Annotated in this window: 61 protein-coding genes and 1 pseudogene (1 of these 62 only partly in view); 41 read left to right on the top strand and 21 right to left on the bottom strand. The window is 39.4% G+C overall.

The annotated features are described in order from the left end of the window. The 3 genes from IRB43_RS12875 to IRB43_RS12865 form a co-directional block, all read left to right on the top strand. Positions 1-377 carry the 3' portion of a PaaI family thioesterase gene (locus tag IRB43_RS12875; RefSeq protein ID WP_203363890.1) on the top strand. It extends 28 nt beyond the left edge of the window, so only the last 377 of its 405 coding nucleotides appear in the window; the start codon falls outside the window, past its left edge; it ends in the stop codon at positions 375-377. 86 nt (positions 378-463) lie between these two features. Continuing rightward, the gene (locus IRB43_RS12870) at positions 464-1,546 is read left to right on the top strand and encodes a nitric oxide synthase oxygenase (RefSeq protein WP_203363889.1); all 1,083 of its coding nucleotides are present in this window, start codon (positions 464-466) and stop codon (positions 1,544-1,546) included. Between the two features lie 121 nt (positions 1,547-1,667). After that, the gene (locus IRB43_RS12865; protein ID WP_203363888.1) at positions 1,668-2,045 is read left to right on the top strand and encodes a MaoC/PaaZ C-terminal domain-containing protein; all 378 of its coding nucleotides are present in this window, start codon (positions 1,668-1,670) and stop codon (positions 2,043-2,045) included. 88 nt (positions 2,046-2,133) lie between these two features. Here IRB43_RS12865 and mreBH read toward each other — a convergent pair whose 3' ends face one another. After that, on the bottom strand, positions 2,134-3,141 hold the full coding sequence (gene mreBH, locus IRB43_RS12860; protein WP_203363971.1) for a rod-share determining protein MreBH: 1,008 nt from the start codon (positions 3,139-3,141) through the stop codon (positions 2,134-2,136). Positions 3,142-3,462: 321 nt separating this feature from the next. Beyond that, entirely contained in the window at positions 3,463-3,972 is a 510-nt protein-coding gene (locus IRB43_RS12855) for an acyl-CoA thioesterase (protein ID WP_203363887.1), read from the bottom strand. A gap of 188 nt (positions 3,973-4,160) precedes the next feature. On the opposite strand from IRB43_RS12855, the gene argF reads away from it, so the two are divergent. Together argF and gltC are read left to right on the top strand one after the other, a co-directional pair. Beyond that, positions 4,161-5,111 (top strand): ornithine carbamoyltransferase, encoded by a 951-nt coding sequence (gene argF, locus IRB43_RS12850; RefSeq protein ID WP_203363886.1) that lies wholly within the window; start codon positions 4,161-4,163, stop codon positions 5,109-5,111. Between the two features lie 92 nt (positions 5,112-5,203). Beyond that, positions 5,204-6,109, top strand: a complete 906-nt coding sequence (gene gltC, locus IRB43_RS12845) for a glutamate biosynthesis transcriptional regulator GltC (protein ID WP_203363885.1) — start codon at positions 5,204-5,206, stop codon at positions 6,107-6,109. Between the two features lie 87 nt (positions 6,110-6,196). On the opposite strand, the gene IRB43_RS12840 is transcribed toward gltC, so the two are convergent. Next, positions 6,197-7,435: an aminopeptidase gene (locus IRB43_RS12840; RefSeq protein ID WP_203363884.1), complete on the bottom strand. Its 1,239-nt coding sequence runs from the start codon at positions 7,433-7,435 to the stop codon at positions 6,197-6,199. A 134-nt stretch (positions 7,436-7,569) separates the two neighbouring features. On the opposite strand from IRB43_RS12840, the gene IRB43_RS12835 reads away from it, so the two are divergent. Beyond that, the gene (locus IRB43_RS12835) at positions 7,570-7,959 is read left to right on the top strand and encodes a hypothetical protein (protein ID WP_203363883.1); all 390 of its coding nucleotides are present in this window, start codon (positions 7,570-7,572) and stop codon (positions 7,957-7,959) included. A 19-nt stretch (positions 7,960-7,978) separates the two neighbouring features. Here IRB43_RS12835 and IRB43_RS12830 read toward each other — a convergent pair whose 3' ends face one another. After that, on the bottom strand, positions 7,979-8,425 hold the full coding sequence (locus IRB43_RS12830) for an RrF2 family transcriptional regulator (protein ID WP_203363882.1): 447 nt from the start codon (positions 8,423-8,425) through the stop codon (positions 7,979-7,981). 167 nt (positions 8,426-8,592) lie between these two features. Between IRB43_RS12830 and hmpA the strand changes: the two genes are divergently transcribed. The 3 genes from hmpA (at position 8,593) to motB (ending at position 11,478) form a co-directional block, all read left to right on the top strand. Next, positions 8,593-9,768, top strand: a complete 1,176-nt coding sequence (hmpA, locus tag IRB43_RS12825) for an NO-inducible flavohemoprotein (protein ID WP_203363881.1) — start codon at positions 8,593-8,595, stop codon at positions 9,766-9,768. 149 nt (positions 9,769-9,917) lie between these two features. Next, a complete protein-coding gene (gene motA / locus IRB43_RS12820; RefSeq protein WP_203363880.1) occupies positions 9,918-10,709 on the top strand; it encodes a flagellar motor stator protein MotA in 792 nt (263 codons plus the stop codon). Further along, complete coding sequence (gene motB, locus IRB43_RS12815) at positions 10,702-11,478, top strand: flagellar motor protein MotB (RefSeq protein ID WP_203363879.1); 777 nt, start codon at positions 10,702-10,704, stop codon at positions 11,476-11,478. The genes motA and motB overlap by 8 nt, the downstream gene beginning before the upstream one ends. 25 nt (positions 11,479-11,503) lie before the next feature. On the opposite strand, the gene IRB43_RS12810 is transcribed toward motB, so the two are convergent. The 3 genes from IRB43_RS12810 to IRB43_RS12800 all read right to left on the bottom strand — a co-directional run bounded on the left by IRB43_RS12810 (position 11,504) and on the right by IRB43_RS12800 (position 14,024). Continuing rightward, a complete protein-coding gene (locus IRB43_RS12810; RefSeq protein ID WP_203363878.1) occupies positions 11,504-11,998 on the bottom strand; it encodes a C40 family peptidase in 495 nt (164 codons plus the stop codon). 206 nt (positions 11,999-12,204) lie between these two features. Then, positions 12,205-12,426, bottom strand: a complete 222-nt coding sequence (locus tag IRB43_RS12805) for a DUF1128 family protein (RefSeq protein ID WP_203363877.1) — start codon at positions 12,424-12,426, stop codon at positions 12,205-12,207. A 239-nt stretch (positions 12,427-12,665) separates the two neighbouring features. Beyond that, positions 12,666-14,024, bottom strand: coding sequence for an alanine/glycine:cation symporter family protein (locus IRB43_RS12800; protein ID WP_203363970.1), 1,359 nt, complete (start codon positions 14,022-14,024; stop codon positions 12,666-12,668). Positions 14,025-14,247: 223 nt separating this feature from the next. Here IRB43_RS12800 and IRB43_RS12795 point away from each other — a divergent pair, with 223 nt between their 5' ends. The 3 genes from IRB43_RS12795 to IRB43_RS12785 all read left to right on the top strand — a co-directional run bounded on the left by IRB43_RS12795 (position 14,248) and on the right by IRB43_RS12785 (position 16,045). After that, complete coding sequence (locus IRB43_RS12795) at positions 14,248-14,721, top strand: low molecular weight protein-tyrosine-phosphatase (RefSeq protein ID WP_203363876.1); 474 nt, start codon at positions 14,248-14,250, stop codon at positions 14,719-14,721. A 125-nt stretch (positions 14,722-14,846) separates the two neighbouring features. Continuing rightward, positions 14,847-15,194 carry a hypothetical protein gene (locus IRB43_RS12790; RefSeq protein ID WP_203363875.1) on the top strand — a complete coding sequence of 116 codons (348 nt, stop codon included), beginning with the start codon at positions 14,847-14,849 and terminating at the stop codon, positions 15,192-15,194. 23 nt (positions 15,195-15,217) lie between these two features. Further along, positions 15,218-16,045, top strand: coding sequence for a YihY/virulence factor BrkB family protein (locus IRB43_RS12785; protein ID WP_203363969.1), 828 nt, complete (start codon positions 15,218-15,220; stop codon positions 16,043-16,045). Between the two features lie 29 nt (positions 16,046-16,074). Here IRB43_RS12785 and IRB43_RS12780 read toward each other — a convergent pair whose 3' ends face one another. Beyond that, a complete protein-coding gene (locus IRB43_RS12780; RefSeq protein ID WP_203363874.1) occupies positions 16,075-17,994 on the bottom strand; it encodes a heavy metal translocating P-type ATPase in 1,920 nt (639 codons plus the stop codon). A gap of 330 nt (positions 17,995-18,324) precedes the next feature. On the opposite strand from IRB43_RS12780, the gene cax reads away from it, so the two are divergent. The 5 genes from cax (at position 18,325) to pdaA (ending at position 23,244) form a co-directional block, all read left to right on the top strand. Continuing rightward, positions 18,325-19,380, top strand: coding sequence for a calcium/proton exchanger (gene cax, locus IRB43_RS12775; protein ID WP_203363873.1), 1,056 nt, complete (start codon positions 18,325-18,327; stop codon positions 19,378-19,380). 192 nt (positions 19,381-19,572) lie between these two features. Next, positions 19,573-20,352 (top strand): YfkD family protein, encoded by a 780-nt coding sequence (locus IRB43_RS12770; protein WP_203363872.1) that lies wholly within the window; start codon positions 19,573-19,575, stop codon positions 20,350-20,352. 75 nt (positions 20,353-20,427) lie between these two features. Next, positions 20,428-20,604, top strand: coding sequence for an SE1561 family protein (locus IRB43_RS12765; RefSeq protein WP_481748149.1), 177 nt, complete (start codon positions 20,428-20,430; stop codon positions 20,602-20,604). A 128-nt stretch (positions 20,605-20,732) separates the two neighbouring features. Next, complete coding sequence (locus tag IRB43_RS12760) at positions 20,733-22,274, top strand: fumarate hydratase (RefSeq protein ID WP_203363870.1); 1,542 nt, start codon at positions 20,733-20,735, stop codon at positions 22,272-22,274. A 190-nt stretch (positions 22,275-22,464) separates the two neighbouring features. Next, on the top strand, positions 22,465-23,244 hold the full coding sequence (gene pdaA / locus IRB43_RS12755) for a delta-lactam-biosynthetic de-N-acetylase (protein WP_203363869.1): 780 nt from the start codon (positions 22,465-22,467) through the stop codon (positions 23,242-23,244). A 29-nt stretch (positions 23,245-23,273) separates the two neighbouring features. On the opposite strand, the gene IRB43_RS12750 is transcribed toward pdaA, so the two are convergent. After that, positions 23,274-23,777: a hypothetical protein gene (locus IRB43_RS12750; RefSeq protein WP_203363868.1), complete on the bottom strand. Its 504-nt coding sequence runs from the start codon at positions 23,775-23,777 to the stop codon at positions 23,274-23,276. Positions 23,778-23,858: 81 nt separating this feature from the next. Here IRB43_RS12750 and rlmD point away from each other — a divergent pair, with 81 nt between their 5' ends. Next, positions 23,859-25,238 carry a 23S rRNA (uracil(1939)-C(5))-methyltransferase RlmD gene (gene rlmD / locus IRB43_RS12745; RefSeq protein ID WP_203363867.1) on the top strand — a complete coding sequence of 460 codons (1,380 nt, stop codon included), beginning with the start codon at positions 23,859-23,861 and terminating at the stop codon, positions 25,236-25,238. A 100-nt stretch (positions 25,239-25,338) separates the two neighbouring features. Here rlmD and IRB43_RS12740 read toward each other — a convergent pair whose 3' ends face one another. After that, complete coding sequence (locus IRB43_RS12740; RefSeq protein WP_203363866.1) at positions 25,339-25,476, bottom strand: hypothetical protein; 138 nt, start codon at positions 25,474-25,476, stop codon at positions 25,339-25,341. Positions 25,477-25,707: 231 nt separating this feature from the next. On the opposite strand from IRB43_RS12740, the gene IRB43_RS12735 reads away from it, so the two are divergent. Together IRB43_RS12735 and IRB43_RS12730 are read left to right on the top strand one after the other, a co-directional pair. Beyond that, on the top strand, positions 25,708-26,295 hold the full coding sequence (locus tag IRB43_RS12735; RefSeq protein ID WP_203363865.1) for a TetR/AcrR family transcriptional regulator: 588 nt from the start codon (positions 25,708-25,710) through the stop codon (positions 26,293-26,295). A gap of 326 nt (positions 26,296-26,621) precedes the next feature. Next, positions 26,622-26,855 (top strand): hypothetical protein, encoded by a 234-nt coding sequence (locus tag IRB43_RS12730; RefSeq protein WP_203363864.1) that lies wholly within the window; start codon positions 26,622-26,624, stop codon positions 26,853-26,855. Between the two features lie 73 nt (positions 26,856-26,928). Here the strand turns inward: IRB43_RS12730 and IRB43_RS12725 are convergent, their stop codons facing one another. Further along, complete coding sequence (locus IRB43_RS12725) at positions 26,929-28,152, bottom strand: DUF418 domain-containing protein (RefSeq protein ID WP_203363863.1); 1,224 nt, start codon at positions 28,150-28,152, stop codon at positions 26,929-26,931. A gap of 143 nt (positions 28,153-28,295) precedes the next feature. Here IRB43_RS12725 and IRB43_RS12720 point away from each other — a divergent pair, with 143 nt between their 5' ends. The 3 genes from IRB43_RS12720 to IRB43_RS12710 are packed head-to-tail and all read left to right on the top strand — an operon-like array spanning position 28,296 to position 30,718. Further along, positions 28,296-28,976, top strand: a complete 681-nt coding sequence (locus tag IRB43_RS12720) for a response regulator transcription factor (protein WP_203363862.1) — start codon at positions 28,296-28,298, stop codon at positions 28,974-28,976. Further along, on the top strand, positions 28,964-30,430 hold the full coding sequence (locus IRB43_RS12715) for a HAMP domain-containing sensor histidine kinase (RefSeq protein WP_203363861.1): 1,467 nt from the start codon (positions 28,964-28,966) through the stop codon (positions 30,428-30,430). Before IRB43_RS12720 ends, IRB43_RS12715 begins: the two co-directional genes overlap by 13 nt. Positions 30,431-30,475: 45 nt before the next feature. Next, entirely contained in the window at positions 30,476-30,718 is a 243-nt protein-coding gene (locus IRB43_RS12710) for a hypothetical protein (RefSeq protein WP_203363860.1), read from the top strand. An 81-nt stretch (positions 30,719-30,799) separates the two neighbouring features. On the opposite strand, the gene IRB43_RS12705 is transcribed toward IRB43_RS12710, so the two are convergent. From IRB43_RS12705 to IRB43_RS12695, 3 genes and pseudogenes are all read right to left on the bottom strand, one after another. Further along, positions 30,800-31,057: a hypothetical protein gene (locus IRB43_RS12705; protein WP_238942002.1), complete on the bottom strand. Its 258-nt coding sequence runs from the start codon at positions 31,055-31,057 to the stop codon at positions 30,800-30,802. Between the two features lie 129 nt (positions 31,058-31,186). Continuing rightward, positions 31,187-31,809: pseudogene (locus IRB43_RS12700) on the bottom strand (DUF3885 domain-containing protein). Then, positions 31,793-32,152, bottom strand: a complete 360-nt coding sequence (locus tag IRB43_RS12695) for an SDR family NAD(P)-dependent oxidoreductase (protein WP_343070876.1) — start codon at positions 32,150-32,152, stop codon at positions 31,793-31,795. The pseudogene IRB43_RS12700 and the gene IRB43_RS12695 overlap by 17 nt, the downstream one beginning before the upstream one ends. Positions 32,153-32,392: 240 nt before the next feature. Here IRB43_RS12695 and IRB43_RS12690 point away from each other — a divergent pair, with 240 nt between their 5' ends. The 5 genes from IRB43_RS12690 to IRB43_RS12670 all read left to right on the top strand — a co-directional run bounded on the left by IRB43_RS12690 (position 32,393) and on the right by IRB43_RS12670 (position 39,503). Then, positions 32,393-33,712 carry a hypothetical protein gene (locus tag IRB43_RS12690; protein ID WP_203363858.1) on the top strand — a complete coding sequence of 440 codons (1,320 nt, stop codon included), beginning with the start codon at positions 32,393-32,395 and terminating at the stop codon, positions 33,710-33,712. Between the two features lie 194 nt (positions 33,713-33,906). Then, entirely contained in the window at positions 33,907-35,301 is a 1,395-nt protein-coding gene (locus IRB43_RS12685; protein ID WP_203363857.1) for a YfcC family protein, read from the top strand. An 18-nt stretch (positions 35,302-35,319) separates the two neighbouring features. Next, complete coding sequence (locus tag IRB43_RS12680) at positions 35,320-36,477, top strand: M20 metallopeptidase family protein (RefSeq protein WP_203363856.1); 1,158 nt, start codon at positions 35,320-35,322, stop codon at positions 36,475-36,477. A 17-nt stretch (positions 36,478-36,494) separates the two neighbouring features. Further along, positions 36,495-37,601 (top strand): mandelate racemase/muconate lactonizing enzyme family protein, encoded by a 1,107-nt coding sequence (locus tag IRB43_RS12675; RefSeq protein WP_203363855.1) that lies wholly within the window; start codon positions 36,495-36,497, stop codon positions 37,599-37,601. 630 nt (positions 37,602-38,231) lie between these two features. Continuing rightward, complete coding sequence (locus tag IRB43_RS12670; protein WP_203363854.1) at positions 38,232-39,503, top strand: uracil/xanthine transporter; 1,272 nt, start codon at positions 38,232-38,234, stop codon at positions 39,501-39,503. Between the two features lie 31 nt (positions 39,504-39,534). Here IRB43_RS12670 and IRB43_RS12665 read toward each other — a convergent pair whose 3' ends face one another. Then, the gene (locus IRB43_RS12665; protein ID WP_203363853.1) at positions 39,535-40,440 is read right to left on the bottom strand and encodes a TIGR01777 family oxidoreductase; all 906 of its coding nucleotides are present in this window, start codon (positions 40,438-40,440) and stop codon (positions 39,535-39,537) included. A gap of 92 nt (positions 40,441-40,532) precedes the next feature. Here IRB43_RS12665 and recX point away from each other — a divergent pair, with 92 nt between their 5' ends. After that, positions 40,533-41,327, top strand: coding sequence for a recombination regulator RecX (gene recX / locus IRB43_RS12660; protein ID WP_203363852.1), 795 nt, complete (start codon positions 40,533-40,535; stop codon positions 41,325-41,327). Here recX and IRB43_RS12655 read toward each other — a convergent pair. Continuing rightward, positions 41,324-42,004, bottom strand: coding sequence for an SDR family NAD(P)-dependent oxidoreductase (locus tag IRB43_RS12655; RefSeq protein ID WP_481748148.1), 681 nt, complete (start codon positions 42,002-42,004; stop codon positions 41,324-41,326). The genes recX and IRB43_RS12655 overlap by 4 nt on opposite strands. Positions 42,005-42,059: 55 nt before the next feature. On the opposite strand from IRB43_RS12655, the gene IRB43_RS12650 reads away from it, so the two are divergent. Both IRB43_RS12650 and IRB43_RS12645 read left to right on the top strand, forming a co-directional pair. Continuing rightward, positions 42,060-42,395 (top strand): YfhH family protein, encoded by a 336-nt coding sequence (locus tag IRB43_RS12650; RefSeq protein ID WP_343070872.1) that lies wholly within the window; start codon positions 42,060-42,062, stop codon positions 42,393-42,395. A gap of 10 nt (positions 42,396-42,405) precedes the next feature. Further along, positions 42,406-42,675 carry a YfhJ family protein gene (locus tag IRB43_RS12645; protein ID WP_203363850.1) on the top strand — a complete coding sequence of 90 codons (270 nt, stop codon included), beginning with the start codon at positions 42,406-42,408 and terminating at the stop codon, positions 42,673-42,675. A gap of 186 nt (positions 42,676-42,861) precedes the next feature. Here IRB43_RS12645 and IRB43_RS12640 read toward each other — a convergent pair whose 3' ends face one another. Next, positions 42,862-43,848 (bottom strand): metal-dependent hydrolase, encoded by a 987-nt coding sequence (locus tag IRB43_RS12640; protein WP_203363849.1) that lies wholly within the window; start codon positions 43,846-43,848, stop codon positions 42,862-42,864. Between the two features lie 80 nt (positions 43,849-43,928). Between IRB43_RS12640 and mutY the strand changes: the two genes are divergently transcribed. Then, the gene (gene mutY, locus IRB43_RS12635; RefSeq protein ID WP_203363848.1) at positions 43,929-45,023 is read left to right on the top strand and encodes an A/G-specific adenine glycosylase; all 1,095 of its coding nucleotides are present in this window, start codon (positions 43,929-43,931) and stop codon (positions 45,021-45,023) included. On the opposite strand, the gene IRB43_RS12630 is transcribed toward mutY, so the two are convergent. Then, entirely contained in the window at positions 45,020-45,244 is a 225-nt protein-coding gene (locus IRB43_RS12630; RefSeq protein WP_203363847.1) for a hypothetical protein, read from the bottom strand. The two genes, mutY and IRB43_RS12630, sit on opposite strands and share 4 nt — an antisense overlap. 95 nt (positions 45,245-45,339) lie before the next feature. Here IRB43_RS12630 and fabL point away from each other — a divergent pair, with 95 nt between their 5' ends. The 4 genes from fabL (at position 45,340) to IRB43_RS12610 (ending at position 49,052) form a co-directional block, all read left to right on the top strand. After that, positions 45,340-46,089, top strand: a complete 750-nt coding sequence (gene fabL, locus IRB43_RS12625) for an enoyl-[acyl-carrier-protein] reductase FabL (protein WP_203363846.1) — start codon at positions 45,340-45,342, stop codon at positions 46,087-46,089. 69 nt (positions 46,090-46,158) lie between these two features. After that, the gene (locus IRB43_RS12620) at positions 46,159-46,356 is read left to right on the top strand and encodes a gamma-type small acid-soluble spore protein (protein WP_203363845.1); all 198 of its coding nucleotides are present in this window, start codon (positions 46,159-46,161) and stop codon (positions 46,354-46,356) included. 202 nt (positions 46,357-46,558) lie between these two features. Further along, positions 46,559-47,089 carry a nucleoside tri-diphosphate phosphatase gene (gene ntdP / locus IRB43_RS12615; protein WP_238942000.1) on the top strand — a complete coding sequence of 177 codons (531 nt, stop codon included), beginning with the start codon at positions 46,559-46,561 and terminating at the stop codon, positions 47,087-47,089. 184 nt (positions 47,090-47,273) lie between these two features. Continuing rightward, positions 47,274-49,052: an ABC transporter ATP-binding protein gene (locus IRB43_RS12610; protein ID WP_238941999.1), complete on the top strand. Its 1,779-nt coding sequence runs from the start codon at positions 47,274-47,276 to the stop codon at positions 49,050-49,052. 39 nt (positions 49,053-49,091) lie between these two features. Here IRB43_RS12610 and IRB43_RS12605 read toward each other — a convergent pair whose 3' ends face one another. Both IRB43_RS12605 and IRB43_RS12600 read right to left on the bottom strand, forming a co-directional pair. Continuing rightward, positions 49,092-50,174: an FUSC family protein gene (locus IRB43_RS12605; RefSeq protein WP_203363844.1), complete on the bottom strand. Its 1,083-nt coding sequence runs from the start codon at positions 50,172-50,174 to the stop codon at positions 49,092-49,094. A gap of 259 nt (positions 50,175-50,433) precedes the next feature. Beyond that, complete coding sequence (locus IRB43_RS12600) at positions 50,434-51,720, bottom strand: glutamate-1-semialdehyde 2,1-aminomutase (protein WP_203363843.1); 1,287 nt, start codon at positions 51,718-51,720, stop codon at positions 50,434-50,436. Between the two features lie 124 nt (positions 51,721-51,844). Here IRB43_RS12600 and IRB43_RS12595 point away from each other — a divergent pair, with 124 nt between their 5' ends. The 4 genes from IRB43_RS12595 to perR all read left to right on the top strand — a co-directional run bounded on the left by IRB43_RS12595 (position 51,845) and on the right by perR (position 54,358). After that, positions 51,845-52,243 (top strand): potassium channel family protein, encoded by a 399-nt coding sequence (locus IRB43_RS12595; RefSeq protein WP_238941998.1) that lies wholly within the window; start codon positions 51,845-51,847, stop codon positions 52,241-52,243. A gap of 77 nt (positions 52,244-52,320) precedes the next feature. Continuing rightward, positions 52,321-52,794, top strand: a complete 474-nt coding sequence (bcp, locus tag IRB43_RS12590) for a thioredoxin-dependent thiol peroxidase (protein WP_203363842.1) — start codon at positions 52,321-52,323, stop codon at positions 52,792-52,794. Continuing rightward, positions 52,791-53,738, top strand: a complete 948-nt coding sequence (locus tag IRB43_RS12585; protein ID WP_203363841.1) for a D-2-hydroxyacid dehydrogenase — start codon at positions 52,791-52,793, stop codon at positions 53,736-53,738. The genes bcp and IRB43_RS12585 overlap by 4 nt, the downstream gene beginning before the upstream one ends. Before the next feature lie 167 nt (positions 53,739-53,905). Next, positions 53,906-54,358, top strand: coding sequence for a peroxide-responsive transcriptional repressor PerR (gene perR / locus IRB43_RS12580; protein WP_203363840.1), 453 nt, complete (start codon positions 53,906-53,908; stop codon positions 54,356-54,358). A 32-nt stretch (positions 54,359-54,390) separates the two neighbouring features. On the opposite strand, the gene IRB43_RS12575 is transcribed toward perR, so the two are convergent. Further along, a complete protein-coding gene (locus IRB43_RS12575) occupies positions 54,391-54,738 on the bottom strand; it encodes a YgzB family protein (protein WP_203363839.1) in 348 nt (115 codons plus the stop codon). 156 nt (positions 54,739-54,894) lie between these two features. On the opposite strand from IRB43_RS12575, the gene IRB43_RS12570 reads away from it, so the two are divergent. Then, on the top strand, positions 54,895-55,764 hold the full coding sequence (locus IRB43_RS12570; protein WP_203363838.1) for a nucleotidyltransferase-like protein: 870 nt from the start codon (positions 54,895-54,897) through the stop codon (positions 55,762-55,764). Positions 55,765-56,004 lie beyond the last annotated feature (240 nt).

Below are 56,004 nucleotides of genomic sequence, written 5' to 3'. Positions count from 1 at the left end.
AGGATTTTGAAAACAACTTATTTTTTCAGCATATTGGATTTGAAGTGGTGGATTTTAAAGAAGATCGGGTGAAGATCAAGTTAAAGATTCAAGATGAATTACTAAATACAAACGGCACTTTGCACGGAGGGGTTTATGCAACGATGCTTGACTTTATTCAAGGGATGCTGCTTCGTGCGGTCACGAAAGAAAAGTGCGTCACTACCAATTTAACGACTCATTTCCTCGCTAGTGTATCTTCAGGTGAAATCTTTGCGGAGGCAAAAATTCTTCAGCAAGGTTACAAACTTGCTTTTATTGAAGGGGAAATCACCGATGCGGAGGGCCGCTTGCTTGGAAAAGGGACAGGAACCTTTAAAATCATTCGAGAGAAGTAATATTTCTTCAACAAGTTGTCGAAGGATAGCGGGGGAAGAAAATGTTATACTGACAGTAAAAGCAATGAAGTTAAGGTGGACTATAAATGAATATACAACTTTGGAACGAGGCAAAGACTTTTATTGAACAATGTTACGAAGAATTAAATAAATCAGAAGCCGAACGAACAACACGTCTGCAAGAGGTTCAAGCGGAAATTGAGTCGACAGGAAGTTATACCCATACATACGAAGAGTTAGAGCATGGGGCGCGAATGGCTTGGCGCAACAGTAATCGCTGTATTGGCCGCTTATTTTGGCAAACGCTTCATGTGTTTGATGAACGGTCAACACGAACGGAAGAAGACGTATTCCAAGCGCTGGAGAGACATGTGGACTACGCGACAAATGAAGGGAAAATTCGCCCTGTTATTACTGTATTTCCACCTTCTTTACCGAACAGAGAAGAGGTACGAGTTTGGAATCATCAACTCATGCGTTATGCTGGCTATGAAACGGAGGAAGGCATCGTTGGGGATCCGCTGTCTGTAGAGCTAACGAAACAATGCGAAAAACTAGGTTGGCAAGGCAAAGGAACCAACTTTGACTTTCTTCCGTGGGTCGTACAAATTGGTGAGCGGCCACCAATTTGGAAGGAAGCACCGAAGGAGTTAATGAAGGAAGTGGAACTTTCACATCCGGAGTATCCATGGTTTCGTGAGCTTGGGCTCAAATGGTATGCCGTGCCAATCATTTCTGACATGAAATTAGAAATTGGCGGGATTGAATACAAAACAGCCCCGTTTAATGGTTGGTACATGGGAACGGAAATTGGTGCACGTAACTTGGCAGATGAGTTTCGCTATAATTTGCTACCGGTGATCGCAGAACGGATGGAGTTAAATATAAGTAAGGCATCAACGCTTTGGAAGGACCGGGCATTGATTGAGTTAAATGCGGCTGTGCTGTATTCATTTAAAGAGGCAGGTGTCAGCATTGTGGACCATCACACAGCAGCCCAACAGTTTAAAGTGTTCGAGCAAAATGAGAAACAGGAAGGGCGAGCACTTACAGGAGATTGGACTTGGCTCATTCCGCCGATCTCACCAGCTGCCACTCATATTTTCCACCAGGAATATGATCATACGATAAAAACACCTAACTACTTTTATCAAGAAACGCCATATTAATGAATAGAGAGGCTACCTATTATGGAAGGCCTCTTTTTTAATGAATAGAAATTCATTTATTGGTGCATGTATGTTATATTGTAAATAGACAGATAATTCTAAAAATAGGAGGCAGGTAAATATGGGGATTAAACAAGGCGATGTGTTTACATGGGAACGTACGTTTAATGAAGAGGAAATTAGACAATTTGCTATGCTTTCCGGTGATCAAGGAAAACATCATATGGAACGGGATGAACAAGGCCGATTAATGGTCCACGGGTTAATGACAGCTAGCATTGGAACGAAAATTGGTGGGGATTTGAATTATATTGCGAGAGAGATAGTAAGCAAATACATTCGTCCTGTATTTGCTGGGGATACGATCACATGCCAACTTACTTTAACGAAAGTAGAGCAAATGTCAGGCTATAAAAATGTAGAAATTCAATCCATTTACCGCAATCAGCATGGCAAAGACGTTCTCGTTGGTTCAAGTAAGGGAATGATTCGCGACTAAATAACGAAAGACTGTCTCGAACAAGAGAATCTGCTCCTGAATGAATTTCTTCGTTAGATCCCTTATGAGACAGTCTTTAAGGTTTTTATTAGTTTTTCACTTTTTGTAAAGCCTTTAGCACATGTAAAGATCGTCCCGTGCCAATTGCGACAGATTCTAAAGGATTAGGGGCAACGTGAACAGGGACAAGAATTTCTTCACTCACCCACTCTTGCATGCCTTTTAACAAAGCGCCGCCACCGCTTAAGACAATTCCTCTATCTACGATGTCTCCACTCAGCTCAGGAGGGCAAGTTTCTAGTGTTGTACGAATGGATTCTAAAATAGAAAGCAAGGACTCTTTAATCGCTTGTTGGATTTCATAAGAGCTTACTTCAATCGTTTTTGGCAAGCCTGTCATTAAATCACGTCCGCGTACCGCCATCGTTTGCTCGACGTGTTCAATTAACGCATGACCGATCTCCATTTTAATATTTTCAGCTGTCCGCTCACCAATGAGCAAATTATATGTTTTGCGGATGTAGTGGACAATATCTTCATCCAGCTTATCTCCGGCTAAACGGACCGAGTTGCAAGTAACGATTCCGCCATAAGAAATGATCGCTACTTCCGTCGTCCCCCCGCCTATATCCACAATTAAGTTTGCGATCGGTTCTTCTACCGGCAAATCCGCTCCAATTGCTGCGGCTACAGGTTCTTCAATTAAGTGAACTTCTTTGGCTCCGCTATGCTTGATGGCATCTTCAATCGCCCGTCTTTCCACTGTAGTGGCCCCTGAGGGTGTACAAACGACAACAGTTGGCTTCCGTAAGCTTAATCCTAGTTCTTTACTTGCTTTTCTCATTAATCCTTTTAGCATTTCCGTCGTGATTTCAAAGTCGGCAATGACCCCATCCTTCATGGGACGAGTAGCTATAATGCGCCCTGGAGTTTTTCCAATCATATCTTTTGCTTCAGAACCGATCGCTAACACTTTATTTGTATCTTTATTAATTGCGACAACAGACGGCTCATTCACAATAATTCCTTTATCTTTGCTGTATACTAACAGATTGGCGGTTCCTAAATCGATCCCGATTTCAGCTTGTCCAAACATCATACATACCTCCAATATTAACTGACTTAAGTATAGAATCGCTGAAAGATCAAAGTATAGGGGACAAAATAAGGAAAAATCTTTATTACAAATTCATGAGAAATATAACAATTATTGAATTCAGTCAGGTCAAAGGTAGATGAAGAATTAGAAAAAAGTACCATGATTCTTGTTATCAAAAATTAATATTTGTCATCGAATGATGTCGTATTCATTGAGCAATCCGAGTATTTAAACATAGGAGAAAAGTGGGGGAGTACTGTTAATAAAAAACATCGGCCTGAAAGAGTGTTCTTTCAGGCCGATGTTTAGAACTGGAGCTTACTTTTCTTCATCAGCGAAGAATTCAGCTAGTTCTTTGCTATATTTTTTGCGGGCTTTCCGATGCTCAGCACGGTTGGACGCTGTTTCATTCAGCCATTTTTCTTCTTTTGACTCCGGTACGACTTCAGGAATTGGAACAGGTTTTCCGTTTTCGTCTAATGCAACGAATGTCAGAAAGGAGAGAGCGGCTACGGCTGATTCCCCAGTTAATAAGTTTTCAGATAACACTTTGACAAACACTTCCATGCTAGTGTTTCCTGTGTAAGAAACCATTGCTTCTAGTGTAACAGCATCGCCGACACGAATAGGCTTCAAAAAGTCGACAGAATCTGTAGAAGCCGTTACAACGGGCTTTCTTGCGAATTTTGTGGCTGCGATTGAAGCGATATCATCAATATAAGCCATTAATTTTCCGCCGAATAAAGTGCCGTGATGATTTGTATCAGGAGGCAGTACATAGCTAGTTTTTATAGATAAAGTATCTTTCATGAATTTCTTTTCTCTCATTGCTGTCACCTCGTCAATTATGTCTACGGATTAGTATACATTAAATAGACACAAATCTGTCGTTTTTATAAAAAGTGAAAGAATTCAGAAATTAAGGTTGTATTTTAATTCCCTTTAATGTATAAATATTAATAAGCTTAACTTTAGAAATGACGTGGATAACGTTTAAATAGAAAGGTGAGAGATGAATGGGAACGCAAACAGTAAAGACAGAAAGTATGTATGGACTAGACTTTTTAAAGTTGATCGACTTTTCTTCAGAAGATGTTGTGGCACTGGTTGAACTAGCAGATGACATGAAAAAAAATAAAGAAAAATACTTCGACAGCTTAAAGGGACAAATTCTTGGAATGATCTTTGAAAAGCATTCCACTCGTACGCGTGTTTCTTTTGAAGCGGCGATGCTTCAGCTGGGCGGCCATGCGATGTTTTTAAGCTCGAATGATCTGCAAGTAGGGCGCGGGGAAACAATTGAAGATACAGGAAAAGTATTATCTGGTTATTTAGATGGAATTATGATTCGTACACATAGTCATTCAAGAATTGAAGCATTGGCGGAAGCGGCGAGCATTCCGGTAATTAACGGTTTAACAGATTTATACCATCCTTGTCAGGCACTCGCTGATCTATTAACAGTTTATGAATTAAAAGGCGGCTTTAAAGGCAACAAGATGGTATATGTAGGAGATGGAAACAATGTTGCTCATTCCTTGATGATTGCTTCAGTCATGGTTGGCATGGATTTTACCTTAACAGCGCCAAAAGGCTATGAAGCTGTTCCTCACGTAGTGGAAGCTGCACAGAAAATTAGCGAACAAACGGGAGCGAAGTTGACATTTATAGAAGATCCGTTAGAAGCAGTGAAAGAGGCGGATTTCATCTATACTGATGTATGGACGAGTATGGGACAGGAAGAGGAAGCGAAGGAACGCTTGCAAGCATTTGCCCCTTATCAAGTAAATGACCAGCTTATGGCAGCGGCTAACCCTGATTGTAAATTTATGCATTGTCTTCCTGCGCATCGTGAGGAAGAAGTATCCGCAAGTGTGATGGACGGAGAAGCATCAGTTGTGTTCCAACAAGCAGAAAATCGGATGCATGCCCAAAAAGCCGTACTTTACAGTTTAATGAAAAAATAATAATCAGTGACCGGACAGGGAAATGTCCGGTCTATTTCGTTTTGGTGGTAAAATAGAAAATAAAACTAGGTAGCACTGTAAGAGGTGAAGACATGGAACTTCGTCAAATTAAATATTTTATGGAAGTGGCGAAAGAAGAGCATGTAACGGAAGCGGCCTATCGATTGCATGTCGCCCAATCAGCGATCAGCCGGCAAATTGCCAAATTAGAGGATGAGCTTGGGGTCCAATTGTTTTTACGCGAGGGACGGAATGTAAAGCTAACGTATGCGGGGAAGATATTTTTGCACCATATCGAATCGGCAATGAATGAAATTGATAAAGCCGTGGCTGCAGTCAATGAGTATTTAAACCCTGAGACAGGGAAAATCCGTCTTGGGTTTCCGAACTCGTTAGCCACAAAGACATTGCCTCGAGTCATTTCTGCCTTTCGTAAGCAATACTCAGATATCGGCTTTGATTTTCATCAAGGCTCTAACAAAGAACTGAAAGATTTAGTGCAAGAAGGAGAGATCGATTTAGCTTTCGTCTCACCCGTACCTGAAAAAACAGCCGATATTGATACACATGTGTTTTTTTCAGAGCGCATGCGAGTGCTGTTACCGAATCACCATCCGTTAGCTAAACAGGAGATCGTCCATTTAAGAGAGCTAAAAGATGATCAGTTTGTTTTGTTTCGCACCGGATATGATATGAGGAAGCTTGTCCTTGAAGCGTGCCAACAAGCCAGCTTTGAACCGAATGTCGGCTTTGAAAGTGAAGATATTTATACGATTAAAGGCTTAGTGGAAGCGGGACTTGGCGTAACCTTACTGCCGGAAACCTTGCTTGTAGATCAAACGCCGCTCGGTACTGTCAGCTTGCCAATCAGTGCTCCCATCATTAGCCGAACAGTTGGAGTCATTATTACAAAATCAAGGGAACTGCCGCCGTCTGAAAAGATGTTTTATCATTTTCTAATTGACTACTATAAACGATTGAATCAATTTAGTTTTTAATAAAATTGATGTTACCTCTAACGAGACATCTCGTCTCGCAAAAAACAAAGCTGTCTCGTTAGAAAGTGAGACAGCTTCTGTTCAATATTAAATTTCTTCTGCCCAGTTGCCGTTGCGGAAAATGGGTTCTCTTTGTCCATCAGCGGTGATACCATCGATGTTCATCTGTTCTGAGCCGATCATAAAGTCAACGTGAGTGATGCTTGTATTTAATCCGTTCTTTTCTAATTCTTCTTGAGACATTGTTTTGCCTCCTTCAATACAGAAGGCGTAAGCACTGCCAATTGCTAAGTGATTAGAGGCGTTTTCATCAAATAACGTGTTGTAAAAAAGAATGTTTGACTCAGAGATTGGAGAATGATGTGGAACGAGTGCGATTTCTCCAAGGTAATGTGAGCCTTCATCTGTTTCTACGAGCTTTTTCAGTACTTCTTCCCCTTCTTTAGCTGTCACTTCTGTAATACGACCATTTTCAAATGTAATCGTGAATTCATCGATAATATTGCCGCCGTAGCTTAATGGTTTCGTGCTGGACACATGACCATTCACACCCGTTTTATGAGGGACTGTAAAGACCTCTTCTGTTGGCATATTTGCCATAAATTCGTAGCCTTTTTCATTGATACTGCCAGCGCCAACCCATAGATGGCCTTTAGGTAAATCAATCGTTAAGTCTGTTCCTGGAGCTGTGTAATGAAGGGACTTATAGCGTTTGCTGTTTAAATAATCAACCTTTTTATGCAGCGTTTGATCATGCTGTTTCCAAGCTTCAACTGGCTGATCGACATCTGCACGCACCGCTTTAAAAATCGCTTCCCACAATGCTGGAACTTGTTCTTCTTGAGGAAGATGCGGGAATACTTTTTGCGCCCAAGCTTCGGATGGAGCAGCAACGACACACCAGCTTACCTTGTCAGATTGAATGAATTGGCGGTATTTATTTAATGCTTGTCCGCTTGCTTTTTGGAAGGTGGCAATCCGTTCAGAAGGAACACCTTTTAATAAGTCAGGGCTAGAAGAGATCACAGACATAAATGCCGCTCCTTCTTCCGCCAATTCTTCAAGCATTTGTGCTCGCCATTTAGGAAATTCGGTGAATGCTTCATCAGGAGCAAGGTCATATTTTAACCGGGTAACGGCATCATCGCTCCATTCTACGTGGACATGTTTGGCGCCAGCTTCATACGCTTTTTGGACAATCAAGCGAACAAACTCAGTTGAGTTAGTAGAGGCGTTGACTACTAATGTTTGTCCAGGTTGAATATTGACACCGACTTTAACGGCTAATTCAGCATATTTTTCTAAAGTTTGTTGAAAGTTTTTCATAGACAGGCTCTCCTCAAAAAAAGTTGTTTTCATAATTGTACCAATAAACAGACAGATGGCAAATGATTATGTATGAAGCGGTTATTTTCGTTATAATTAAAAATGGGGTTCGCGTTAGAAAGAGGGGGAAGAATATGGCTTATCATGTATTATTAGTTCGATTTGCTGCTATTTTCGGTTTCGTTGGTGCCGTATTAGGCTCACATATGGCAGGAGCCGGGTCTTATGCTTTTCGTCCGATTCATGCTCACATTTTAGTCGTGGGTTGGTTAAGTTTATTTGCTTTTTCAGCATTTTATCGGATGTATCAAGTACCAAAAGAATCAAAGCTTGCCGGTGCTCATGTATGGAGTGCGATCATTGGCTCCATCGGTTTAACGGTTGGTATGTGGCTTTATACTGTGAAGCCTTTTCATTTATCACCGACATTTACGATGATTTTTTATATTGTTGGCGGAAGCATTTTATTAATTAGCTTTTTATTATTTGTGTTTGTGGCTTTTAAATTTACTAAAGAAGATTAAAAAAATCCCGGAGAGTTCATCACTCTTCGGGATTTTTTTCGAATAAAGCTTTTAGCCTATTCGGTTCATTGGCAATATCTTGTAACGTGTATTGATCAAGAACAGCAAGATAGGCTTGCAAGGCTTCGGCAAGAACATGCTTCAAACCACAAACAGAGGTAAGAAGGCATTGGTTTTTTTCTTTGTTAAAGCACTCGACTAAATGAAAATCATCTTCTGTTTTTCGCACCACTTGTCCAATATTAATATCCTTTGGAGACATAGCTAGGCGAATACCGCCTCCTCGTCCTCGAATTGTTTCAATTAATCCCATTTTGCCAAGCTCATACGTTACCTTCATCAAATGATTTTTTGATATTTTGTAAGCCTCTGCGATGTCCTTAATATTAGCTAGCTCATTTTCCTCTTTAGAGGCTAAATAAATGAGTACACGTAAAGAATAATCTGTGTAAAGCGTTAGTCTCATTAGTATTCACCACGAATCGTTTAGTATTTCCATTATATACTGCTATACATCTCTCCTCAAAGAGATGTGAACATTTCTTTAAAGATGTATTTTATATATTGCTTTAATTTCTAAGATGATTTATAAATAAGATGTATTATAAATACTACTTTAATGGAGGCATATATATGTTATCAGAAAAAACAATTGAAATTGTGAAAGCAACTGCTCCAGTACTTGAAGTAAAAGGAAAAGAAATTACAACCTATTTTTATAAAACGATGTTTGCCGATCATCCGGAGTTATTAAATATTTTTAACCATGCTAATCAAGAAAAGGGCCGGCAGCAAACGGCACTAGCGAATACAGTGTATGCGGCAGCTAAATATATCGATCAGTTAGAAGTGCTGATTCCAGCGGTGAAACAAATCGGACATAAGCATCGCAGCTTAGCCGTGAAGCCAGAACATTATCCGATTGTAGGACAATATTTATTAAAGGCAATTAAAGAAGTGCTCGGAGAAGCAGCAACAGATGACATCATTAATGCGTGGGCTGAAGCGTATGAAGTCATTGCGAAAGTCTTTATCGACGTAGAAGCGGAAATGTATAAAGAAGCCAGTGAACAAGCAGGAGGATGGATCGATTTTAAGGAATTTGAAGTCGTAGATAAGAAAGAAGAAAGTGCTGTCGTTACCTCTTTTTACTTAAAACCGAAAGATGGTGCGCCACTGCCGTCTTATTTACCAGGACAGTACATTACTGTGAAGCTTGAAATTCCAGATGAAGAATATATTCTCAATCGCCAATATAGCTTATCGGCCGCTCCAGTGCATGATTATTACCGTATTTCTGTCAAAAAAGAAATGGAGCAAAAACCTGAAGGGAAGGTCTCTAATTATTTACATGAACATGTCAACGTTGGCGATACGGTTGAAGTAAGCGCGCCAGCTGGTGACTTCTATCTAAATACAGAAAGTGAAGCACCTGTTGCTTTCATTAGCGGGGGAGTCGGTATTACACCAATGATGGGCATGCTTGAATCATTGGCTGTCAAAAAAAGTACTCGTCCCGTCGTCTTTATTCACGCTTCTCGTAATGAAGACGTTCACCCTTTTAAAGAAGAAACGAAGCAATGGGTGGAACAGCTGCCTAATGCACAATCTTATGTGAAATATGAACAAGTAGATGGCTATCTCACACAAGAATTATTAAAGGAAATCGTCCGAGAAGATAGTAGTTGCTATGTATGCGGTCCCGCCGCATTTATGGAAGCCGTCATTCGGCAATTAAAGGCTAATGGCATTAATGAAGAAGCTATTCATTATGAATTTTTCGGTCCAGCTATGGTATTAGAGGAATAATAAGCAGAAAGAGAATGTCGACAAAGATATTCTCTTTTTTTTGATGGATTACTGCATTTTATTCATGATTTTCAAAAAAATAGCTATATAAATTTTTTATTTTAATCCGATAAAAGAATTATAAAATAAAATGATAAGGTGAAAAAAGTATGGATAAGAGTTCAATTATTGGAATAATTTTAGGAATTATTGCAGTGGGAGTGGGGATGGTATTTAAAGGAGTCAGCCCGGTTGTCCTTGTGAATCCTGCAGCATTACTCATTATTATTCTTGGAACGGTTGCAGCAGTAACGATTGCCTTTCCTATGAGTGAGCTGAAAAAGGTACCTAAGCTGTTTGGAATTTTGTTTAAAGAACAACAACTGATGACCCCGCAAGAGGTAATCAGTTTGTTTACAGGATGGGCAGAGCTCGCTCGTAAAGAAGGGCTACTCGCGCTTGAAGCCAAAACAAATGAAATCGATGATCCATTTTTAAAAAACGGATTGAGCTTAACCGTTGATGGTCAAAGTGCAGATTATATCCGTGACGTGCTAAATGAAGAACTGGCCGCGATGGAAGAACGTCATCAGGCAGGGGCGGGAATATTTACGCAAGCAGGCACATATGCACCAACATTGGGAGTGCTTGGAGCAGTTATTGGCTTGATTGCTGCTCTTGGAAATATGAATGACACAGATAGCCTTGGTCATGCGATATCGGCAGCCTTTGTTGCGACACTGATGGGGATTTTTACAGGTTATGTGTTATGGCATCCATTTGCAAACAAGTTAAAGCGTAAATCGAAGCAGGAAGTGAAAGTCAAGGAAATGATGATTGAGGGTGTTCTTTCGATTTTAGAAGGAGAGGCCCCACGTGTATTAGAGCAAAAGCTAGCGTCTTATTTACCGACAGAAGAAAAGAAAAAATTGTTAGAAGAGGGCGTTGATGCGAATGGCTAAAGGACGGAAGAAACAACATGAGCATGAACATATAGATGAATCTTGGCTCATTCCATATGCCGATTTATTAACGCTTTTACTAGCTCTCTTTATCGTCTTGTTTGCGATGAGTTCTGTTGATGCAAAAAAGTTTCAAATGGTATCTCAAGCCTTTAATGATGTTTTTCAAGGTGGGGCTGGAGTAATGGAATATCCGAGTACTACGCCGGCAGAAGTTATGAATGACAGCAAAAACGAATCTAACAATCAGCAAATTAACGGGTTAGGCGAGAAGGATCAAAAAGAGTTGTCTGAGATGCAAGAAAAAATGACTCAATATATTAAGGAAAATAATTTACAAAATAAAGTAGAGACCACTTTAAATGGGGAAGGACTGCTTTTGCGTATTCGTGATAACGTCCTATTTAATTCTGGAGTCGCTGAAGTGAGGGAGGAAGATCGTAAAGCAGCTCAAGAGATTTCGAGACTGCTTGAAATGGATGTTCCTCGTAATGTAATCATTAGCGGCCATACAGATAATATCCCAATCAAAACTGCTCAGTTTGAATCGAACTGGGAATTAAGTGCGATGCGTGCTGTGAATTTTATGAAGGTAATATTAGAGAATAAAAAGCTTGATCCGCGTCTTTTTAGTGCGAAAGGGTACGGAGAGTACCAACCGATTGCTTCTAATGAAACAGAAGAAGGTCGTTCGAAAAATCGTCGCGTGGAAATTTTGATTCTACCTCAAGGAGGGAAAGAAAGCAACCAACCTCCAACAAAAAACTGAACCCTGCTGAGGGTTCAGTTTTTTGTTATTTAACGATGCGTTTAGCGCCTAAGTATTTTGATTTCCAGTACTTATTGTTCATGTCAATGATGGAAACGCCATTTTTAGTTGTAACGCCCATGAATTGATTTTTTCCAATGTAAATACCTACAAAGCTAGCTTTTTTACTAGGCTTGCCAGTTGTGTTGTAGAATACTAGATCGCCTTCTTTAAGTTTATTTAGTGCTACATTTGTACCTTGCTTTTGAATCTCTGCTGAATTACGAGCTAATTTCACGTTGTTTTTAGTGAATACATGGTGAACGTAACCAGAAGCATCAAAACCTTTTGTTGTTGTGCCACCTTCTTTATAAGGTGTGCCTTTTAGTTTTTTTGCATAAGCCACGATGTTTTTAATTTGTTGTTCTTTTGTGACTTGCTGCGTTGGCGCTTTAGTTGTTGGAGTAGCTCCTAATACGCTAGTACCTGCTGAAAACACCATGACTGTAGCCAGTCCAAAAGCGAAAAACTTTTTCTTCATTTCAAAAAACCCCCATTTCAAAGTTTACAAATATATTACATCTAAATTACACATATTAATCTAACATAAATGAAATAAAAAGTCTCGCAAAATGCAGGGAAAAACAGGAGACTTTTGAAGTGTTTTTTCTTTAGGTGAATAGTTTGACAAAAAAGAACCTAATTAACCAATTAGGTCCACTACACATTTCTTGAATAATATGATCATTATTTTCTCAAATTTCCAAGTTCTTCTGCAATAGCTTGCATTTCACTTGGACTGAAATAACTTTTTCGCTGGACCATTTCATAAAGATCTTTTAAATCTTCATAAGAAGCCTCGCTAAAATGATCTGCCTTGATCGCTCCTACATTGACCATTCGCAATTTCGTTGTAATTTGTTCAATCATAAACTCAATATTTTCAGGTGATTTAATAGAAAGATCCACCGTTTTCTTCATCCTCTCGAATCATTTGTTCATATCATTTCATTATTAGAGCTTCTTGTCAATGCAGTGTTTCAGTGCACATTGACAAGAAGCTCTAAACAGCCACTTCCGTTTTTATTTGTCCAGCTGCAGCGGCTAGACTCTCGGACATAAGCCGTCACACCTGTGTGGCAAAGAGCGCCACATAGGCGGTCCGTCTTATGTCTGTCGAGTCTAAACAGCCGCTTCCGCTTTTATTTTTAAGCAATCATTTTTTTGTTTTTTTCTTCTTTAATGGCTTTTAGCACATTTTTTGTTTCGTGGATAACGACGCCTGATAGGCCAACAATTCCAATTAAGTTAGGGAAGGCCATTAAACCGTTCATAATATCAGCAAAAGTCCAGACGACGTCTAGTTTTGCAATCGCTCCTACAAAGACGGCTATTACGAAAGCAAAGCGATAATATTTAACTACCTTTTTGCTAAATAAATAAGAGAAGCATTTTTCTCCGTAATACGACCAGCCAATGATTGTAGAAGAAGCAAAGAATAATAGACCGAGCGCAACGACATATGAACCGGCTGAACCAAGGAACATTTCAAAAGAAGCGGTTGTCAGTTCACTGCCTTCAAGGCCAGTGTCATATTTTCCGGCAAGAACAATCGTTAATCCAGTAATAGAACAAATTAAAATCGTATCAATAAATACTTGCGTCATAGATACAAGCGCTTGACGAGCAGGCATATCCGTTTTTGCTGCTGCTGCTGCAATAGGAGCGGAACCTAGACCAGCTTCATTGGAGAACACTCCGCGTGCCACCCCGTAACGGATAACAGCACCGATCGCTCCGCCAGCTACTGCCTTCCCAGTAAAAGCATCTGAGAAGATAAGAGCAAAAGCCGCTGGAATTTCACTAATATTCATCAATAAAACGATTAGACCAGCCGCAAGATAGAAGACAGCCATAATTGGCACGAAAAAGGCCGTCACTTTTCCGATACTTTTGATTCCACCTAGCAGAACTAAAGCAGTGAACACAGTAAGAGCTATACCTGTCACCCAAGGTGGAATGTTAAAAGTGGAATTGACGACACCCGCGACGGAGTTTGCTTGTACGAGGTTTCCGATTCCAAATGCGGCAATTGCTCCAAATGTCGCAAACAGAACCCCAAGCCATTTTTGCTTTAATCCTCGTTCCAAATAATACATCGGTCCTCCAGACATTTCGCCGTCGGCATCTTGCACGCGATATTTAACTGCTAAAACAGCTTCCGCGTATTTTGTTGCCATACCAAAGAAAGCACTCATCCACATCCAAAAGATCGCTCCAGGTCCTCCGAGTAACACTGCAGTGGCGACACCGACAATGTTACCTGTACCCACTGTAGCAGCTAGTGCGGTCATTAGTGCTTGGAAATGAGAAATATCTCCTTCCGATTGATGATCTTGACTTTTGCTAAACGCCAGTTTCAGTGAATATGGAAGCAATTTCAATTGTAAAAATCCAAGACGAATCGTTAAATAAATACCGGTACCTACTAACAAAATAAGAAGTGGTGGCCCCCAAATCATTCCGCTGATGCTGTTTAACACTTCAAGAAGCTTTTCTTGATTCATCATTTCTCCCCCCTTTTTTTTATTATATAAGAATATTCTGAAAAAACTAGCTATTATGTGAATAAATTTAACAGAATTGTGATTAATCACAAATGAAAGGGGGAACTGGCGGTTCTTCTTTCACGACTACTATGAAAGAGGAATTTTGTCGATTGAAATAAAGGGAAACAGTGATCGAAAAGAGAATAGGTAAATATTATTCTCAAATAGGAAGGTGTACATAATGATTCGTGTTTTATTTGTGTGTTTAGGAAACATTTGTCGTTCTCCCATGGCTGAAGCGATGTTTCGAGATTTAGTGAAAAAGGAAAAATTAGACCATATCATTAAAGTGGACTCTGCTGGAACAGGCCATTGGCATGTAGGCGAATCTCCTCATGAAGGTACGTTATCGATTTTAAAAAAATATAAAATTGATAGTGAAGGTTTAAAAGCGCGACAGCTAACAGTTGAAGATGGAGAAAATTTTGATTATATTGTGGCTATGGATGGAGAAAATGTAAAAAATATTGATAGAAAGATAAGTAAGAAGAGAGAAGGTCAAGTAATTCAGCTTCTTGATTTAGTGAAAGAAGTGAGAAATAAGGATGTGCCAGATCCTTATTTTACAGGGAATTTTGAAGAGGTGTATGAGCTGATTAGAAAGGGAAATCTAGCCCTATTACAATTAATTAAACAAGATCAGCATTTAAATTAAAGGCTATGTTAAAGTTAAAGCATAGCATAATTATGGACTCACTTTAGTTGTACAAAGGAGTCAACATCATTGTTTAAAATGATGAAATAAAAAAGTACATATATTGTTAAGAGAGGATGGTTAAAATGGGAAAAATGAAATTTGTTGCTGGAGTCGTTATCGGTGCTGTAGTGGGAGGAGCGATTAGCCTGACGGATCGGAAAACAAGAGAGGAAATGAATACGTGGGGCAAGCATGTGTGTGAATTAGTGAAAAATCGCGAGCAGCTTGTTCACTCTTCAAAGGAAATCATGAATCTTGCAAAAGAAACATACGAGCAAGTTAATGAAGATATCGGGTTTATTCGCGATAAAGTAAGCAATTTGAAAGAACTAACGCCTCAAGTAAAAGAATTAGTGGAAGAGACAAAAACAACCTTTCTCCCTGATGAAGAGAAATCATCAGCGGCATCTGATTCATCTGCTTTAAAATAAATGGAGGTGATGAATTGAGGATAATGGTCGAGAAGCAAAAAAAGATCATCATCTATTTAATTGAGCGATTTAAGGAGTCTGACCTAGCGGGTACCGCTGCTCAAATGGCGTACTTTTTTTTGTTGTCGATTTTTCCATTAATGATTTTTACCGTTACTTTGCTGGCTTTTTTGCCATTTACAACGAATGATCTGTTTGCGCTTATTCAAGATTTTGCTCCTGAGCAGACGATGAATAGCATTCAAAAAATGGTCGAGGAAGTAGTAGAGACTCGCAATAGCAGTCTTTTGTCATTTGGGGTTATTGGAACTGTTTGGTCTGCCTCGAATGGGATGAATGCAATTATTAAAGGGTTAAATCACGCCTATAATGTGGAAGAGACGAGGCCTTTTTATACTAATCGTGGGATTTCTATTTTGTTAACATTCGGCTTTATTTTAATTGTAGCTGTTGCTTTAGTGCTGCAAGTCTTTGGGCGACAGCTCGGTTTACTGGCAACTAGCTATTTTAATATTTCCCTTGAATTAGTTACTTTATGGAATTGGCTTAGATGGTCTATTTCCCCGATTCTCATCTTTAGTGTATTTGTAGGGCTGTATTATTTTGCTCCGAGCTTAAAAGTGAAGCTGGGCTCAGTGATCCCTGGAGCCGCTTTTGCTACACTAGGCTGGATCGCCGCTTCTTTTGGCTTTTCTTTTTATGTGAACAATTTTGGCAATTACTCTGCTACTTATGGAAGTATCGGGGGAATTATTATTATGATGATTTGGTTTTACTTAACAGCCTTTATCATTTTAATTGGCGGTGAAATTAACGCCTATAAAAACAGTGAGGCCAAGTCCAATGTATGAAAAAAGCAACGGCAATAAGCCGTTGCTTTTTAGCTAGATTTTAACAATCGTAATCCATTTAAAATAACAAGAATTGTACTTCCTTCATGACCGATGACGCCGAATGGTAAGTCGAGCACTTGGAAGAAATTCGAGATAATAAGCAACATGATCACGGAAATGGAAAAGATGATGTTTTGTTTGATGATCCGTTTCATTTTTTTTGAAAGACGAATGGCTTCTGCAATTTTAGGCAAGTCGTTTTTCATTAAGACGATATCCGCTGTTTCTAAAGCAACGTCGGAGCCTTCGCCCATTGCGATCCCAATATTGGCTGTTGCCAGTGCTGGTGCATCATTGATTCCGTCCCCAACCATCGCGACTGTTCCATGTTTTTCAATTAATTTTTTCAAGTGTTCCACTTTATGCTCCGGCAAACATTCTGCGATAAAGCTGTTTAAATGAGCTTCTTCTGCAATGGCTTTGGCCGTTTTTTCGTTATCGCCTGTGAGCATAATAGTATAAATACCTTCTTGTCGCAGCAATTCTAAAGCAAGCTTTGTTTCTTCTCTGATTAAATCTTTCAGTGCAATCACCGCAGCTACACCTTGTTCGTCTGCCACGAATACGGTTGTTTTTCCGGTAGCGGCCAGTTCTTTCGCTTGACCGGAGGCGAATGCAAAAGCCTCTTCCCGTCCAACAAAGTCCGCTTTTCCGATTCTCCATTCCTTGCCGTTTACTATCCCTTTTACTCCCCAGCCAGCGACATCTTCTAAATGATCAGGTGAAGCAAAAGTGACTTGCTGTTCTTGAGCGTAGCGGACAACAGCTTGAGCCAGTGGATGGTTCGATTGACTTTCAATGGATGCGGCTACTTTTAATAGCTCGATTTGATCGAGGTCTTCGCGAACAACAACATCTGTTACTTCTGGTTTTCCTCTTGTTAACGTGCCTGTTTTATCGAAGGCTATGGCTTTCAAGTTGTTTAAATTTTCTAAGTGAACGCCCCCTTTAAATAAAATACCGTGACGAGCTCCGTTCGAGATGGCTGATAACGTAGCTGGCATAATGGAGGCAACAAGCGCACATGGAGAAGCGACAACAAGCAGCACCATCGCCCGGTAAAACGTTTCATTCCAGCTCCAGCCGAGAGCAAAGTGAGGTAGAAACATCATCAAACCAACGACCGCTAATACGATTTTGACGTAAGTACCTTCAAATTTCTCGATAAATTGCTGAGAAGGTGACTTTTCGCTTTGAGCAGATTGAACAAGTTGAATAATCTTTTGGAACAAACTTTCTGTTGATTTCTTGGTTACTTCAACATAGATTGAACCAGTAATATTAACGGTTCCCGCAAATACTTCACCGTCGATCTCTTTGGAGACAGGGATCGATTCACCTGTAATGGCGGCTTCATCAATAGACGTTCGCCCTTTTATGATCATACCATCCGCTGGAATTCTTTCACCGGGCTTTACAAGAATCATGTCACCGATCATGAGCTCTGAGATATGGACTCGTTCTTCTGATCCATCGATGATCCGCAGCGCTTCCTCTGGCTGAATGTCCATTAATGCTGAAATTTCTTTCTGGCTTTTATTCATTGTATACGTTTCAAGTGCGCCGCTTACGGCAAATATAAAAATAAGAATGGCGCCTTCTGTCCAATAGCCGATGATAGCCGAACCGACCGCTGCGAAAATCATCAGCATCTCCACATTCAGTTCTTTCTCTTCGATGGTTGCTTCAATTCCTTCTTTTGCTTTAGAAAAACCGCCGATGATAAACGCCGCTACATAGCTGATGATGGCAGGGGTATGAAATTCGTTTCGATCTAACAACCACCCAGTCAAAATCAATACGCCGCTAAATAGTGCCGCGATTAATTCAGCATGGGGAAGTATCTTTTGAAGCCAAACCGCTTGTTCTTTTGAACGCGAAGATACAGCTTTTACTTGTGCATCCATACTAAAACCTCCTTAATTGATAATAAATCAATTTAAATGAGAATAAAAATCAACTTCACCACTATAAGAGAGAGTGAAAATCGTTATCAAAACCTTTATAATAAGGTTTTTTGGCTGAAGTCTACTTATTTTTAAATTAAAATTATTATAATTTAAAAACATCTTAACATAGGGGGAGCGAAAAAGAAAGGATAAATCACTTATTTTCAAGTCGTTTTTTTATCGTGTAAAATGGAAAAGAATACAATAATGTGGAGGAGTAGATCATTTTTAATAAAAGAGAATAGGTTGGGATCGTTGCTAAACTTATTACAGAAGAGAGGTTTAAAAATGGGAAGAATATTTGGGATCATGGTGTTGCTTGGAGTACCATTATCTGTAGCTGGGTCTTTATTGCACTGGTCCAGCATTGTTATGTTTGGAATTTATTGTTTAACAATTATTGCCTTATCTAGCTATATGGGAAGAGCGACAGAAAGTTTGGCCATTGTTGCCGGTCCGCGAATCGGCGGGTTGTTAAATGCCACTTTCGGAAATGCTGTCGAGTTGATAATTTCCATTTTTGCCTTGAAAGCCGGCTTAGTTGAAGTGGTCCTTGCCTCACTCACGGGGTCTGTTTTAGGAAACTTATTATTAGTAGCTGGACTCTCCTTCTTTTTAGGCGGAGTGAAATATAAGAGGCAAACATTTAATGTGCATGACGCTCGCCATAATTCAGGTTTATTAATGTTTGCTGTTATTGTTGCTTTTGTTATCCCAGAAATTTTTTCAATGAACATGAATGAAACGAAGACGATTTCTTTAAGCATTGGTATTTCGATCGTGTTAATCGTTTTATACTTAGCCGCTTTATTCTTTAAATTAGTCACTCATCGTGGAGTCTATGTGTCACAAGATGAACAGACGGAAGCTCATCATGAGGAACCGGAATGGTCCCGGGGAAAAGCAATCGGTATTTTGTTTGCCGCTACCCTTGCTGTTGCCTACGTGTCAGAAGGTCTTGTACATACATTTGAGGCAGTTGGTGAAAGCTTCGGCTGGTCCGAATTATTTATTGGGGTTATTATTGTTGCAATCGTTGGTAATGCTGCTGAACACGCTTCTGCTATCTTGATGGCGATGAAAAATAAAATGGATGTTGCCGTTGAAATTGCTGTTGGCTCTACTTTGCAAATTGCCATGTTCGTTGCGCCATTGCTTGTATTATTATCGCTGTTATTTGTTGAGCCAATGCCGTTAGTATTCACGATTCCAGAGCTTGTTTCTATGATCACTGCTGTCTTGCTGGCGATCATCATCTCCAATGACGGAGAAACAAACTGGTTTGAAGGCCTCACTTTGTTAGCTGCTTACTTCATTATGGGGATTGGATTTTATTTACTGTAAATGGATAGATTACTGCATTGAGTGGAATGTTTTGTCTGCTTGATGCAGTTTTTTAAATAGAAGAAGTTTCCATAATACTAAAAAGCAACCAGTGGGCTTTCCTTTTTACCAAAAAATCACCGGATACAGCGTGGATAAAGAGGGCTCGTGAGTACAAACTATAGAAAAAGAAGGCTTGGAGGAAAGGACATCATGAAACTTATTCGTTTGCTTTTATCTATAGCAATTGTTCTGGCATTTAGCGGGATCGATTCTGCTACTGCGAAACAACCTTTTCAAATTCCCTCTTCGGTCAAAGATATTACGAAGGAGAATACATTCTTAAATGAGGAACAAGAAATGTCAGAGCTACAGCCGACAGAGCTCACGAAGGAATTGCTTAGCACATCTAAGGCAAAGATTACAAATCCAAAGTTTATTCGCATGCTCAACGAAACGGATATGAATAAATCCCCCTTTGCCTTCGGAGTGCGAGCGACCGTTTATTTGGGAGAATGGCCGCTTTCTTACCATTCAGAGGAAACAACGCCTAACTGGCAATATCAAAAAATTAACACCAACTTCTATGATAACCGCCATGGAAAAAATAATTATCAAATGCATTATGTGCAAGAAACGTATAAGTCCATTAAAGGAGGATTATCGGCGAAAGTACCGCGAGCAGATGAGGTCCAAGAGATGGTGTTAAAAGAAGTGATACAGAAAACAAAGCTTCCGCTTGCTTACTCAACAGTTGTTGGAAATGGAACGAAACAAAATGATATTTACAACGTTGCACCGAAAACGGCCGGCTATTTGCATTCTTTTGCCCCTGCCGTTCATGAAAAAGGAATAGCGACTTTCGGGGAAGTATATTTAGTGATATCGGGCTGGAATCGAGCCATTGTCGTCAAAAATATTACATCGAAAAGAGTGACTGCTTGGATTCCGATCAAAAATCATCTTTCGTTTAGTTATCAATCTGTTCGTTAATGGCGGAAAATCGTTGAAATTGCCTTCGCGATCGGCTACCATTTAATTGTGTAAAAAAGAAAGGGGCCATTGCTCGTGAAACCAATTAATGATAAAGAATCGCAAGTCACCTATTTAAAGGAGCGATTAAATATATTTTTAGAAGTATTGGATTCCATCGATCCCGCTGAAGCAGAATTGGAAGATATCGATCGCCTCCTGCAAATGATTGATGATATCGAAGTGAAATGCGAACAATTTAAAAGTAGATAACATTGGTGCCAGAAGCAATTCTGGCACTTTTTGTGTTTACAATTTAATCTCTTTCAAACGAATATGTTCAGCGTTATAATAAGAATATTGAGTCTTATACATAAAGGTAAGTGGGAAGGGGAATAATAATGAATCTTGAGCAATTTCAGGAAAGTATGTATCAGTTAATTGTAGAAACATCCACGAATTTACCAAAAGACGTTCGTCGTGCAGTAAAGGCTGCGAAACTGCGTGAAAACGCTGGCACTCGAGCGGCAATGAGTCTTGACACAATTACTAACAATATCCAAATGGCAGATGAAAATATTTCTCCAATTTGTCAAGATACAGGGATGCCGACGTTTAAAGTGAAAACGCCCGTGGGAGTGAATCAGCTTGTGATTAAAGAAGCGATTCATGAGGCGTTGATTCGCGCAACAAAAGACGGCAAACTTCGTCCAAACTCCGTTGATTCATTAACAGGGGAGAATAGCGGGAATAACCTTGGTGCGGGGACACCAGTTATTAAATTTGAACAATGGGAAAAAGATTATATCGATGCACGCCTAATTTTAAAAGGCGGTGGCTGTGAAAATAAAAACATCCAGTACAGCTTACCTTGTGAATTAGAAGGACTAGGCAAAGCAGGTCGAGACCTTGATGGCATTCGCAAATGTATTATGCATTCTGTTTATCAAGCACAAGGGCAAGGTTGTAGCGCAGGTTTCATCGGCGTTGGAATCGGCGGTGACCGTACAACTGGCTATGAATTAGCGAAAGAGCAACTTTTCCGCAACGTAGAAGATGTAAATCCAAACGAAGATCTTCGCAAACTAGAAGAGTATATCATGAAACATGCAAATGAGCTTGGTATCGGTACGATGGGCTTTGGCGGCGAAACGACATTGCTTGGTTGTAAAATTGGCGTCATGAACCGTTTACCAGCAAGTTTCTTCGTGTCTGTTGCCTATAACTGTTGGGCATTCCGTCGCTTAGGTGTTCAAATCAATCCTGAAACAGGCGAAATTCAAGAATGGTTATACCAAGATGGCGAAAAAATTACATTCGAGCAACAAGCGGAAACAACTGAAGAAACAAAATCTGAAAGCCGTACAGTGACTTTACAAGCACCAATCACAGAAGAGCAAATTCGTGAGTTAAAAGTAGGAGACGTCGTTCGAATTAACGGCATGATGTATACAGGTCGTGATGCGATCCATAAATACTTAACAGATCACGATGCTCCTGTTGACTTAAATGGACAAGTGATTTACCATTGCGGTCCGGTTATGCTGAAAGATGAAGATGGCAAATGGCATGTCAAAGCAGCGGGCCCAACAACGTCTATTCGTGAGGAGCCTTATCAAGGGGACATCATGAAGAAATTTGGCATCCGTGCCGTAATCGGTAAAGGCGGTATGGGACCGAAAACATTAGCGGCTCTTAAAGAACACGGCGGCGTTTACTTAAATGCGATCGGCGGAGCAGCTCAATACTACGCAGACTGTATTAAATCAGTTGAAGGTGTAGATTTAATGGAATTCGGTATTCCAGAAGCAATGTGGCATCTTCAAGTAGAAGGCTTCACAGCAGTTGTCACAATGGATTCACACGGCAACAGTCTTCATGAAACGGTGGATAAATCATCATTAGAAAAACTAGCTCAATTTAAAGAGCCCGTATTTAAATAAAATTGAAATGAGAGGCAGTCGAAGGTGATTCGGCTGCCTTTTTGCTTTGACTTCGAGAGAGCGCAAAAAAGCGGCTCAAAGCACAAATTTTCGTTCAGGCATTTCGATATTAGCAAATCTTTCTCTCTAACAAACGGATATTTTCCTATTTTCGATTGAAACTAAGGAAAACGAGTAAAGGAAGATGAGTATGAAATGGTTAAAATATCTGGCATTCGCGTCACTGCTTCTTATGATGTTCACTTCTACCGCCTTTTCGATGTCTAATCAAGCAATCCACTGGGGCTTTCAAAAAGGGAAAAATGAGCAACCGGCACAGGCGGGCAAAGCATACGATGAGTTACTCGCAAAATACGGCGGATTTTACAAAGCCAATCCGAATGAAAAGGTCATCTATTTAACGTTCGATAATGGCTATGAAAATGGCTACACAGAAAACGTGCTGAATACGTTGAAAAAAGAAAAAGTACCTGGCGCTTTTTTTGTCACAGGTCATTATTTAAAAAGTGCTCCCGATTTAGTGAAGAGAATGCATAAAGAAGGGCATATTATTGGTAACCATTCGTGGCATCACCCCGATTTAACCCAAATCAACGATGAGAAGTTAAGGGAAGAGCTTCGGTTAGTAAAAGAGGAAACGGCCCGACTAACGAAGAAAAAAGACATGGCCTATTTGCGTCCACCGCGCGGAATCTTGAGTGAGCGAACATTAAAGCTGGCAAAAGAAGAAGGGTACACACATGTAATGTGGTCACTGGCCTTTAAGGATTGGGAGACAAACAACCAGCATGGCTGGCAGTACGCATACGACAACATCATGGCGCAAATTCATCCAGGGGCTGTGCTTCTATTGCATACCGTCTCAAAAGATAATGCTGAGGCACTGCCGAAAGTGATTAAAGATTTAAAAAAGAAAGGCTATCGCTTTGAAAGTTTAGATCATTATATGAAAGCTCGGAAAAAATCATAAAAAGATTGGCTCCCGCACAGCCGCGGGAGTCAGTCTTTTTCTAGCGACTTTACTAATTTTTCGGATCTGTCCATAAACCTTTCCCAATTGTTATCAAGCGTCATTCTCATACCAAACCCTGCTTTTCGGAGCTTCTTTTGCAAATCTTCCAAGCGCTCTTTATCACTTAGAGATAAGGTACTGAATGCATATAATTCGTCATTAGGAAGTTCGCGCAGTACAACTTTCATGCGATGCAGCACTCTCAGATCATCTTCCTCAAGCCAATCCGTATATATTCCACTGTTAATCGCTACGTTCATCCCATCTAAAACATCTCCAAGCTGGACCGTCACTAAGTTAGGCTCAGACCAATTGTTCTCTTTTTGATGCTCAATTAATCCGTCCAGCTCTACAAGTTGATCTTGCACCTCTGAATAAAACAATTCCTCATGTACTAAATTCGCATTCAACTGCTGCATGATCACAATAATAAGTAAAATGCCATTAACAAGTAATGAACTGCCCAGTATAATTTTTTGTTTTTTACTCAAATCCATCCCCCTCCTTATATGGTACTCTTTTTTGTTATACTAAAAAGAAAAAGCAAACTCGTGAAATGAGGATTAATGATTATGAAGCAACAAAATCAAATGAAAATCAAATTAAAACAAACGTTTCCGTTAACGATTAAACGGATCGGCATTAATGGGGAAGGAGTCGGCTATTTTAAGCGGCAAGTCGTCTTTGTCCCGGGAGCTTTACCAGGGGAAGAAGTAGTTGTCGAAGCAACAAAAGTTCATCCGAAGTTTGCGGAGGGGCGAATCAAGAAAATTCGTCAAGCGTCTCCTCATCGGACCACTCCTCCATGCCCAGTTTATGAGCAATGCGGAGGGTGCCAGCTGCAGCATTTATCCTATGATCAGCAACTGAAAGAGAAACGGGACATTTTAATCCAATCGCTCGAACGGCATACGAAGCTCGATATTGAATCGCTCAATATTCGCGAAACGATCGGCATGGACAACCCACGGAATTACCGAAACAAAAGTCAATTCCAAGTCGGAAAAAAGGACGGAAAAGTCGTTGCGGGATTATATAGCTTAAACTCCCATAAATTAATTGATATTCCTGACTGCCATGTCCAACAGCCGGCCATCAATCATGTATTAACGACTGTCAAAAATATTTTACAAGATGCGAACGTTCCGATTTATGATGAAAAGAAAAAACAAGGTGCTGTGAAAACGATTGTCGCAAGGGTAGGAATTGCCACAAGTCAAGTTCAAGTCGTACTGATCACCGCCACACATGAATTGCCAAAAAAAGCATTGATCGTGGAGGAAATCCAAAAGCGTCTGCCGGAAGTCACATCGATTATGCATAATATTAACCCTAAGAAAACCTCATTAATCTTTGGCGACGAAACGGTCACATTAGCTGGTAAAGAGACGATTGAAGAACAGCTAGAAGACTACACATACGAACTATCGGCAAGAGCCTTTTTTCAATTAAATCCTGTGCAAACAACGAAGCTTTACAATGAAGTGAAACAAGCAGCGGCCTTAACGGGGACAGAGAAAATCGTTGATGCTTATTGTGGCTCCGGCACGATCGGACTTTGGGTCGGCAAAGAAGCAGCAGAAATTCGCGGCATGGACGTTATTACTGAATCGATTAACGATGCTAGAAAAAATGCGAAAACGTACAATATGAACGCCGTATACGAAGTGGGCACAGCGGAAGAATGGTTGCCGAAGTGGCTCAAGCAAGGTTGGAAGCCCGACGTTGTCATCGTCGATCCACCACGCACAGGTTGTGATCAGAAATTTTTAGACACATTGAAAAAAATCAAACCGAAACGTTTTATTTACGTCTCCTGTAATCCATCTACATTGGTGAAGGATATTAACCAATTGAGCGGGTTATACAATGTCGAGTACATTCAACCCGTGGACATGTTTCCAATGACCAGTCACGTAGAAGCAGTGGCGAAATTGGTTTTAAAGGTATAACAACATATTAAATGACTGTTCATTTACAAATAAGGTGTAAAAAGAAGTAGGATAAAAAAGGGAGGGACAAAATTAAATTCTTTGTTCCTCCTTACTTTATTTATGAACCTCCCCCGCTTATCGCCTCGCATTTCACTTCAGGGTTGTATAAAAATTTGAATTGAGGTTTTAGAGCCAGTTCACGAATCTGTTCTTCATCCTCAAATCCAATTGCCATACCCATTTTTACTTGTTTCAATTTGTGGTGTCCACTCACCTTGTCATTTGCGGATCTGCCCACACTATTGATGAACTTAATAAAATGAAAGTGATCAACATTAGCACTAATATATAAATTTTTTGCTTTGGCTAGTTCTTATCATCCGTCTAAAATTTTCCTTCAATATCCTAGACAAAAAATACCGAAAGTTGTATATTTATATTGTGAATTAAATCATAAAAATATTCACATTATAAAAAGGAGGTTAATATGGCAAAAGGACCAAAAGGTTTTTCTGATGCAGAAAAACAACAATTAAGAAATAAGCTCTGCATAGAATGCGAGCGTAGCTGGGCGTTACATGGGTATAAAAAAACCAGTGTTGGGGAATTGGTAACGAAAATAGGAATATCAACAGGTGCATTTTATTTATTGTATTCATCCAAAGAAGATCTATTTTGCGAAACATTGGAACGAGTACAGGACAGATTGAAAAATGGATGGAAAGAGATTGTTGCCAATAATCCTGGTAAGAACGGTTTTGCGGAAGCTATAAAATGGCTTTTTAGGGAATACGACAATTCGCCTTTTCTTTATGATTTTGGCAACCCAGACTTTCTAGCTTTTCTAAATAAGCTACCAAAAGATAAAGTGGAAGAATTGAAGTTCGATAGTTTATCATTTTTTGATGAAGCGATTCATTGTGCTAATCTTACTTTGAAAATTGACAAAGAAAAAGCATACGCCGTTATGAACACGCTACTCTACACTGTTAGTATAAAAGACAGTTTAACGTATAATCATTTGGAAATATTTGATTTTATATTAGATGGTACTATGGATAGATTATTTGAATAAAAGAAGATCAGATCAACGGATAGGTTTGAATAATAGCGAAAAAGCAATTGATTTATATATATAAAAGAGGATGAGGCTTTGTGGATTTTATAGAAGTTAATTTTCAACCCCCATCATTTGTAGCGATACCAAGTTCTGAAATAATGATAACTATTTCAATCGTAACAATGGTTATTGGATTATTCCTAGTTATTTTAGGACTGATACTGCAAAAAAGGAAGAAGAAAACAAACAGAGCGGCATGGATATGTATGGGGATAGGAGTACTACTTATTATTAATCATGGCATACAACTATTATTTAGAGTTTTTTAGGAGGAAAAAAATATGATTGAAAAACTTAATGCAAGATGCAAAAAGGTCAATGATTTCTTTGGAGTATCTGTGAAGCTGCCAAATCCAAGAAAAAATACTTTGCTCACAAGTTCGGTTGTTAATGGCATAGTTGGTATAGGATTGATTTCATATAGTGTTTTATCTTTCCAAAAATGGACAGCTGTTTTAGGAGGAGTAAGTATCATAAGTAGCATTGTATTAAAAAAGGAAGCTAAGAAAAAATAAAAGATTAATGGCTGTAAATGTTTTTTCAACAAACAACCAGTGGGGAGGGAGCCCCCACTGGTTGTTTACTTTATCATTTAATTCCTAAATAAGTAACCGATCTCCAAACATACTCAAGCGGCCCATAGCGGAATTTAGACAGCCACCATTTACTGAAGAATATTTGGAATGCATAGATGGCAATGGCAATCATCATGGCTGTTGTTAAGTGAAGCTTTCCGTATACTCCGAGTGCAATAGGACCAAACAAGAATGTGCAGATGATGGACTGACTAATGTAGTTTGTGAATGCCATCCTTCCAGGAAATGTGAGCCAGTGCAATATGCTCTTCCCTTTTACTGTGTGATAAAGGAAGAGAAGGCTAATGGCATAAACGATTGTAATAAGCGGTGAACTCATATACTGAATGGTTTGTACCGCGTATTCGTTCTCTACTATTATAAATGGTAAAGCCCAATTTAAGGTTCCGCCAATGATTAGAGTGATTAGCCAAGTGATGAAAAATCCTTTTCTATGATGTTGGAAATGATGGATCCACTTTTTCTTCGCGACTGCTGCTCCAAACATGAAGATAAGCAAGAAAGGGAGATTCGTAAATAAATAAGGAAGCGGTATGCCTAAGTAAAGAGCGTATAATCCGTTTCTCATCGTATAATACGTTCTTTCTGCTATATTTGCCTCCATTAATTGTTGAATGCTTCCGTTTTGATGAGCTTCGATCGTTGATTGGATAAGCTTTTGATCTTCTTCTGATATTGTTGTTGTCATGGCCGCAGGATCGGCTGATAGAGAACCTAATCCTATAAGAATAAATAATAAGCTGTATAAAGTAATAGAAGTAATTAACAGCGTCTTTGGTTTTAACTTATGCATGAGCAGAAGTAAAAATCCTAGGATTGCATAGTCTGTTAAAATATCACCGAACCAAATGACATACGCATGAATACAGCCAAAAATAAATAATGCGATCAGCCGTCTGGAGTAAACGCCCCAAAAGTTTAATTGCTTCTCAGCTGTTCTTTCCTGCATAATGACCATTCCAAAACCAAATAGCATAGAAAAGAGCATAATAAACTTCCCATCAACAAACATAGCAAGAACAGACCGTACTGTGTAATCAGATTGATTCCAGAAAGATGTCCATTCATTTTTAAATGAGGGATCTTGCTGCAGGTAAGCAGGATAAAGATACCAAGCAATATTTGCTATAATAATTCCGAGGAGAGCGAATCCTCTAAGCATATCGATCGTTTCTAGGCGATCTTTTACTGAAATAGGTGAGAGCTTTTGTTTCATTGTTATCCATCCTTTGAAAAAACATTTAATAATGAAACTGTAAACCATAAATATCAAGAATGGATAAAGTACGGTACTTTATCCATTCTTGATATTTATAAAGTAGATTTAATGAGAGAAGTAAATGAATGGGATGATTGATCATGAAAGAGAAAATCTTAATTATTGACGATGAAGTAGAAATACTTACTTTTTTGTACGATGCATTAGAAGATGAAGGTTATCAAGTTTTGAAAGCTGCGAATGGTGAGGAAGCATTAAGACAATTAAAGCATGGACCGGATTTGTTAATTCTTGATGTGATGATGCCAGGGATGAGCGGTTTTGAGTTATGTGAACAAATAAGAAAAAATGTAGATGTGCCAATTTTATTTCTAAGTGCTAAGCAAACAGAAAATGATCGTGTTCAAGGGTTGCTTGTTGGTGGTGATGATTATTTAATGAAGCCATTTAGCTTAAGAGAATTAAAAATGCGAGTATTTGCCCATTTGCGTCGCGAAGAAAGAAAAAGCAAGAGTCAGCAGAAATGTTTATTTTTTGGGAAGATACACATTGACCTTCAGAGTTGCCAATTGTTCTATGATTCTCAAGAAGTTCCTTTAACTATGAGAGAGTTTGAAATTATCCAATACTTGGCTATCAATTGTGGACAAGCTCTCACGCGTGAGCAAATTTATGAGAAAGTATGGGGATTAGAAGCAACAGGTGATTCGATTACTATAAATGAGCACATCAAAAATATTCGTGCGAAGCTGCAAAAAGCTGGTGAACAACATTCTATAATTTCAACCGTTTGGGGAAGAGGATATCGATGGGAAAAGTGAATCGAAATAATCAGACATTACGGAGAAGATTTATCGCTTCATTTCACCTTGTATTATTTAAGAGTATTGTAGGTACCATTCTAACTTGGTTATTATTAGTTTTATATATACATATGTTGTTTTCGACGAATAAGCTAAACCCTGCCAACTATTATGAACAACAGCTGCCTGCTGTTGAAAAATATATTGATGATGTTGGGGCTTCTATACTTTCTTCTAATAGTCAAGGCCGATTAGAATCAGTCATTCCTATAGAGGGGATTGATTATCAAGTGATGGACTTAGACGGTCAGATCGTCTATGGCACTTACTGGACTAAATTGGTGGGCAATGGGGAAGAATTAAAGCAAAACATTGCAGCAGGCGTCACAACACAAGGTGGCGGTTTTATCAAATACTATCCCATTAAGAATGATCAAGGATTACTTCAAGGAGCTGTTGTTTTTAAGTATGGTCTTAGCTTGCTCACTTCGAATCCTCATAATAAATGGATGATTCTGTTTTTGGGTATGGTTCTTCTTTTTGTTGTAGCACCATTTATGTTTTTTTATCTTTTTTCTTATTTCTCTGGGAAGAGGCTAAGTTGGGAGTTTGAACGACCATTTAATGAAATGATTGAAAGTACGAAAAAAATCAAAGAACAGGATTTGGATTTCACTTTACCAGTGATTAATTATTATGTTGAATTGGAACAACTAACGCAAGCTTTTGAAGAAATGAGGTCAGCATTGAAAGATTCACTGAACCGTCAACTTCAGCTAGAGCAAGAACGAAAAGAGATGATGGCAGCTATTTCTCATGATTTGCGAAATCCTTTGACGATTATTCAAGGTCATGCGGAAGGGCTATTAGAAAGTAGAAAAAGACGACAAGAACGATTAGAGCCGTATTTACAAACGATTATTAGAAATACAAATTATGCGAGCCATTTAATAGCGGAGTTAAATGAAATGGCGCTTATTGAGAAGCCGACGTTCACTCTTAATCCGAAAAAAACATCGATTAATCAATTTGTGCAAATGAAAGGTGAGGAATATCAAAGGCTGTGTGTGAAGAAATGTATCGACTTTCAATATCGAATGATTAACGAAGATGAAATATATATGAGAATGATTGATCAAGAGAGAATTTCTCAAGTGCTTGATAATATTGTGACGAATAGTATTCGCTACACACCTGCTAATGGAAAAATTGAATGGATCATTACCATGAATCCAGATCAAAGTATTTCGTTTGACATTTTCGATAATGGTCCTGGTTTTTCTAGTGAACAGAAACAACGTGTGTTCTATAAATATTATCAGGAGGAAAGTAAGAAGTCAGGAGAAAATGGACTCTCAGGTTTAGGACTATATATTGCAAAAGAAATTGTAAAGAAGCACAGAGGAGAGATTAACGTCAATAATCGAGAAATTGGTGGGGCGCATGTGAAAGTGAGGATTTGTGAGTTATAACTAGGGTAATTGTGGTAAAATAATAGGAAAAGAAGGAGGGGTAGCTTGAAAAAATATTTACTGTTTACAAGTATGTTTATTTTAGTTTATGGCACACTTCAAATGGTTTCGGGTCTAGTATTAACTAAGCTCTACACAACAGACCTTGTATGGAAAAATGTTTCATCTCTACCCTCTGAAGTTGAACTTGGTTCTGCAAGTTCGATTTCACCATTGATGATTTCTTTATTAACATTAGGCATTACTTTCGGTGTGATGAAGCTTTTTAAGCAAAAAATCGTAGAATAAAGTGCGCTTTTTATAGAAAGAGAGCGGCTGTCCCAGAAAGTAAATTTTCACTGACTTTCTGGATAGCCGCTTTTTATTGAATCAAAATTTACCGTAAAAGTAATCATAAAGTTGATGCTTCATGCGCTCAAGTTGAATCTTTTGTGAATGGGGAAATCCATCTTTATTCGTTTTCTGAGAGCACATCGAGCAAGAACAATGCACTTTCCCTTTGGCAAATTGTCCTGAATAGGGAGTATACCATTCGAGATGTTTAGCAATCTTCATTTTACGTTGAATGATTCTTTTGCGATGATGCCGATAATAGGCACGATTTCGCTTTTTTTGATATGGTTTCACTTGCCACCACACTCCTTGGGATAAGGCTCAGCCTGCAACAGTCCCCCAAAGATCATTTTAGACCATTACAGGCTGAGTATGATGGCAAGAATTATTGTAGAAAGGTACAAAATAAAAGTCACCTAGTTTCTATTTAAATAGTTTATCAATCTGTTCACGGTCATAATCTAATATCCAAGCATTTCGTTCTTCGTAAAGCGGACGCAAATTTTCTGTATTAGATGCGACTACATCACAACCACGATCATCATACAGGTGATAAATTAACTTCTTAGTGATATTGACAAAGTAAATGTTATAGCTGGCCTGGTCGTAATTTTTTAAGATGCGTGTCGGGTGTGAGAAGTCCTCGTAACTGATAGCTGATAAAAGCTGGTGGTATCGAATATCGCTCTTTTTACAGGATAAAATAATCGATGTATCACGATATCCTCCTCATCCTCCTCTGCAAAGACTTTATGTTGTAATTTCATCGCTACTTTGTTGTCTTTAACATATTTCTGGTACACTTTTGTTGGTTTCTTCTGCAAAAAATTATCATTCTTTTCACAATGAATATCTGTGATGAACCATATGTCATCAGTATCGTGAAAGACATAATTGAAAAGATCGACACTTCTTTCTTTTATTCGCTGGAGGTTTTCTTTGGCTTCGTGCTCTGTCCAAGGTATGGAGATTTCAAAACGAATACTATACGGCCAATTGTAAAACAGTGCCGGTCTAAGCCGTAAACCGTTAAAGTGTTCGGTCATAAATGAATCTAATTTGTTTGACATCTAAGGTTCTCCTATTAAATTGAAAATCACGTGTTTCATCACTTATATCAAGGAAGTTCGCTAAGCGTACCACACCAGTGTTATTTACCAATGCATCAATTTTGCCAAACTTGTCCACGGTTGTAGAAACGGCTTGTTTGACACTGTCGTTGTTTGTCACATTCATTTGAACGGCATGTACGTCAAGTCCCTCTTGTTTCATTTGTTCAGCTGTTGCAAATACTTGATCAGAAATATCAGCTAGGATCGTCGTAGCCCCATGTTTAGCAAGAACTTTTACGACCCCTTGTCCATTGCCCATAGCTGCCCATGTAACAATTGCTACCTTTCTTTATTATGAACATCCTCCTTTGATAATTTCGCTAATATTATACAATAGTAGAAAAAACAGACCAAAGAAAACGAGTAGGAGTACCTATTTTTTAGAGGTGAAAATTTTCTGTAGCCGTTTTTATGATACGTGTTTAGCCTGTATGACGTGGGAAATATTGAGAATGGCATGGTATAATGAGAGTTAAAAAAATAGAACGTTCCTTATCGTGTTAAGGGGGAAATCCATATGTCTATCAAGGTTGCTTTATTCGGTCCGGCGGAAATGGTAAAACTAGTGAAAGAGTTAGAGAGTAATGTAGAAGGGATCGAGATTATCCCTTATGTATATCAAACTCCCCGTGAAACGGAGCAGTTAATACAGCAGGCGTTTGAATGTGATATTTATTTATTTTCAGGAATCATTCCTTATTATTATTCAAAGAAGTTTTTTCATATGTTTGACAGGCCCGCTATTTATATTCCTGATAATGAATTAAGCGTTTCGTTAACACTGTTATCTATTTTCTATCGTCATCAAGTTGGTTTCAACCGCCTTTCTATTGATTTACCTGATCGGAAGTATGTCGATCGTGTCATGAAGCAATTAGAAATGCAGCCGGAGGCCTTATATGTTCAAGATTATCCTTGGATGGAAGAGGAACATCATCAAGATTTCCAGGTCGATTACATTTTGTCCATGCATCGGAAGCTGTGGAATCAAGGGAAAGTAGATTTGATTATTACAAGTATTCATGCGGTTTTTGATCAATTAAAACAAGAGAATATTCCATGTGTTCGAATGCTTGAACCGGAACGGAATATTATTGATTCGTTAAAAGAAGCTAAAATGCTTGGGGAATTACAGCAAAGCCAGCAAGCACAAGTGGCTCTCGGTTACGTGAAAATAGAGCCATTGAATGACAAGGACCATAAAGTAAATTCTCATATTTATCAAGGGTTGATGAGGCTTGCTAAGAGTATTCATTGTACGTTGCAGCAATCAGCAAGTGATTTCTTTGTACTGTACGGGACCAAAGGGAGTATGGAATTTTTAGTTAAAAACAGTGATTTGCTCGATCCTTTTTATTTGAATATTGAACAGCAAGCGAAGGTAGCAAAGATTGGCTTAGGATTTGGACTAACTATTGTTGAAGCAGAACGAAATGCTCATATTGCTTTATCTTATTCCGAAAAAGTAGTAGGAGAGAATGCCATTCATATTGTGACGGAAGAACAGACAGTGATCAACCCGAGAAAAGAATCGCTTCTGGTATCCGTATTAAAAAGTGAAAATGAAGAGGTTGTTCAATTGGCTAAATCATTAAAAATCAGTGTAACGAATGTTATGAAAATGGTTCAATTTCTTGCTTCGCGTCCGATGAACCGTTTTACAGCCAGCGATGTGGCCGATTATCTTGAGGTGAGTAAGCGGTCAGCAGAGCGCTTGTTAAAGAAGTTTGCCGATGGCGGTTATTTGTATGTAATCGGGGAAGAGCAGCCATTTCAAAATGGACGCCCACGCTCGATTTATCGTTTAGATTTGCCTTTTCAACAATATAATCAATGATTTAAGTGGATTATTTTGCATTTCTATTATATGATGAATGCAATAAAATCCACTTTTTTGTATAAGAATAAATAGACTTAATATTAAAAAAATATTGTTGACTGCGATAAACCCATTTGTGTATAATCTAACCAATTAACGACTATATAACGACATTTAATTTTCGGTTACATGATTATAAGGAGGAGAGTCAAATGAGTGTTGAGAATCAAAAGAAGACAAAAAGTATAAATGTATATGTCTTGATTTTTTGTTTAATTGTTTTATCCGCAGTTTTAACATATTTTATTCCTGCGGGACAGTTTGAACGGATTGAGGTAGATGGGCGCAGTGTCGTTAAACCTGATACTTTTCAATTTATTGATGGAAATCCGCTCGGGTTTTTAGATATATTCAGCAGTGTTCACGGTGGGATGGTGCAAGGGGCCAATACGATTTTCTTCGTTTTGATCGTGGGAGGATCGTTTGGCATTTTAGCTGCGACAGGTGCGTTAGATGCGTTTATAGCGATGATTTCACGAAAGATGGGAAACCGAGAAAAGTTAATCATTCCTGTATTGATGTTGTTCTTTGCGGCAGGTGGTTCACTTATGGGAATGTCCGATGAAACGATCGTCTATGTCGGTGTCCTTGTTCCGTTAGCGATTGCCTTAGGATTTGATGCAATTACTGGTTTTGCAATTGTTATTATCGGGGCGTCCGTTGGCTTTACATCTGCTGTGATGAATCCATTTACAGTTGGAATTGCCCAAGGGATAGCAGAATTACCGACATTCTCAGGATTAGGTTTTCGTTTAATTTTATTTATCGTCTTATATGTAGCAGCCGTTATGTATGTGTATCGTTATGCAGGAAAAGTAAAAAAAGATCCGTCCTTAGGCTTTTACGGAAAATATCAGCATGTGAATAAAGAAGAATTATTAAGCGCTCATGGAAAGATGGAAACTCGTCATAAATGGGTCATGATTACCTTTTTATTTAACTTTATTATTCTTATTTATGGGGTTCTCCAATTCGGCTGGTATATCCCTGAAATTGCTGGTTTGTTCTTATTATTCGGAGTGATCATGGGCTTTATCGGAAAGTTATCGCCTTCAAAAATTGCTGATCACTTTATTAAAGGAGCCGGAGATTTAATTGGTGGGGCACTGATTATCGGTTTGGCGCAGGCAATTTTAGTTATTTTTAATACAACGGGAATTATGGATACGATTCTTTATTATTCAGCGAATGCGCTTGATGCGTTTCCTTCTGTATTATCAGCCGTTGGGATGTTTTTCTTTCAATTGGCGTTAAACTTCCTTGTTCCATCGGGAAGTGGACAAGCCGCTTTAACGATGCCAATATTAGCACCATTGTCAGATATGATCGGTGTCACAAGACAAACAGCTGTTCTTGCTTATCAATTTGGAGATGGTATTTCAAATATTATTTTCCCAACAAGTGGCTATTTCATGGCTGCTCTGGCGGTTGCTGGTATTCCGTGGGGGAAATGGGTGAGATGGTTCTTGCCATTCTTCTTCATTCAAATTGCAATTGCCATCATTGCTCTTGTTATTGCCCAGTTGATTCAATACGGACCATTTTAAGAAAGAGGAGGTTGTTTCATGCGGACGACAGTTATTGATGAGCATTTAATTAAACAAGCAATTGAAGATCGGCGCCATTTTCATCAATATCCTGAACTATCGGGAGAAGAATATGAAACAAGTGCATTCATTCGCAAGCGACTTGAATCCTTAAATATCGAACGATTAAATTATCAGCCACCTAGTGTGGTAGGTTTCATCAAAGGAACAAAAGGTGATAAAACGATTGCTTTAAGAGCGGATATTGATGCATTGGCGATCACGGAAGAAGGAGATCGATCATATATTTCAAAACGCCCTGGAGTAGCTCATATGTGCGGCCATGATGGACATACAGCGATATTGCTTGCAGTAGCGGAATGGTTATCGAATCATAGAAAAGAAATTGAACCAAACGTTGTACTTATTTTTCAATCAGCTGAAGAAATTACGCCTAGTGGGGCAGATGCACTCGTGAATCAAGGAGTGTTAGATCATATTGATGCGATCTTTGGGTTGCATTTATGGCAAGGGCTTGAAAAAGGAAAAATTGGGCTTACTCATGGACCGATGATGGCCTCGATTGACGATTTTGAAATGGTGATCGAAGGCTCTGGTGGTCATGGATCGATGCCGCATGAGACAGTCGATCCAATTTATGTAGCTACTCATGTCATTCAAGCTTTGCAAAGTATCGTGAGTCGTAAATTAAATCCCATTGATGCCGGTGTAATAACGGTTGGAAAAATTGAAGCGGGATCGACCTATAACATCATTCCGAGCACAGCGAAACTGATTGGAACGATTCGAGCATTAACTCCGAGAGCGGTACAAACTATTCAGGAGCAAACAGTCCAACTTGCAGAAGGAATTTGTCAAGCATTTGGTGCAAAGGCCCATATTGACTTTATCTATGGTACACCACCGCTTGTGAATCATCCGAAAGAGTCGCAGCTTGTTGAATCTGTCATTCGTCAATCGTTCGGTGATGATGTATTTCAACTAATTGAACCAGTGATGGGAGGAGAGGACTTCTCCTATTATTTGCAGCAAAAGCCGGGTGTATTTATTTTTGTCGGGATGGGGGGAGAAAAAAGCGCTTATCCGCATCATCATCCTCGATTCGATATTGATGAAGATGTTATTCCAGAGGCTATTAGGTTATTTATTGAGATCGTCAAGAACTATAATCTGTAAAGGAGTCTGTTGGTCACATGAAAATAAAAAAAGTAGATGTGTTTGCTGCTCGTTTACCGTTGAAAGAGCCATTTATTATTTCTTATCTTCGGTTAGATGATATGCCAACCATTTTTACACGAGTAGAAACAGAAAGTGGTCTAGTTGGCTGGGGAGAGGCAGTACCTGATCCAATTGTGACGGGAGAAACGTGGGAAAGTACCTATCAAATCATTCAAAATGAATTAGCTCCATTATTAATTGGTGAAAATCCATTTTCGATTGATCGCATTCATAAAAAGTTTAATGGAGCCGTTTCTGAAGTGCCGTCAGCTAAGGCTGCTTTAGATATTGCTTTATACGATTTAATGGGAAAAATCACGGGACAGCCTGTTTATCAGTTAATTGGCGGTCAAGCGCACGAAGAGTTGCAAGTGCCTAAAGTGATTAGTATCAAAGCACCAGAAGTAATGGCGACAGATGCTCGCAACTATGTAATCGCAGGTTGTCGCAATATCAAAATTAAAGTAGGAACGAATGCTGCGGATGACATTAAAAGGATTCAAGCAGTGAGAGAGGCGATTGGTGCGGATATTCAGCTAAGAGTCGATGCGAATCAAGGATGGAGTCGGATTGATGCCTTGAAAGTGATTCGTGAAACAGCTGCCTGTAACGTAGATTGGTATGAACAGCCTGTCAAAGCGTATGATTTAAAATCTATGAAAGAAATTAGATCCGTCTCTCACGCCAGCATTATGATCGATGAAGGGGTACATAATATTCATGATTTAGTAGATGTGATTGAGATGAGGGCAGCAGATATGTTGAATATTAAGCTGATGAAATCGGGTGGCATTTATCCTGCCTTAGCGTTAGCGAATTTAGCAGAAGCGGCGGATATGCCCTGCCAAATTGGATCGATGGTAGAGTCCGCAATCGGAACAATGGCCGGCGCTCATCTCGCTATGGCTAAGACTATTATCGAAACAAATGAAATGGTCGGTCCGCAAATGTTTTCAAGAGATGTGGCAGCAGTAACTTTTAACGGAGATGTTCTTCAGCTTAGTGACCAGTCAGGTCTCGGTATTGACGTAGATGAGGATTTTGTGAAGGAGATTACATCTTTTTCTTGTGAGATTCAATAAATTTGTACAAGGGGTGTCCAAAAAGCCAGTGAAAATGGACTTTTTAGACACCCCTTCCTTCATTCATCGAGGAACAGCATATCGCGATGGACAACTACTTTTTAGGTGGAACGAACATTAAAGCTCAAGTTCTTTTATTTAACGTCGCTTTTTTCGATTTTCTTTTGTACTTCAGCGTCGCCACATGCTGCTAAAGACAAAAGTAAAGTTCCTCCAATAAGACTTTTTAATAGCTTGTCTTTCATTTTGCTTTCCTCCCAAAAAATAATTGATGCATCATAAATAAGTTCGACTCATCGGTATCTTTTTCAACAAGTCATCATCTTAACTGATACTTTCATTAGTACTTCTGAATTGAGTATACTGTTAGACCTATTTGAATTTTTAGAAGGGCTAGGAGAATAAGGGATGTAATTTATTCCATTTGTGTATTTTCGTCTAAAATAAAAAATCTGTTCTAAATGATGATACTAATAAAATGAAATAGACGAGATAATCTATATTATGATCTCTTATTTATTCATGGAGAATAGTATGATACAGGAATCCGTGCTAACGTAAATGAAACATCTATGCTAAAATAGTTTCAGCTTTTCATATGGTTGTTTGAGGAAAGAGGTTGGTTGGTAAATGAATGAGCACATGAAAACTGGAATTGCGTCTTTGCAATGGTTCTTTTTTATTTTTGCGAATACGATTGTTGTTCCGGTGTCAATTGGAACAGCATTTGATTTATCATCAGCGGATATTGCGATGACGTTAAAGAGTTCGCTCATTGTGACTGGTATTGCCTGTGTGTTGCAAGGTCTTTGGGGCCATCGCTATCCATTAATGGAAGGGCATTCAGGGTTGATGTGGGGATTGTTTTTGAATATTAGTGCGTCAGCTGCTGCTCTTAATATGGATCTACAAACGATTGGTGGAGCGATGGCAACGGGGATACTCGCTTCGGGTTTGGTTATGGTTGTAATCGGAGGGCTAGGGCTAGTTCCTTGGCTTAAGAAAATTTTCACCCCGATGGTGATGAGTGTGTATTTATTTTTGTTAGCCATTCAGCTAGTGATCATTTTCTTTGGCGGGATGTTGAAGCTCACTCCTAGTGGTGGTTTGGATGTTCCGGTTAGTTTATTTTCTGTCGCGATTGCTGTACTCGTTGGAGTGTTAAAGGTGAAAGGAAAAGGAGCGTTAAGCAACTTTTCGATTTTGATCGGGATTGTGGCAGGGTGGATCTTGTATCGTTTGCTCTTTCAAGTAGATGCGATTCCTTCGAGTGGATCGGCATCGTTTTCGCTTTTTCCTTTAGGAAAGCCTAACTTAGAGTGGGGGATTATCATTACGACATTTGTCGCGTGCTTGTTGAATATGAGCAATACGATTACGGCTGTTCAGGCAGCAAGCTCGTTTTATAAAGAAGAGCCGACGAATAAACAATTTAATCGTTCTTTTTCTTTAACGGGTATTTATACTGCTTTGACGGCTCCTTTAGGGCTTGTTCCGTATGCGCCTTTTGCTTCTTCACTCGGATTTCTTGAAAGTACGCGCATTTTTGACCGGCGTCCGTTTATTATTGGTGGTTTGCTTTTCAGCGTACTTGGGTTGATTCCAGCCGCTGGCGATTTCTTTGCGACGCTGCCGATTACGGTAGGGAATGCCGTTTTATTTATTGCTTATTTGCAATTGTTTGGAACCGCTTTACAATCTTTACAAGGGACGAAATTTAATTCGAACACTATTTTTCGCATTGCTGTTCCTGTGTTAGTAGGGATTAGTTTAATGACGCTTGATCCCGTCATTTTTAGCACGCTTCCGATATTTCTTCAGCCGTTAATTTCCAATGGTCTAATGGTGGGCGTTGTGTTATCGATTATATTAGAGTTATTTGTGCGCTGGGAAAAGGTATAAATGAAAAGGGCTGACGTCGACGTCAGCTCTTTTATGTGTAAATATCTTGAAGAGCGGAGTGAATATCAGGAAACTGAAATGTGAATTGATGGGAAAGAAGCTTTTCAGGGAGAACGCGTTGCCCATCTAATACGAGCGTGCTCATTTCACCGAGAATCACTTTTAAAGCGATGCTTGGAACGAATAGCCAATGCGGACGATGGAGTGTTTTGGCGAGTGCTTTTCCTAATCTCTCCATTGTTTCTGGCGATGGCGCTGTCACATTGACAGGGCCATGAATCTCTTTATTTTCGATCGCGAATACAATGGCTCTAGCGACATCAGTCAGGTGAATCCATGACATCCATTGCTTGCCTGAACCGACTGTTCCTCCTACAAATAGTTGGTAAGGTAAGGCCATGCGTGGAAGAGCGCCATCTTCTTTCCCGAGGATGACACCAAAGCGAGTGAGAACGGTGCGTATGCCTAAAGTTTCTGCTTGCTGAGCCACTTCTTCCCAGAGCTTTACGGTATGAGCGAGAAAACCGTTGCCAGCTGCTGATGATGCTTCGGTAAACGTTTCTATGTTTGAAATAGGGTAGTAGCCAATTGCGCTGGCATTAATCAATACTTCTGGTTTGTTGGGGAGTTCTCCCATAATGCGGAGAACTTCTTTCGTTGAAGAAATGCGGCTTTCTAAAATCCGCTGTTTTCTTTCTTCTGTCCAGCGGCCGCTATTTAACGATTCACCAGCTAAGTTGATGAATATTTCTACGTTTTGAAGTTCTTGTTCAGGAGCAGCATCAGCGGTCATCCATTTTACATACTTTTTCTGGTCAGTATTTGTTTTTCCGTTCGTATTGCGTGTTAAAACATACACCTCATACCCATTTTTTAGCAATTCGATCGTTAGTGCTTTGCCGACAAATCCAGTGCCTCCAGCAATCGCTACTTTCATGTTGTTCGCCCCCCTTATTTTCTTTCTATTTTACCTGCTTGCTGCATTATAAAACATTTTTAGTGTGTTAAAGTGTAAGAAGAGGTGATTATATGGCTGTTATTACAAAAATATCCCAACAAGAGAAGCGGAAGGACCGCTACAATATATTTTTAAATGAAGAGTATGCCTTTAGTGTTGATGAAGCGTTATTGATTCGCTTTCATTTGAAAAAGGGCATGGACATAAGCAAGGAAGACATCGAAGTGATTACGCGTCAAGATGGTGTGCAAAAAGGATTGAACATAGCGATTCACTTTCTGTCGATTCGAATGAGATCGGAGAAAGAGGTTCGTGATTATTTACAGAAAAAAGAGATTGAACCTGAAGCAATCGAAGAGATTATCCGTTCGCTTCATCGGCTTAATTACTTAGATGATGCTCAGTTTGCTAAAGCGTATATGAACACGCAAATCAATACAACAGATAAAGGTCCAATTGTGATCCAGCGCGAGCTAAAAGAGAAAGGGATACAAGAAAAATGGATAGAAGAGGTGCTTTTATCGTTTGATTTCAGTAGCCAACTTGAAAAAGCGACGGCCCTTGCTAATAAATACCGAAAAAAATATAAAAAAGAATCATTCATTGTGCAGAAGCAGAAAATAGAACAAGCTTTAATGAGAAAAGGTTACGGCTGGGACGTTATTCAAGAGGCTGTGGTTGCTGAACAAGCGAGTGAGGATGAAGAGCAGCAGGAAGCGTTAATGTATCAAGCAGAAAAAGCTCACCGCAAGTACAGTAAATATACAGGCGGTGAGTATAGACAAAAGATGAAGCAATCGCTTTATCGAAAGGGCTTTTCCATTAGTGAGATTGAAAAGGCTATGGAGCAGTTACAACAAGATTAATTGGATTCAATAATGATTTCCGTTTTTTCTTCTGCTTCAACGGCAATTTTTTGCGCGACTTCCGCTGCTTTTTTTAGACGTGATGCATCTGTAATATGAGTGGAGTGTTCCCAAAACGGTGTGTTCATCCCACCCATATAAGCGGCCACAAATTGAAGGCTGCTGTCTGCAAATTCTTGCTGCATACTTTCAGTAAATCCACGTAAAGCAAACTTACTAGCACTGTAAATCGCTTCGTTTTTCTTTCCTCGCAGGCCGGCTGTCGAAATAATATTGATGACTCGTCCATTTTCACTCATTAAAGGCAAAAAGGCTTTTGTCATCATGATTGGAGCATACACGTTTGTTTCAAACGTCGTTTCGAGATCATCTGGGTCAATTTCTTCGAAAGGTCCGAATATCCCAATACCGGCATTATTAATAAGGAATTCGACTTTTTTCGCGTGAGCTTCAAAATGTTGCGCTAAGCGTTCAATTTCTGCAGGATTCCGCAAGTTTAGCTGATAAACGGAAGCGAGTCCTCCCATTGATTCTATCTCTTGTTTGACTTCCGCTAATTTTTCTGCATAGCGGCCAATAATGTGAACATGGTACCCTTTTTGACTATAAATAAGTGCTAGTTCTTTACCAAGCCCAGAGCCACCACCAGTAATTATACAGTTTTTCAATGGCTTCATCCTTTCAAATATCTTGTTCTTTTAATATACTTAAGGAAAAAAGGGGTTGCAACTAGTGGAAACAGAAAAACGTTACAGTGAGATGACAGAATTCGAGTTAAAGCAAGAAATTTCACGTTTAAAAGAAAAGGCAAGAAAAGCGGAACAACTGGGCATCGTCAATGAATTTGCTGTGCTTGAGAGAAAAGCGGTGATGGCCGAAGCTTATTTACTAAATCCTGATGATTTTGAACCAGGGAAAATTTATGAAATTATCGGAGCGCCCGGAAGTTATTTCAAAGTTGATTACATGAATGGCGTGTTCGCTTGGGGATACCGTTTAAGTGGAAATGGCCAAGAGGAAGGATTACCCATTTCAATGTTGAAAGAAACACAAAAACTGGAACAGTGAGGTGAAAGCGATGGAAGAAATGTTTGAAAAGTTGACGTCGGTGTTGCTTAATAAAAATGATAGCTTATCCCACGCTCGAGCGAGAACATGGGTGGAATTGCTTTGGGAAGACTTCGAAGCGACCTATGCTAAAGCGGGTCATGACTATCGAGGGAAAGAAATGACTGAGAAAGTCGTCCGTCAATGGATTGAAAACTATGGCAGCCGTCTCCACGAATTTGCTGGCCGCTATGAAAAATACAAACATCTGCTCAACGACGAGCATGATGTGAAACATTAAAAACCTGCTGTGGCAGGTTTTTTATATGTGCGCGCATAGCAGATAGAGAAGGAGGCAAAAAGGGGCGAGTCTCCGCAAAACGTCCGAGCGACTGCGCAAGAAACAAGTCAAGTGCGCAAAAGAGAGTCCCTTCATCTCAAAGTTAGTCATAGTCAAAAGCCTACGCAACTTCTGCGCAGGCTTTTCTCAATTCGATCCAGGGACGAATTCTAATTTCTTTCTCAGTTTTTCTTCGCTGAAAATCCAACCAGTGTAGGAACCGACGATTTGATGATCAAGGTCAAGCTGGACGACAGCGACGAATGGATAGTAGCCGTTGTTTCGATAGCGAAGATCAATGAATTTCACTTCGTAGCAATCGTCGTATTCAGCGATTTCCCAGCGATAAACGGGAGAGAAATGAAGAAAGGCACCTAAATTAGCATCTTGTTTTGCTGCCTGAAAAAGCGGGCTGTCCGGTATCGGGACTCGCTTGTACTTATCCACAATCGTGACTGAGCGGCGATACCCTCTTGCGACATAAAAATGAGTCGGTGTTTTCACCGCAATTCTCCAAAGGTTAAAGCGAATAGTTGGTGCGATGATCACTTCTTCGGCGTCAGGAATGAGCCGATGCACAGCATTTCGAATCGCCCCTTGCATTTGAAAGCGCAATATATAGTATCCGATGAGAATGAGATAAATGACAATAAAGGTGTAACCGGGATTGAACCCAATTACCCAAAAAATGAGACCGATGACATGGATGGAAAAGATAAAAGGATCAAATGTATTAATAACACCTAAGGCAAGCCACTTCGATGAGAAGGGTCTTAGTGCTTGAGTGCCATAAGCGTTAAAAATATCAACAAAGACGTGCAGAAAAACGGCGAATTGTGACCATAGCCATAAATGTAATAAATTGCTCTCTGGCATGAAGAAGGAGAGAGCAGCTACAATGAGAACGGGCCATAGAAGCACCGCTGGAATGGAGTGAGTTGCTCCCCGATGATTTCGAATGTAGACAGCATTATTTCTAAGCTTTAATATGGTATCTATATCAGGTGCTTGAGAACCGATGACGACGGCTGTTAGTACGGCATATTTTGTCACCGGATCAGCAGCAACGACAGGATCAAGGGTAGACAAGCCTCCTAAAGCAAATCCCATGACAATGTGAGTTCCAGTATCCAAGCAGGGTACCTCCTTATAAATAGGATGCAAACGAAATGGTATCTTCCTTATCTTTATTTTAACATTTTCGGAGGTTAATTGTGAATTTTCCATCATTGAAATCATTGCAAAATGTAAATATTGAACAATTTCAACACGATTTAATCTCGTGGTATCAAGCAGAAAAGAGAGATTTACCGTGGAGAAAAGATCAAGACCCTTACAAAGTATGGGTTTCTGAAATTATGTTACAACAAACACGAGTTGATACGGTGATTCCTTATTTTAATCATTTCATCGACAAGTTCCCAACGATTGAAGCGCTGGCAGATGCTGAAGAAGAAGCGGTATTAAAAGCATGGGAAGGCCTCGGATATTATTCACGCGTCCGTAATTTACAAGCAGCGGTGCGTGAAGTGAAAGAAGAATATGGTGGGAGAGTGCCGAACACAAAAGAAGAGATTTCTTCGTTGAAAGGAGTGGGTCCCTATACAAGCGGCGCTATTTTAAGCATTGCTTACGGTGTGCCAGAACCTGCGGTTGACGGAAATGTGATGAGGGTAATGTCACGTATTTTATCCATTTGGGATGATATTGCCAAAGCGTCCTCAAGAAAAATCTTTGAAGAAGCGGTGCGGCAGTTGATTTCTAAAGAAGATCCCTCTTCTTTTAACCAAGCACTAATGGAGCTTGGTGCCTTAATCTGTACACCAACCTCACCTTCTTGTCTGCTTTGTCCTGTACGCGATCATTGTCATGCTTTCCATGAAGGCGTGCAGCAAGAACTTCCGGTTAAAACAAAAAAGAAAAATATGAAGCATGTGCATCTTGGTGCCGCTGTCATTGAGACAGAAGAAGGAGATGTGCTTATTCAAAAGCGGCCAGAGACAGGATTGTTGGCGAATTTATGGGAATTTCCGAATGTCGAGCTGAGTGGGACAGGAAATCCGAAAATAGAGCTTGAGTTATTTTTCCGTAAACAGTATGGACTCGATGTCGAGCTACAAGTGGAGTCCATTGCTAAAATCCAGCATGTGTTTTCTCATTTAACTTGGGATATTGATGTGTATTATGGAAAAATCAAAAAAGCACCCGTAACAAAAGAAAATAGTCAGTGGGTAAAAAAGGGAGAGGTCGAACGTTTTGCTTTTTCCGTCTCCCATCAGAAAATTTGGCGTCAAGCGAACCAGCTTTAGTCGAAGGAAATTTCTGTGCCGTGTGTGTAATCCGCTTCTTGTCTTTTCAATCCGCCACGGCTCATGATTTCTTCAACGATATCTTGATGAATCGTTTGCCCTTCTGCATTTAAATAAGGGACAATTTGTTGAAACGAGTGATGAAAATAGGCAAGTTCAGACTTTTCCCAATCTTTGATGGACATCATCGATAATTCAGTTAAATCACGACCGACATACATAAATAGACCCCCTTTTTCATTTATGTTTTACCGGTTAGTTGTCGGCTATACAAAGAGAAAGTAAAATACAAAAGAGAAACGAAAGGAGAATACCAATGGAGCAAAAAGTAGCACTAGTTACGGGAAGCAGCCGCGGAGTCGGAAAAGCGATTGCCTTGGAATTAGCCAAGCAAGGGTATAATTTAGTCATTAACTATGCACGCAGCAAAACAGCGGCGCTTGAAACAGCAGAGGAGATCAAAGCATTAGGACGAGAGGTGCTTGTTGTTAAAGCGAATGTTGGCGATGTAGAAAAAGTGAGAGCGATGTTTGCAGAAGTGAAGGAAACCTTCGGCCGGCTTGATGTGTTTATTAATAATGCTGCTTCTGGCGTTCAGCGTCCAATTATGGAACTAGAAGAAAAGCATTGGGATTGGACGATGGACATTAATAGTAAAGCGTTATTATTTTGTGCTCAAGAAGCAGCTAAGCTAATGGATCAAACCGGTGGAGGAAGCATTGTAAGCATCAGTTCACTCGGAGCGATTCGTTACTTGAAAAACTATACTGCTGTCGGTGTGTCAAAAGCAGCGGTTGAAGCGCTAACGAGATATTTATCTGTTGAATTAGCTGAGAAGAATATCGTCGTAAATGCAGTATCCGGCGGAGCGATTGACACCGATGCGCTGAAGCATTTTCCAAATCGTGAAGAAATTTTAGAAGATGCAAGAATCAACACGCCAGCTGGACGCATTGTTCATATTGAAGATATTGTTCAAACCGTCATGTTTTTAATTTCAGAAGGCGCTTATATGATTCGTGGACAAACGATTATTGTCGATGGCGGCCGGTCATTATTAGTATAATTTTTTTAAATTTTTTTGGATATTTCTTTTCCTTCCGGGACAAATTAAGTTTTGTGGAGGTGAAAAGGGATGAAAAATCAACCGAATTTCAGAGGAAAAACAGCTGCAGGTACAGATGCTAACCATGTGAAACAACAAAATGCTACTTCTGCTGCAGGACAAGCTGCATTTGGTACAGAGTTTGGTGCTGAGACAGATGCTCAACATGTAAGACAACAAAATGCTCAATCAGAATCGAACAAGAACAGAGCTTCTCGAAACAGCTAAGGCCATTGCCTTAAGTGAAAAATTAAGGGAAAAAGACTGTCTCCGAAATTGTCGGATGACAGTCTTTTTCTTTGATTAAATGACCTCTTTAGTTTTCATTTGAAGTCTAAATCGTTATAATAGTGTAATATAGAATGTTTGATTTAAATAAATTAAGGAAAAAGTAAAGTCAAAGTGCTTTAAATGAAAGTAGGGGAAAATCATGGCGATTCCCAGAGAAGGTGAATCCATCCAAATACATAGTTACAAGCATGACGGAAATATTCATCGTGTTTGGGAAGAGACCATTGTCTTAAAAGCAAACAACAACCTTGTAATTGGTGGGAATGACCACACGATTGTAACGGAGTCAGATGGAAGAACGTGGGTGACAAGAGAACCAGCGATATGTTATTTTCATGCCCGGCAATGGTTTAATATCATTGGGATGCTGAGAACAGACGGCATCTATTATTATTGCAATATTAGCTCTCCTTTTGTGTATGATCATGAAGCGCTAAAGTATATTGACTATGATTTAGATATTAAAGTGTTTCCTGACCGATCTTATATTTTACTCGATGAGGATGAATATGCACAGCATAGCAAGGAAATGAATTATCCGGATGTCATTGACAAAATATTAAAGCGCAACATTGACCACCTTATTTACTTAATTCATCAACAAAAAGGGCCATTTTCAAAGGAATTTATCGATAAGTGGTATGAAAAGTACTTAACTTACCGAGGCTAAGCTCTTTTAGTAAAAGGGACGGCGCCTGTTGAATCTTCAACAGGTTTTTTCTTTTTTGTTAGACACATAAAGCTGTGATCTTGTGCTTGTCGCCGCTGAACAAGCGCCTCATGCTTTTTCTTTGTCCAGCTTCAGGCGCTAGCGGTGACAAGCGCCTTACGCTTTTTCTTAAAGGGGGATTTATATGGGTGTGATTAGACGATATATGCAATTTGTGAAGCCGTATCGCTGGCAAATTATCGGGACGCTAGTGATTGGGATTATCAAATTTGCTTTGCCGTTGATGATTCCAATTTTAATTAAGTATGTGATTGATGATGTGATAGGCAGCGATGGGATGGCTGCGAGAGAGAAGCAAGAGCAATTATTTTTCATTATCGGTTCGATGCTAGTGGTCTTTACCTTTCTTCGGCCGCCGATTGAGTATTATCGCCAATATTTTGCGCAATGGACGAGCAATAAAATATTGTATGACATTCGCGATCGCCTGTTTTCACATATTCAGCAATTAAGCTTTAAATACTACTCTAACACGCGCTCTGGCGAGATTATTTCGCGGGTCATTAATGATGTAGAACAGACGAAGAATTTTGTGATTACCGGTTTGATGAATGTTTGGCTTGATGCGGCAACGATTGTGATTGCGATTATCATTATGTTGACGATGGATATAAAGTTAACGATCGTTTCGTTAGTAGTGTTTCCTTTTTATGCTTTTTCCGTTCGTTATTTTTTCGGCAACTTACGCAAATTGACTAGGGTGCGTTCCCAGGCGCTTGCTGGAGTGCAAAGCTATTTGCATGAACGGGTACAAGGAATGTCAGTGATTAAAAGCTTTGCGATTGAAGAGTATGAACAAACACAATTTCAAAAGCAAAATCACCATTTCTTAGAGAAAGCGTTAGATCAGACAAGATGGAATGCAAAGGCGTTTGCTGTTGTGAACACGATTACAGATGTCGCCCCGCTTCTCGTAATCGGTTATGCAGGTTATCAAGTGATCCAAGGGAACTTAACCGTAGGAACAATGGCGGCATTTATCGCTTATATTGATAAACTGTATAATCCGTTGCGTCGATTAGTGAATTCCTCAACGACGATGACGCAAGCGATTGCTTCGATGGATCGCGTATTTGAGTTGCTAGATGAAACGTATGATATTCAAGATAAAGACGATGCGATAACATGCAAAAATGTCAAAGGACATATCGTATTTGATCATGTTGATTTTGCTTATGATGAAGAAGAGAAGCAAGTTCTTCATCAAGTTCAGCTTGATGTGCAGGCGGGGGAAACAGTTGCCTTTGTTGGGATGAGCGGTGGAGGTAAATCCTCATTAGTAAGTCTAATTCCGCGATTTTACGATGTAACAGAAGGTCGAATTTTACTGGATGGTACAGATATTCGCGATTTTAAAGTACGTAGTTTGCGAGATAATATCGGGATTGTGCTGCAGGATAACATTTTATTCAGTGAATCTGTCCGAACGAATATTTTGCTAGCGAAGCCTGATGCAACAGAGAAAGAGATTATCGCAGCCGCAAAAGCAGCGAATGCCCATGAGTTTATTATGAATTTGCCTGAAGGATATGATACAAGGGTAGGAGAAAGAGGAGTGAAGCTTTCAGGGGGGCAAAAGCAACGAATTGCCATTGCTCGCGTGTTTTTAAAAAATCCGCCAATCATTATATTGGACGAAGCAACATCCGCTCTCGACTTAGAAAGTGAACACTTAATTCAAGAAGCAATGGAGAAGTTGTCGAAAGATCGGACCACTTTTATCGTGGCCCATCGCCTTTCAACGATTACTCATGCCGACCGAATTGTCTTGATCGAAAACGGCCAAATCATCGAAAGCGGCACCCACGAACAACTGATGAACAAACAGGGAAGGTATTACAAATTGTACCAGGTGCCTGTCACCCCCCGAGAATCGTCGGAAAGTGTCGAGCTTTCAAAATAGAATGCATGATAAAAGCCAGCCGAAGTGTTCGGCTGGCTTTTATGATTCTTCTTCGAGTTCAGGTGGCTGTTCATCATCATGATGAAATTTATTGTAGCTTGAAATTAAGTGATCCAAGTGTTCTAAGTTCTCTCCATATTCGAGGATGGAAGATAAGACGTGAAGCATATGAATGGATGTATTCATTTCTTCCGTTGGCGCCGCTTTTAATTCATTGGCAAAAAGGATTAAAAATTCTTCCCGATTAATGCATAGATCGAATATATCTTCCGTATCGGTCGTTCGCTTTGCTTTCCCGATATAGCGCAATAATAAATGTTCATGGTAGCTCATTAAGCAATCAAGGTGATCTTGCATCATTTTTTGTACAGATGGTTTCAAATGGTAAATTTCATTTTCAAACTGATTCATTCGTCTTAAAATATCAAAGCATCTGCGAGTAGAAGAAATCATTTTGCGATAGAGCACCATTTTTCGTTTCTTAGCGGTAATGTTCCTTGTCAAGGTACCGCGATCTTCTTTATAAAGTAAATAAAGATGATCAATCTTAATGAGCCGCTCACGAATCTTGCTAATATCTTTCTTCAATAAATGATATTCGGCCCCATTTCTCATGCTTAAACGAATCCATTTTAATGTATCTTCTGTGACTTGATTAATATGCATAAATAATTTCGTTTCATACTTCGGAGGTAAAAAGATTAAATTGACGATAAAAGCAGAAAGCACTCCAATCATAATAGTTAAGAAACGAATAGAAGCAAATTGAATAAACTGTTCATTTTGGACTTCCATGATGGCAATCACGGTTACTAAAGCTAATCCGATTGTATTTTCTAAACGCATTTTCAAAATCACACTGATCGCCACGATGGCTGCAATCCCAACGATTAAAAAATGATTACCTAACAGTAAAACAAAGGAAATGGCAACAACAGCCCCAATGATGTTTGCTTGCATCTGTTCGATCACAGTTAAATATGAACGATAGATAGTAGGCTGAATGGCAAATACGGCTGCAATTCCTGCAAACACTGGAGAAGGAAGGCCTAACAAACTTGAAACAAACAAAGCAAGCACGATTGCGATACCTGTTTTGAAAATTCGCGCACCTAGCTTCATATTATTGAGTAATTCCTTTCATTAAAGAAGTATAGTTTCCTTCATAAACGGCCAACAAAGCAGTTAAATAGGAAGCCAATAATGTACTATACAATGGACTGAACCTAATAGCAAGAAATAAACAAAGATTTTATCGGTCAATGATGTTCGAACGTAGCGTTATTTTTTATGAATGAGTGAAGAATTGCATAAATGAAGAAAGTGGAGGTTTTCATGATGAACCAAGCAGCAAGGTGTTGCCTGCTGCTTGGTTAAATGATTAAAGTTGAGAAAAAGCATAATCAACTGCTCTTAGCGTCGTTTCGATGTCTTCTTCCGTATGTTCGGTTGTTAAGAACCAGGCTTCGTATTTAGATGGTGCTAAGTGAATGCCTTGATTTAACATTAATTTAAAGAAGCGCCCAAACATTTCACCGTCCGTTGCTTCCGCTTGCTCGTAATTGACAACTGTTTCTGTTGTAAAATAAATCGTCAACGCTCCTTTTAAGCGGTTGATAGTAATTGGTGTATTATATTTTTTTGCAGAAGCTAAAATACCTTCTTCAAGCATGGCACCTAATCGGTCAAGCTCCTCGTACACTCCATCTTTTTTCAAGACTTCTAAACAAGCAATTCCCGCTAGCATGGACGCCGGATTTCCGGCCATTGTTCCGGCTTGGTACGCTGGGCCGAGCGGAGCGACTTTTTCCATGATATCCACACGTCCGCCGTAAGCGCCGATTGGCATACCGCCACCGATAATTTTTCCGATCGCTGTTAAGTCCGGATAAATGCCTAACAGATCTTGAACCCCACCATATGTGAAGCGGAAGCCTGTGATCACTTCATCAAAAATAAGCAGCGCGCCGGCTTCATGAGTCAGTTCTTTCACTTGTTGTAAAAAGCCTTCTTTCGGCTCGACAATGCCGAAGTTACCAACGATTGGCTCGATTAAAACAGCGGCGATTTGATCGCCCCATTTCGCAAGTGCCTCTTTTAACGGCTCAATCTCATTGAAAGGGACAGTGATCACTTCTTGCGCAATGCTTTTTGGTACACCCGCTGAATCTGGCGTTCCTAATGTAGAGGGACCAGAGCCTGCTGCTACTAATACTAAATCTGAATGTCCGTGATAGCAGCCGGCAAATTTAATGATTTTGTCTCGTCCTGTATAGGCGCGCGCCACACGAATCGTCGTCATTACCGCTTCTGTTCCGCTGTTGACGAAGCGAACCTTTTCCATCGCTGGCATCGCTTCTTTTAACATTTTAGCAAATGTCACTTCATATGGAGTCGGCGTTCCGAATAATACCCCGTTTTCAGCAGCTTTTTTAATGGCTTCTGTAATATGAGGATGAGCGTGTCCTGTAATGATCGGTCCATAAGCGGCAAGGTAATCAATGTATTTATTGCCGTCTACATCCCAGAAGTAAGCACCTTGTCCCCTTTCCATCGCCACTGGTGATCCGCCACCCACTGCTTTATAAGAACGGGAAGGACTGTTGACCCCGCCTACTATATGTTCTAACGCTTCTTTATGTAATTGTTCCGATTTGGAAAAATTCATCGTATAACCTCCTGATTTTTTTACTCCCTTTCCATTTTAGACCTGCCTCTCCGTTTAATCAATTCATAAAAAATATTGATTTTGCGTATAGTGGAAGGAAAGAAGGCGTAAAGGAGCGGTGAGAATGGCTGCGATGATTGTCAGTGCGGTCGTACTATGTGTAGGGATGAGTGTAAAGGGGCTATTTGCACAAGGGCAGCCCCAGCATCGCTATCTTTCTCTCTACTATTTTATTTATTTTGGTGTGTTATATTTAACGGTTATGATCGGCTTTGCTCTAATTTATGTCATTTTGCATATAAATGGTCATACTGTATGGGCGGGAGTGAATCTTAATCATTTACCTTTTTGGGAGCGGTTTTTCACTTCTTTATACTTTAGCGGAATTACTTTATTTTCAGTTGGTTATGGAGATATCGTGCCTGAAGGGATAGGGCGCTGGATAGCTCTTCTCGAAGCGTGGACAGGCTACACCATTCCCACCGCCTTTGTTGTTCGGACGATGTTAGAAAAAGAAACATAACTTGTTTAGAGTTGCCATCTGATTTCTGATCCGTTACGCTAAATTTGAATTTACTTTTAGCTAAGGGGGAAAAGCAGATGACAGTAATGATAGGAGAAATGGCGCCGGATTTTACATTGCCGGCTAATAATGGAGAAAATGTTCGATTATCGGATTATAAAGGGAAAAATATCGTGTTATATTTTTATCCAAAAGATATGACGCCGGGCTGCACGACACAAGCGTGTGATTTTCGTGACCAGCATGCGAATTTCAGTAATTTAAATACAGTGATTTTAGGCATCAGCACAGACCCTGTAGAACGTCACAAGAAGTTTATTGAAAAATATGAATTACCCTTCTTGTTACTCGCAGATGATGAACATAAAGTATGTGAACTGTATGATGTGTGGAAGCTTAAGAAGAACTTTGGAAAAGAATACATGGGCATTGAACGCTCTACTTTTGTGATTGATACAGAAGGCAAGCTAGTAAAAGAGTGGAGAAAAGTCAAGGTAAAAGGACACGTCGAAGAAGCACTTCAATTCATTCAAGACGAGATGAGCCAATGAAAACGGTCTTCACTTTTCGCCCTCCGCGGAAGCTGCAAGCGCAATTAATTGAGAACTATCCTTCTATTGAATTTATCTTTTATAAAACGGTAGAAGAAGCGGAAGAGTTAATACATGCAGAAATCATTGTGACATTTGGCGAGGACTTGACCCCGCAGCATATTGAAGAGTGCAAACAATTAAAATGGGTGATGGTTGCTTCAGCTGGGCTAGAAAAAATGCCTTTTGCCTCATTCAAAGACAAAGATATATTAGTCACGAATGCTAGAGGAGTACATAAAATCCCCATGGCGGAGTTTACTCTCGGCTATTTATTGAATCATGTCAAACGGTTCCCAGAGCTTCGGAAGTTGCAAGGTGAAGCAATTTGGAATAAGCGTTTGCCGATTAGTGAATTAGCTGATCAAACTCTTCTTGTTTTGGGCACTGGTGCTATTGGCAGTGAAATCGCTCGTCTAGCGGACGCTTTTCGAATAAAGACGATTGGAATCAACCGCAGTGGACGAGCAGTGGATTATTTTGCTGCTGTCTATCCAATCGATCAGCTGTTAACGGTGTTGCCTGAAGCGGATTTTGTCGTTTCAATCTTGCCTAGTACGAATGAAACGAAGCATTTATTGAAAAAAGAACATTTTCAAGCGATGAAAAACACAGCGGCATTTATTAATATCGGACGGGGAGATGTGCTAGAGGAGAAAGTATTAATAGAGGCACTCAACAAAGAGGAAATTGCTCATGCCTATTTAGACGTGTTTGAGCAGGAACCTTTACCGGAGGAGCATGCTTTCTGGAGCCATGAGAACATTACGGTGACTCCCCATATTTCAAGTATTACACCACAGTATTTACCACGAGTTTTTGAAATCTTTGAGTATAATTTAGAGCGATATTTACAAGGGTCGGATGTTTATAAGAATAGAGTGGATATTAATAGAGGATACTAAGTGTTACAAAAAAACCTGAAAAGATCATCTTTTCGGGTTTTTCTTAAGATGGGGACATGCATCAGTGATTTCGACAAGTTTTCAATATTGACAAATGATGTAGGAAATTAGTACACTAATTATAAAGATTATAATATAATAATACCTTTTAGAAAGAAATGAGGTGCATGACAGTGTCCCATGAACATGATCATTTAAAAGAAGCATTGGATACGCTTAAGGAAACTGGGGTGCGAATTACGCCGCAACGTCATGCGATACTTGAATACTTAACTCAATCTATGACTCACCCGACTGCAGATGATATTTATAAAGCGCTTGAAGGAAGATTTCCTAACATGAGCGTTGCGACTGTGTATAACAATTTACGAGTGTTTCGTGAAGTCGGTTTAGTGAAAGAACTGACTTATGGAGATGCATCAAGCCGTTTTGATTTTGTAACGACTGATCATTATCATGTCATCTGTGAAGATTGCGGAAAGATTGTTGATTTCCATTACCCGGGCTTAGATGAAGTAGAACAACTAGCATCGCATGTCACAGGATTTAAAGTGAGTCATCATCGAATGGAAGTGTATGGCACTTGCCCGGATTGCGCGCAAAAAACAGAAATCCATTAAAAAGAATTGTTCGTCAGACGAACAATTCTTTTTTATTTCTTCTGATTATATTTTTCATTAAACTCTTTGCCTTCAAGGCTTTGATCGAGCGTTAGCGGTTCTTTGCAATACATGCACATATCCACTCGCCCCAGCACCTTCGTTGGTTTCCCACAGCTTGGACATATCACTTGCACCGCTTTTGTAGACAACATGCCAATCCAGAAATAGACGACTGTACTCGCGATAATACATAATAGGCCAAGCAGCATAAACAGCGTCATGATCAATGGAGATTGTCTAAAGAAAATTCCTACATACATTATAATAAAGCCAATGAAAATTAAACTAAGAGCAAACGTGCGAATCCTATTAATTTTGCTTGAATAATTTTTTGCCATTATAATTAAACCTCCTAACAATAGACTATAACATAATATCCCTCTTTAGGAATAGCTGTAAAAGCGGTTTAAACGAGTGAAAATTAATTGAAGGAGTTTTTTATTTTTTTGTCGAAATTATGGAGACAGAACAAACTTTGGTTTGGAGGAATTAGTATGGAGGACATCCTTCGTCCGCTTTATCAAGAACGAACAAGCCAGCAGAATACTCTTGGTGTGATTGCTGTCGAAAAAAGAGAGAAGATGGGCACATTCACTGATAATTTTGATGCTGTGCTTTTAATTATCGTAAAGGAAGCGGAAGATCCTGTTTTCATCAAGCACTATTTGTATGGTGATAAAAAGGCTTCGTTATTTATTATCACTGAAGGACAGTTAAATGAATGGCTTCTTTTAGGGAGTAATCGAAAGGTCATCGAGTGGCTGTATCATGGGAAAACTTTATTTGATCGAAATGACTTTGTGCACGAATTAAAAAAAGAGATGCGGGAATTCCCGTTTTATGGCCGGCAAATAAAAATGTCTATCGAGTTTTCGAGGTTAATTAGAAGGTACACAGATGGCAAAGCTTTTTTTACCAATGGTCATTATTTAGATGCCTATAATCATGTGATGCATTCGCTTCATCATTTAGCGCGTCTAGCGGTTATTGAAAACGGTTTTTATCCAGAAGTCACTGTTTGGCAACAAGTGAAGCAAATAGAGCCGGAAATTTATAAACTATACGAAGAATTATTAATGAGTGATGAAGACTTACAAAAACGGTTAGAACTGTTGTTTTTAGCTAGTGAGTTTTTAATCTATTCTCGTACAGAAAGTGGAGCTGCACATTTATTATCGGTGATTAAAGAAAAAGAGTCATGGACGATTCAAGAATTGTTAGATCACACAGAAGTGAAACACTACGCAATTGATTTATCCATTTTGCTTGAATATTTAGTAGAAAAATCATTTGTACAGGAATTTGCAGTTGGTACAAAAGGGCAAGGGGTTTATCACCGTTATTATCGAATTTTGGGGAAATAACTTTTTTGAAAAAAGTATTGACCAATCTGTTAGAGTTTGATATATTAATATGCGTCGCTACTGATAACAAACAGTTGCGGCGCGTAAATTAAAAAGTTGTTGACATCAGATTTTGAAAATGATATGATGTTAAAGTCGCTAAAAACGACACGGATTTAAATTGAACTTTGAAAACTGAACAAAATAAACGTCAACGTTAATTCAAATTTTATTTTATGAGCAAGTCAAACATCTTTTTGG

The organism is Bacillus sp. REN10 (assembly GCF_016820555.1).
In the GTDB taxonomy this organism is placed as follows: domain Bacteria; phylum Bacillota; class Bacilli; order Bacillales; family Domibacillaceae; genus Bacillus_CE.
The sequence above is the reverse complement of the archived record's forward strand: the minus strand, read 5'-3'. Positions and strand labels throughout refer to the sequence as shown.

What these genes read in the sequence shown, in the direction of transcription:
- IRB43_RS12870 (WP_203363889.1), top strand. Translation starts at nt 464, where the DNA reads ATGAATATACAACTTTGGAACGAGGCAAAGACTTTTATTGAACAATGT.
- IRB43_RS12865 (WP_203363888.1), top strand. Translation starts at nt 1,668, where the DNA reads ATGGGGATTAAACAAGGCGATGTGTTTACATGGGAACGTACGTTTAAT.
- mreBH (WP_203363971.1), bottom strand. Translation starts at nt 3,141, where the DNA reads ATGTTTGGACAAGCTGAAATCGGGATCGATTTAGGAACCGCCAATCTG.
- IRB43_RS12855 (WP_203363887.1), bottom strand. Translation starts at nt 3,972, where the DNA reads ATGAGAGAAAAGAAATTCATGAAAGATACTTTATCTATAAAAACTAGC.
- argF (WP_203363886.1), top strand. Translation starts at nt 4,161, where the DNA reads ATGGGAACGCAAACAGTAAAGACAGAAAGTATGTATGGACTAGACTTT.
- gltC (WP_203363885.1), top strand. Translation starts at nt 5,204, where the DNA reads ATGGAACTTCGTCAAATTAAATATTTTATGGAAGTGGCGAAAGAAGAG.
- IRB43_RS12840 (WP_203363884.1), bottom strand. Translation starts at nt 7,435, where the DNA reads ATGAAAAACTTTCAACAAACTTTAGAAAAATATGCTGAATTAGCCGTT.
- IRB43_RS12835 (WP_203363883.1), top strand. Translation starts at nt 7,570, where the DNA reads ATGGCTTATCATGTATTATTAGTTCGATTTGCTGCTATTTTCGGTTTC.
- IRB43_RS12830 (WP_203363882.1), bottom strand. Translation starts at nt 8,425, where the DNA reads ATGAGACTAACGCTTTACACAGATTATTCTTTACGTGTACTCATTTAT.
- hmpA (WP_203363881.1), top strand. Translation starts at nt 8,593, where the DNA reads ATGTTATCAGAAAAAACAATTGAAATTGTGAAAGCAACTGCTCCAGTA.
- motA (WP_203363880.1), top strand. Translation starts at nt 9,918, where the DNA reads ATGGATAAGAGTTCAATTATTGGAATAATTTTAGGAATTATTGCAGTG.
- motB (WP_203363879.1), top strand. Translation starts at nt 10,702, where the DNA reads ATGGCTAAAGGACGGAAGAAACAACATGAGCATGAACATATAGATGAA.
- IRB43_RS12810 (WP_203363878.1), bottom strand. Translation starts at nt 11,998, where the DNA reads ATGAAGAAAAAGTTTTTCGCTTTTGGACTGGCTACAGTCATGGTGTTT.
- IRB43_RS12800 (WP_203363970.1), bottom strand. Translation starts at nt 14,024, where the DNA reads ATGAATCAAGAAAAGCTTCTTGAAGTGTTAAACAGCATCAGCGGAATG.
- IRB43_RS12795 (WP_203363876.1), top strand. Translation starts at nt 14,248, where the DNA reads ATGATTCGTGTTTTATTTGTGTGTTTAGGAAACATTTGTCGTTCTCCC.
- IRB43_RS12790 (WP_203363875.1), top strand. Translation starts at nt 14,847, where the DNA reads ATGGGAAAAATGAAATTTGTTGCTGGAGTCGTTATCGGTGCTGTAGTG.
- IRB43_RS12785 (WP_203363969.1), top strand. Translation starts at nt 15,218, where the DNA reads ATGGTCGAGAAGCAAAAAAAGATCATCATCTATTTAATTGAGCGATTT.
- IRB43_RS12780 (WP_203363874.1), bottom strand. Translation starts at nt 17,994, where the DNA reads ATGGATGCACAAGTAAAAGCTGTATCTTCGCGTTCAAAAGAACAAGCG.
- cax (WP_203363873.1), top strand. Translation starts at nt 18,325, where the DNA reads ATGGGAAGAATATTTGGGATCATGGTGTTGCTTGGAGTACCATTATCT.
- IRB43_RS12770 (WP_203363872.1), top strand. Translation starts at nt 19,573, where the DNA reads ATGAAACTTATTCGTTTGCTTTTATCTATAGCAATTGTTCTGGCATTT.
- IRB43_RS12760 (WP_203363870.1), top strand. Translation starts at nt 20,733, where the DNA reads ATGAATCTTGAGCAATTTCAGGAAAGTATGTATCAGTTAATTGTAGAA.
- pdaA (WP_203363869.1), top strand. Translation starts at nt 22,465, where the DNA reads ATGAAATGGTTAAAATATCTGGCATTCGCGTCACTGCTTCTTATGATG.
- rlmD (WP_203363867.1), top strand. Translation starts at nt 23,859, where the DNA reads ATGAAGCAACAAAATCAAATGAAAATCAAATTAAAACAAACGTTTCCG.
- IRB43_RS12735 (WP_203363865.1), top strand. Translation starts at nt 25,708, where the DNA reads ATGGCAAAAGGACCAAAAGGTTTTTCTGATGCAGAAAAACAACAATTA.
- IRB43_RS12730 (WP_203363864.1), top strand. Translation starts at nt 26,622, where the DNA reads ATGATTGAAAAACTTAATGCAAGATGCAAAAAGGTCAATGATTTCTTT.
- IRB43_RS12725 (WP_203363863.1), bottom strand. Translation starts at nt 28,152, where the DNA reads ATGAAACAAAAGCTCTCACCTATTTCAGTAAAAGATCGCCTAGAAACG.
- IRB43_RS12720 (WP_203363862.1), top strand. Translation starts at nt 28,296, where the DNA reads ATGAAAGAGAAAATCTTAATTATTGACGATGAAGTAGAAATACTTACT.
- IRB43_RS12715 (WP_203363861.1), top strand. Translation starts at nt 28,964, where the DNA reads ATGGGAAAAGTGAATCGAAATAATCAGACATTACGGAGAAGATTTATC.
- IRB43_RS12690 (WP_203363858.1), top strand. Translation starts at nt 32,393, where the DNA reads ATGTCTATCAAGGTTGCTTTATTCGGTCCGGCGGAAATGGTAAAACTA.
- IRB43_RS12685 (WP_203363857.1), top strand. Translation starts at nt 33,907, where the DNA reads ATGAGTGTTGAGAATCAAAAGAAGACAAAAAGTATAAATGTATATGTC.
- IRB43_RS12680 (WP_203363856.1), top strand. Translation starts at nt 35,320, where the DNA reads ATGCGGACGACAGTTATTGATGAGCATTTAATTAAACAAGCAATTGAA.
- IRB43_RS12675 (WP_203363855.1), top strand. Translation starts at nt 36,495, where the DNA reads ATGAAAATAAAAAAAGTAGATGTGTTTGCTGCTCGTTTACCGTTGAAA.
- IRB43_RS12670 (WP_203363854.1), top strand. Translation starts at nt 38,232, where the DNA reads ATGAATGAGCACATGAAAACTGGAATTGCGTCTTTGCAATGGTTCTTT.
- IRB43_RS12665 (WP_203363853.1), bottom strand. Translation starts at nt 40,440, where the DNA reads ATGAAAGTAGCGATTGCTGGAGGCACTGGATTTGTCGGCAAAGCACTA.
- recX (WP_203363852.1), top strand. Translation starts at nt 40,533, where the DNA reads ATGGCTGTTATTACAAAAATATCCCAACAAGAGAAGCGGAAGGACCGC.
- IRB43_RS12655 (WP_481748148.1), bottom strand. Translation starts at nt 42,004, where the DNA reads ATGAAGCCATTGAAAAACTGTATAATTACTGGTGGTGGCTCTGGGCTT.
- IRB43_RS12645 (WP_203363850.1), top strand. Translation starts at nt 42,406, where the DNA reads ATGGAAGAAATGTTTGAAAAGTTGACGTCGGTGTTGCTTAATAAAAAT.
- IRB43_RS12630 (WP_203363847.1), bottom strand. Translation starts at nt 45,244, where the DNA reads ATGTATGTCGGTCGTGATTTAACTGAATTATCGATGATGTCCATCAAA.
- fabL (WP_203363846.1), top strand. Translation starts at nt 45,340, where the DNA reads ATGGAGCAAAAAGTAGCACTAGTTACGGGAAGCAGCCGCGGAGTCGGA.
- IRB43_RS12620 (WP_203363845.1), top strand. Translation starts at nt 46,159, where the DNA reads ATGAAAAATCAACCGAATTTCAGAGGAAAAACAGCTGCAGGTACAGAT.
- ntdP (WP_238942000.1), top strand. Translation starts at nt 46,559, where the DNA reads ATGGCGATTCCCAGAGAAGGTGAATCCATCCAAATACATAGTTACAAG.
- IRB43_RS12610 (WP_238941999.1), top strand. Translation starts at nt 47,274, where the DNA reads ATGGGTGTGATTAGACGATATATGCAATTTGTGAAGCCGTATCGCTGG.
- IRB43_RS12605 (WP_203363844.1), bottom strand. Translation starts at nt 50,174, where the DNA reads ATGAAGCTAGGTGCGCGAATTTTCAAAACAGGTATCGCAATCGTGCTT.
- IRB43_RS12600 (WP_203363843.1), bottom strand. Translation starts at nt 51,720, where the DNA reads ATGAATTTTTCCAAATCGGAACAATTACATAAAGAAGCGTTAGAACAT.
- IRB43_RS12595 (WP_238941998.1), top strand. Translation starts at nt 51,845, where the DNA reads ATGGCTGCGATGATTGTCAGTGCGGTCGTACTATGTGTAGGGATGAGT.
- bcp (WP_203363842.1), top strand. Translation starts at nt 52,321, where the DNA reads ATGACAGTAATGATAGGAGAAATGGCGCCGGATTTTACATTGCCGGCT.
- IRB43_RS12585 (WP_203363841.1), top strand. Translation starts at nt 52,791, where the DNA reads ATGAAAACGGTCTTCACTTTTCGCCCTCCGCGGAAGCTGCAAGCGCAA.
- perR (WP_203363840.1), top strand. Translation starts at nt 53,906, where the DNA reads ATGACAGTGTCCCATGAACATGATCATTTAAAAGAAGCATTGGATACG.
- IRB43_RS12575 (WP_203363839.1), bottom strand. Translation starts at nt 54,738, where the DNA reads ATGGCAAAAAATTATTCAAGCAAAATTAATAGGATTCGCACGTTTGCT.
- IRB43_RS12570 (WP_203363838.1), top strand. Translation starts at nt 54,895, where the DNA reads ATGGAGGACATCCTTCGTCCGCTTTATCAAGAACGAACAAGCCAGCAG.